The sequence below is a fragment of the Natronospirillum operosum genome, assembly GCF_004768465.1.
In the GTDB taxonomy this organism is placed as follows: Bacteria; Pseudomonadota; Gammaproteobacteria; order Pseudomonadales; family Natronospirillaceae; genus Natronospirillum; species Natronospirillum operosum.
Map to the genome: position 1 here is coordinate 101117 of NZ_SRMF01000007.1, position 55253 is coordinate 156369.

A 55253-nucleotide genomic window follows, 5' to 3' on the forward strand; every position below is an offset into this window, starting at 1 on the left:
CAATTCTGCAGATATTCACTGCCTTCATCGGTGAGCGCGATACGACGCGTGCTGCGGTTGAGCAGACGCACACCCAGGTGTTGTTCCAGGTTGGCGAGGGTGCGCACGATGGCGGCCGGAGATCGGTCCAGCTTCTCGGCAGCGGCAGACAGGCTGCCCTGATCCACAATGGCGACAAAGGTACTCATGGCCTTGAGCTTGTCCATCGGCGGGTTCCGCTGCAGCCTGAAAGGAAGGATTTGTGCAAAAAACTGAATAACACTGACAGCTTGGCGGCATTTATCGCATCCGTCAAACGGCGTCTAATGGCACCGCAATGTCGCATCTTCGGAATCAGCAATGAAGCAACCTCAGCCTATTCGTCAGTTTGATCATGTCGGTATTCGGGTCAGTGACCGCCAGCAGGCCGTGGCCTTTTATGAACAGCTCGGGTTTCGGGAGGTTCGTAGCTTCGAGAAATACGAAGCCAATGAAATGGAAACATCTGACGGTGTACGCATCAATCTGATCTTCAACGCCACCCGTCTGCCCCATGGCCGGAATGTGCTGCTGGATGAGCCGATCAAGCTGCCCGGTGTGACACACCCGGCATTTGTGGTCGATGACCTCTATGCCCTGAAAGACTGGCTTGATGAAGCCGGTATCGCCATTACCGAGGGCATTCATCGCCTGGGCCCGCGTCGAATCACCCTGTTCATTCGTGACCCGGACAGGAATGTCCTGGAATTCAACCAACTGGTGGCTGAACCCGCGTCTGCAAGTACATCCCCCGAATCCATAACCCGATAAGGCACCTGTCATGAAACTGTACGATCTGGAACTGTCCGGCAACTGCTACAAGGTCCGTCTGTTTGCCGCCCTGGTGGGTATCGAACTGGAACTGGAACCTGTGGATATCCCAGGCGGCGCGCACAAGCGACCCCCGCTCATTGATCTCAACCCCTGGGGCGAACTGCCGGTGCTGGTTGATGGTGATGTCGTGCTGCGCGACTCGCAGGCGATTCTGGTGTATCTGGCGCGACGCTATGGCGGCAACCAGTGGTGGCCGGATGGCGCCGCGCAGCAAGGCGAGGTGATGCAATGGCTGTCGACCGCTGCCAACGAGATTCACAACGGCCCCAATACTGCCCGCCTGGTGGAGAAGTTCGGCTACCCGTTGAACAAGGCGCGGGCACTGGAAGTCAGCGCCCAGCTCTTGCCGTTGATCGAACAACACCTGAGCCGACACGATTGGCTGGCGCTCGGTCGCCCGACCATCGCCGAGTGCGCCGTGTTCCCATACCTGGCGGTGGGCTGGGAAGGCGGCGTGACGCTCAATGATTACCCGGCCATTCAGGCCTGGATCGAACGCACCAAGGCGCTGCCGGGGTTCGTCGGCATGCCCGGGGTCAGGTAAGTTCGATGTCCTGGCCTTCGTCATTGCGCACATGCCGGAGAGAAACGGCAGCCAGCACGGACACACCGAGAATGCCGACTCCGCCAACGGCGGCGGTCGTATTCAGTCCTTGAAGAAAGGCCGCTCTGGCTGCATCCAGCGTGCCGGCAGGCAACTCTCCGGCTATGGTGGTGGCTGCCCAAAGGCTATCGCTGAGAGCGCTGGTCAATTCGGTGCCGAGCTGTGGAGTCTGAGCCAGAATATCCGTCACCTGAACGCGGTACAGTAGTGTAGCCAGACTACCTAACAGTGCGACTCCCAGTGCTACTCCCATCTCCTGTGCCATTTCCGACATGGCTGAAGCGGAGCCGGCGCGTTCCGGTGGGGCGGCTCCGACTACCAGGTCGGTGCCCAGGGCTGCGATGCAACCCAGGCCCAAGTAGACCAACGAAAAGCCCGCCACTGCCTGAATGAGTTCAGAGGGAAAAATACACAGATTGCTGATCCCCAGCCGCGCCAAAAACAGGTAGCCGCCAACGGATATCAACAGAGCTCCAGCGGTCACAAAGCCGGGGCGAATACGCCGCGCAATCAGTGGTGCTGCGATGCCTGCAATAACCATCATCAATGCCGGTGGCCCCATCCACAGGCCCGCTACCAACGGCGACAATGTCGCCACCAGTTGCAGGTATTGCGTTACCAGCAACATGACCCCGGAGACACCCACCAGCCCCGTGAGCAACACGACCAGTGCTGCCGTGAAAGTGCGGCTGGCGAACAAGCGCATATCCAGCAAGGGGCTGGCCAATTGCTGCTGGCGGCGCACAAACCACAGGGTGCACATGGCTCCAAGCATGATCGCCAGCAGTGGACCCGCAGCCAGGCCTGCCTTGGCGATTTCCTTGATGCCATAGATGATGGGCAGGATCGCTGCCAGTGACAGCAACACACTGAACAGATCGAGTGGGCCTGCGTCTGTAGAACGGTATTCCGGCAACAGTTGCGGGGCCAAAATCAGCAGCAGGATAATCACCGGTACCGCCGCCAGAAATGCCGCTCCCCACCAAAAACTCGCCAAGAGCACACCACCCACCAATGGCCCGGCTGCCATGCCCAGGGCAAACATCGTTGCCCAGACTCCAATCGCCAAACCGCGCTGGCGGGGATTGGTGAACAGGTTGCTGATCAGCGCCAGGGTGGATGGCATCAGCGTTGCGCCGGCGATGCCGAGGGCCGCTCGGGCGGCGATCAACATCTCCGCGCTGGGTGCAAAAGCGGCCAGTACCGAAGCCGCCCCAAACGCCGTGGCGCCGATCATCAGCAAACGGCGGCGCCCAATACGGTCCCCCAGCGTACCCATGGTGATCAGAAAACCCGCTATCAAAAAGCCGTAAATATCCATCACCCACAATGCCTGGGTGCTGCTGAGTTGCAGATCGGTAGCAATGGCAGGCAGTGCCAGATACAGCAAGGTCACATCCAGGCCGAGCAGGAATGTGGGCAATGCCAGCACCGCCAGGCCAGCCCACTCCCGGAGACCGGCGTCGGTGATTGTATGGGTGGGTGATAAGGATAGTTGTTCTGATGTCATGTCATCTCCTGATATCAAGCGCTCCGGGAGCGGGAAATGACCGCATTGTGAGACTGATTTTATAGGGTTACAATATAGCCAATTATCCTATTACTAGTGGTAACAGGCCGTTCTCCAGGCGGCAAACCAAGGACACTCCATGGCTGAGCGTACTCTGGCTCGCACTCGCAGCGAGCTGACCGATTTCCTGCTGCATCACCGCCACAAGCTGACCCCGGCGGATGTGGGTCTGCCTGTGACCGGACGCCGCCGCACACCTGGCCTGCGACGGGAGGAGGTGGCCACGCTCGCTGGCGTCGGACTGACCTGGTACACCTGGTTCGAGCAGGGGCGTGATATCAGTGTGTCGGAAGATTTCCTGCTCAACATCTCGCGGGCACTGAAACTGGATGACGCCGAGTGCTGTCACCTGTTCCTGCTGGCCCACCGTCGGCCACCGCCGCCTGAGGGTTATCAGTGGCAGGAAATCCCGCCTCGGGTTCAGATTTTGATGGATGACCTGGCCGCGCGTCCGGCCTATGTCATCAATATGCGCTGGGATGTGATTGCCTGGAATGCGGCCGCGGATGCATTGTTTGACTTCAATTCACGCAACCAGGAAGGCCGCAATCTGTTGCGGATGCTGTTCGCCGACCCCGAACTTCGCCGCCGCCTGCCGGTCTGGCGCGAAGAAGCCCCCAAGGTGCTCACCCAGTTTCGCTGTGATCTGGCCATGGCGCCGGACGACCCCGCGCTGGTCAGTTTGGTCGACGAACTGAAGAGTGTCTCGCCGGATTTTAAGCGCTGGTGGAGTATGCCGGCACAGGGCAGCTATATGCAGGGCATATGCAACATGTTGGATACCAGTGGTCAGCCGCAGCAGTTTGAGCATCAGGTGCTAACGGTGGATGAACACCGGCATCTGTGGATGGTGGTGTACTTTGCAGCCGAAGGTGAGCCCAAAAGCCCAGGCGCTGAGTAATGCTGGTCCCGGCATGGGGGTTAACAGCGGCCACTTTTTTGTATGGACTGTCGAAATCACTCTGTCCGGTGCGACTACCCGACAGACATTCTGCTTAAATGAGGTACACCATGACTCTTGTACGCGTCGAGAGCTTTTCGATCTCGCTGGACGGCTACGGCGCCGGCCCCAATCAAAGCCTGGACCACCCACTGGGCGAAGGCGGGCCGGATCTGCATCAGTGGGCGCTGCCTACCCGCACCTTCCAGCGGGCGGTCTTCGGGAAGGATGGTGGTACAACCGGCGTTGATGAAACATTCGCCGCCCGTGGGTTTACCAATATTGGTGCCTGGGTGATGGGGCGCAACATGTTCGGGCCCATTCGCGGCCCCTGGCCTGATTTCAACTGGCGAGGCTGGTGGGGTGACAACCCGCCCTACCACGTGCCGGTGTTTGTTCTGACCCACCACGAGCGCCCGCCACTGGAGATGGAAGGCGGCACCGTCTTCCACTTTGTCACCGGTGGTATCCAGGAAGCCATCGAGCGGGCGCGCGCCGCCGCCAAGGGCGAGGATGTGCGCATCGGCGGTGGTGCCGATACCATTCGCCAGGCCCTCAGCGCTGGCCTTGTGGACGAAATGCACATTGCCATCTCTCCGGTGATACTGGGCCAGGGCGAGCCGTTGTTCGAAGGGATTGACCTGAAAGCACTGGGTTATCAGTGTGTTGAGCACGTCGGTACCGAGCACGCGACTCATATCGTACTCAAGCGGCAGGAGGGGTGATGACGAATTCAGACAGAGTCGATAGTGCATCCAGATACATCGTGGCATCCCCAACAGCCGTATATCGGGCCTTCTCGGAGCCGAGCGCCATTGTGCAGTGGATGGCCCCTGCCGGCATGACCGGCACCATGCTTGCGTTTGATTTTCGTGAAGGCGGCTCCTACCGAATGCGATTGACCTACAGCGAACCGGGGCAGGGCAAAACCACGGCTGATGCCGATGAGTTTTCTGCCCAGTGGGTGCGCCTTGTTGATGGGGAATGCATTGAACAAGCCATCGCCTTCGATAGCAGTGACCCTCAGTTCGCGGGCGTGATGCGCATGATCTGGACCTTTCAGCCGGGAACGGACGGTACGCTGGTCACCGTCCGCTGCGAAAATGTGCCGGCGGGCATCCGACCGGAAGATCATGAAGTCGGGCTGAATTCCACGCTGGCCAACCTGGCGGCTTTTCTGGAGTCAGAATAGCGGCCAGGCGAATCAAGGGAGGCAGAGTCATCGACCACGACCCTCCCGAAAGCGTGCGAGGTCAATGTTTGTCGCCAACAAGAAGCACATCCTGCTTTACATCAAATACGATCTCCAATTAATATCCGTCCAGATGGTTATTAATTGGAGCGTAGATTGTGGCTCGAACACGCAGTATTGATCAGGAAAGCATTCTGGATGCGGCTGAAGCAGTCGTCGCCCGCGATGGTGCCACCCGCCTGACCCTGGAAGCAGTAGCCGCCCAGGCTGGCGTCAGTAAGGCATCAGTGCTCTACGACTACAAAAACAAGCAGGCTTTGATTGCCGCTGTCGTTCGTCGCGCCACCGCCCGGGACAACGCCTTCAATCAAAGTCGAATCGAGGCTCTGGGGTCGGTCGACAGCCCAACCATACGGGGACGCATCGACGCCGCCAGCCAGCCCTTTCCGGAAGAGTTTGGCGCCGTTGCACTGCAGTTGTGCGCCGCTCTTGCCCAGGATCAGACGCTGCGCGGCATTATCCAAACCAATCAACAACAAACCCTGGCGTCGGTGCTCGACACCGCCAAAAACCCACGCGGCGCACGCCTCGCCTATCTGGCGCTGGAAGGTTTAAAGCTGCTGGAATCCCTGGATTACCTGCATTGGCCGGACGATGTCCGGCGCAGCATCCTCGACGACATCAACTGGCTGGTGGACTCTCAGCCCGGCACCCCAACCGACAACCTTCATACACCTCTGGTTTGAGAATCGATAAATGACAGCAACTTCCTACTTTCTAACCGGTGGCAGTGGCTACATCGGCCGTAACCTTATCCGTTCTCTGACTGCTCAGGGCCACCGAGTAGTCGCTTTAGCCCGCAGTGATGATTCCGCTGCTCGCATCGAGGCCCTGGGTGCTCAGGTGTTTCGTGGTGATTTGCTCGCAGACAACCTGGCCGATGGTATGGCCGGCTGTCAGGTGGTGATCCACGCCGCCGCCGATACCGATCACAACAACCAGTCCAGATCCCAGTATCAAACCAATGTTGATGGCACCCTCAATGTACTGAACAGCGCTCGCCGGGCGGGCATCAAAAAAGCGCTCTATATCAGTACCGAATCAGTGTTGCTCGATGGCCAACCCTTACACCAGGTCAGTGAAGACCACCCCCTGCCCAGGCGAGCCATTGGTGAATACAGCCGCAGCAAAGCCGCCGCAGAAAAAATCGCCCTGAACTGTGCCGACGATGACTTCACGGTGGTGGTGGTGCGGCCGCGCTTTGTCTGGGGGCGTGATGACACCACAGCCTTGCCGCAATTGGTTGACGCCGCGAAATCCGGTCAACTGGCCTGGATTGACGGTGGCCATTACCTCACCTCCACCACGCATATTCTTAATCTCTGTGCCGGTATCAGCTCAGCTCTGGAACACGGCAAGAACGGTGAAGTCTATTTTATAACCGACGCCGAGCCGGTTGAGTTCCGTCAGTTTGCCACAGAGTTGCTGGCGACTCAGGGCATGACCGCGCCGGATAAAAGTGTGCCCTTGTGGTTATTGAAAATACTGGCCTGGGGTGGCGATATGATCAGCCGCCTCAGCGGTGGCCGCTTGCGCGGCCCGGTCACCCGCCAATCCCTGGCCACGTCCGCTGTGGAAGTCACGATCGATATCAGCAAGGCGAAGGCCGAGCTCAATTATCAACCGGTTGTCAGTCGGGCCGAGGGTTTGGCCGAGCTTGAACACCATTCCTGGTGAATATTGTGCTGCTGCTCCAACCCTCGGCCCGGTAGCCACTGACCGAGGGTGACCCCCGGCCTTCCAGATTCACAGAGTCGGACCGCCGGGGTCAAAGGTCAGGGCCTGTTTGTGTGCTTTTGTATGGCATGAATAATCACCGGCCAATCTCCCGGATGCAGCTCATGCCCCGTCCCTTCCAGTGTCAGCAATTCCGAATCTTGAATTGCTGCCTTCAGCGCCAGACCGTGGGCATAGGGCAATGCCGGGTCTTCGGTGCCATGGATGATCAATGTCGGCACGATAACCTCGTCCAGTCTTTTCAGGATCTCATCGTCACCGCCCAGCGTGGTGTGATTGAAGGTGGTTAGCACGTTGGGCGTGCGGTCAAAACTGGCTCGGGCGATATTGCGAATGAGTTCATCGTCAAATGGGTGGGCCGTGCCCGCGTTGATTCGCCATGCGCCGACCTGGTATTCCACCACGGCATCTCTGTCTGACCAGTCCAGCGTTTGCGCCTGTTGGTGATACTCGAGTATGGCCGGATCAAAAGGGGGAAGGGTGGGGTCGGTTTCATCAATGCGCTCCGATGCAATCAGCGTCAGGCTTTTTACCCGGTGTGGGTATTTGAGCGCGACAAGTCGGGACAGCAGCCCGCCCAGAGACATCCCCACCAGATGGGCGCTTTCAAGGTCATAACCATTCAACACGCGAACAATATCATCGGCCAGGTCTTCAACCGAATAGGGCGCCTGGCCCGGCGCATAGCTGGTTGACTGGCCGGTATCCCGGTGGTCGTAGCGGATCACGTAGCGATCCGCTGCGGCCAGGTCGTTACAGAAGTCATCAGGCCACCATACCGCCGATGACATGGCGCCCATGACCAGAATGATCGGATCATGGGAGGGGTCGCCGAAGGCTTCAGTATGGATTGAGATTTCGTTATCGGTAATGACTTTGCTTTTCATATTGCCTCCGGGCTATTTGCTTTGAGCCAATCGATCAATACCCGATCAAAATCCTCCGGCTCTTCCAGCGGCGGCGTATGACCGCTGCGTTCAAACAGGTGAAAGGTCAGGTTCGCTTGCGCTTTCCGCGCTTCGGTCCACAGCGTGTGCGGGACGGCGTAGTCATATTCGCCCATGACTACCAGTATGGGCGCGGCGAGTTGTCCGGGGTTCCACTGTAGTTCGTAGCCATCGGCAAAGAAATCGCGAAACACTTCAATGATGTCCATATCAAGGGGCACCCCCTGCCATAGCGCCAACGCATCGTGGCTTGCGTCGTACCAGTACCTTGGCCCGTCAGCCACATACCGGGCCACATAGGCCTGTTCGCGTGTTGTCTGGTCTGTTATCTCTGCCTGCCGTTGCCGAAGTGTTGTTTTTCTCTCGTCAGAAGCATGGACTTCCCAGTATAGCTGCGCAGCTTTCCTGATGGCGTGCACATCCACCGGTGGCGATCCAATCAGGACAATATGGGTGACTCGCTCGGGGCGTCTTTTTGCGTATTCCAGTGCAAGATTTCCATGATGGGAATGCCCTATCAGTACAACTCGATCCAGACCAAGATGTGCCCGAACTCGTTCAATGTCATCCAGGTAGGTGTCCAGAGACAGCCTGTCCGGGTCGAGCGAGTTATCTACTTCCGCAAAGTGCCGGACATCCATGAATATCAGGCGCAGACTTTTGCGCAGCTGGCGCGAGAATACCCTTGGGTAGTAGATAGCTGAGCCGATTACCAGTGCTGGCAGGCCAGACCCTTCACAGCGATAGCGAAGAACCGCTCCATCTACATTAATAGCCCCACCGGTAATGAGCCTTTGTGTCATGGATCTCCTGTGCGAACGCTGTATGTAGTGTGGGCGGAGTTTCGCTCAACATATGTTGAGAATATCGTGCTTGTTCAGTTCAGTCAACGGCTGTAGAGTGAATGCCATGAGCGAATCTGACGATCAATATCTATCCCGAAAGGAACGCCGCGAACGCACAAGAAGCGCTATTCTGGCCACCGCCAAGATGTTGTTCGCCGAGCACGGCTATGAGGGGACGACCATCCGCGCTGTGGCGAGGGAGGTGGGGGTCGATCCGGCGCTGGTAATGCAGCACTTCGGGAGCAAAGACAGGCTCTTCGCCGCTGCCGCGCTCTCCACGGTGGATACGGACTCACTGGTGCAGGCCGAGCAGGGCGATCTTGCACAGATGGCATTGGAGCATATATTCGCTGACTTCGAAGACCCTGAGCGTCGTGCCGGTGCTGTAGCGCTGCTTCGAAGTTGTTTGACCCATTCGGTGGCCAGGCAAGTACTGCGTGATGAGGTAATGGGGAAGACTCAGGCGCAGGTGGCCCGAACGATCGGCGGTGAGGACGCCGCCCTGAGAGCTGCAGTACTCAACGCCTCTACACTCGGGTTGACCATCGCCCGCTATCTGCTGGAAGACCCTGTGCTGGCGGGTGCCAGCCAGGGCGACATTGAGCGGGTCATGCTGCCAGCGCTACAGGCAATTGCAAGGGAAGAGGGGCAGGTTTAAGGCTCGGCTGTTTGAAGGGATCTGCGAGCGCTTGAGTGAGGAGGCCAAGTTGGCCATTGAGACGGATTAGCTGGCCAACACGACAGTCTGGCCACGCTCAGCCTGACCTGATCTTAGGGAACCTTGAGTTCGGCAGTGGATCTCCGGGCTGGAGTCCCTTCATGCTCTGCGGCAGATAGCCCTCCATGTTTTCATCGTCAGCATAGCTCTCTATATGGCCTGGGGCATAACGGGCCCCTGCATCGGTGTATACCGTTGCCAGAGAGTATCTGGGCTGCCCGGTCTGGTTGGTGCCAGCCATGTGTACCGTTCGCGCGTGATGAAACGTACAGTCACCGGCGCGCAGCGGTGGGGTAACCCGCGTGGACCAATTCAGGTCGGGCCAGATTTGCAGCGGCTTCATCATCATGTCTTCCCAACTGGCCTCGGGAGGCGCATCCTCCGAGGATGCCATACCTGCAGACACCAGGCGGTGAGAGCCCGCAAGAAACGTCATACATCCCTTTTCGACCGGCACATCCACCAGAGCCACCCACACAGTCAGGGTATTGGGCGCATCCTCAAGAGGAAATGCAAAGTCATCAATATGCATGGGTGTGTCGGTGGCGCCCTGCTGCCGTTTTAGCAGCAGTTCAGACTTGAACAAGCGCAGAGCGTTGCCTGCCAATGCTTCCGCAATGGCTGTAATGCGCGGATGCAGCACCAACCGTCGCATGACGTCACTGCGCAGCTCGACATCGGCTACCCAGTCCATGACATTGCCTCCGGCTTCATCCCAACTGACCATTTGCTCCCGTTCGAACATGGCCTGTGCTTCCGCCAGGTAACCCCTTACCTCGTCAGCGTTGAGCATGCCCGGAACATGCAGGAATCCGTCTCTCCGATAGTGACCGATCATCTCATCAGACAGAATGCCAGCCACTTTTTCGCTGCTACTGTGGATAGTCATCAGCACTTTCCTCCCTATATACAGGCACAGGTAGCTTAACTGAACAGGTTGACCTGCACTTGTAAAAAATGGACGGCCTGAGGCATTGTGCGCGCCTGTTTTGCGGTCACACTTCAGGCTGACTGACCACCATCCACAGGTGATGATCAGGGTCGCTGAACGAGCCGGTATAGCCCCAGGGCTGATCAGCCGGTGCAGAGACCACATGCCCGCCGGCCTGCTCCGCCCGCGCTATCAGTTCATCCACCTCGGCTCTGGATTCAGTGGTGATCCCCAGCACGCACTCACTGGCTCCAGGCGGTGCCGGTTCATGGTTGCCAATGATCCAACCAAAGCCAACTGTGGGTACGAGCATTATGTGCAGCCCCGGATTTACCCGAAACTGCAGTGGTTCGGGCAACCCATCCCGTCCGAGTTCTCCCAGTGGCTCCAGATTCAGTCCCCGGTAGAAACTGAACGCAGTTTTTCGGTCTGCTATTGGCAAACTGAGTACAATCGGCTTGTCGTTCATCATATAACCCTCTTTCTGTACGTGATTGTTGGGACTCCAGATCAGGAGCTCACCGCAGCCCGGTGCAGATGCTCCGCCAGCACTTCAGGGATCGTAAGCATGGGCCAGTGTCCCCCATCGATTGTGATGAAGTTCCATGCCGGTGCTTCTCGCAAGGCATCGAAGCGAGTTCTTCCCAGCCCCATTCACCCATCCAGGCGCCAGGTACGAGTACATAGTTCATGTGGTTGCAGACCTCCGTCGAGCAGATAACTATTTGCGAATTTGTCAGGTGATAGTCGAGTGAGAAAACTCGGATTCGACAATCGCGGGTATTGAAACTGAAGGTCTTTTGCGGGGGAGGAATTCAGTGCCGGAACAGGACACCAGGTGCAGGCTGACAGCGACAGCCTGCACCAGAGAGACAACAGATTGGGCGTGTTGAGCATTTACCGTTGCTTGATTACCGCCAGTCAGGGAACAGAGGTTCTCCCTGTTCCAGCAAGGACTTCAGACTGGAGAGGATGGCCGGCCAGCCCACGCTGATGCCCTGCAGCACCTTGCTGCCAGGCTCGAACTGGTCGTGAACCAGTTTCAGGCGAACCTTGCCCATGAACTCGTCAATCTCGAAGGTGACGCGTGACGGCGGCTCGGGGTTGTCGAGATCGACCTTGTCGCCTTCATAGCCGGGCATTTCATCATCGGTTGCCGGGTCAAAGGTATAGGACAGTCGTTTTGGTGGGTTGGCTTCCAGCACCTTGCCGGCCCAGTCCAGCGAACCATCATCCTGCAGATGCTTCACTTCCGAGCCTTCCTGCCAGTCCGAGGTGATGCTGCGGCCGCCCCAGTACTGGCGGGTGAACTCACCGTTGGTCAGCGCCTGCCAGACCTTCTCTGGGGTGGTATCGATATAGGTGACATAGACAAATTCCGGTTTTTTCATTTTTTTGATCCTCGTTCTGATTGTTCGTCGGGTTGTTCTTCCAGCGCTCTGGTGAGCGTTTCCAGCGCTTGCAGGCGGTCACGCTCGAACTTGCCGATCCAGCGTTCGTGGATTTGCTGAATCGGTACCGGGTTCAGGTAGTGCAGTTTCTCCCGGCCCTGCCACATGACCACGACCAGATTGGCCGCCTCCAGCAGCGCAATGTGCTTGGTAACCCCCTGGCGGCTGATGCTCATGCGTTCGCACAGGTCGCCCAGCGTCTGGCCGTTGTGCGCGTGCAAACGATCAAGCAGCTCGCGTCGGTGAGGGTCGGCCAAAGCCTTGAAAACAGCATTCATATCGTCAGTCATGGGGACATTATGCAACTAAATGGTTGCATGTCAAGGTATGGATGAAACCAGAGTGAGTTCCCGATCAGAATTGATTTACTGGGCTTTACGGCCTGGGGTCATCCGGGCTGCTTCGAGCACTGGTACAGCAAGTGAGTGGCCTTGGCGCCATCCCGGACACGCAGTTTTTCCAGATGCACCGAGCCTGGCGTGATGTTGTCGAACAGGCGGGTGCCGCCGCCAAGAAGAACCGGAGCCACATGCAGGTGCAGTTCGTCCAGCAACCCCTCGGCAAGGTACTGCCGAATGGTCTCAGCGCCACCCATCACACCGACGTCTCGCCCGGCAGCAGCCTCCTGAGCCTGCTCCAAAGCCGCTCTCAGGTCTGACACGAAGGTGAAGGTGGTGCCGCCGTCCTTGGAGATTGTCTGCGTGGGCCTGTGGGTCAGAACAAAACAGGGCTTGTGGATAGGCGGGGTTTCACCCCATTCCTCGATGGAAATATCAAAGGTGTTGCGCCCCATGATCACAGCGCCTTCCCGGGCCGAGGACTCTTCAAGCACCTCGGCGTCCACTGAATCATATGCAGAGGCGAAATCGGCATTGTCGTCATTGACGTCATCTCCATACCAGATCAAATGCTCACCCCCTTTGCCAAGGGGGTCACTCTTGCTGATATGTTCACCTGCGACAAATCCGTCCAGGCTGATGTCTATGTCTGCAAACACCTTGGCGGTATGAGTAGCCATCCTGTAGTTCCTCCTGATTGTACTTGGCTGTTTGTCGGGCCAGACACTTTAGTGTTCTGCTCTGGTCCCGTCGTATCAATGATTCGGACCATATGGTCTACAAGGTGACAGACGATGCGCTCTATATTATTGCCCACCTTCGTTACCATTGCTGAAGGTTACTCTAGCACCACACCAGCCCCTTATAAGGCGCCTCCTTCAGCGCCTCCAGCCGGGAGGCAAGGCTGCCGCTGTGCAGTTCCAGTTGATGCCCGTCCGGGTCAAGCAGGTATATGGAGTCGCCCTCGCTGGTGTTCTGCTTCCATTCGGTGACACCGGCTTCCCCGAGTCGTTCACGCAGTATGGGCAACTGGTCGTCGCTGACACTGAAGGCGGCATGGGTGTAGTCCCCGGCCGGCCGTGGTTCTCCCAGACTCAGGCACAGCCAGCAATCTCCTGCTGTCAGGTAGGCACCGCTGTCCCAACAGACATGCAGTCGCAGGCCGAGCAGGTCGGTATAGAACCCGATGGATCGGTTCAGGTTGCTGACGGTGAAGGTCAGGTGGTTGATGCCGGTGATCATGATGAATTACCCCCAATCCAATTCGTCTCCAACGGGAAGCGTATCAGACCTTGTCGGGACGCACCGCAATCTTGCCCAAAAACGGTAGCACAGGGGATCAGGGGTTGCGGCACGACTATACTGTAGCACTGGTGATTCAATGTCGGGTGTACACCATGAAAACCGGTTCCTGTCTCTGCGGCGCAGTCGCCTATGAAGTGCACGGCCCGTTGCGTGCGTCTATTGCCTGCCACTGCAATATCTGCCGCCGGCTGACCGGCCATTACTGGTCGGCCACTCAGGCGCTGACCCGTGATATTCACCTGCGGGAAGACCGTGGCCTGAAGTGGTTCGACTCCTCCGACATTGCCCGGCGAGCGTTCTGCCAGCACTGTGGCTCCAACCTCTTCTACCGCGAGCATGGCAGTGACTATACCTCCATCGGCACAGGCACACTGGACAAACCCACCGGCCTGCAGACCGAAAAACACATCTGCCTCGACGAAAAGGGCGACTATTACGAGGTTGTCGGGGCCGGGGAGACGACTGGCCGTGACAACAAATAGGCCTCCCGAGACAAACTGTCAGCATCGGTCGCACTATTATCCGAACGTCAGGGCTAGAAACGTGCATTCGGAATCAGCAGGACCTTGCCGGTGCTTTTGCCCTGTTCGAGATGATGGTGGGCGGCCCTTCCCTCTGACAGTTTGAATCTGGTTGGAGGTCTTGCCTTGATCTGTCCCCTTTCCAGTCGACTGAACAGTTCCCGCGCGCGCGATAGCCGCTCGTCTCTGGAGTTCAGGTGATTCCACAGTTCACCCACGCCAAGCCGGATACCGCGTGTCATGAGATCCTTGATATCGAAATCCGAGGGGTATCCACCAGCAGTGCCGTAGGTGATCAGATGGCCCTTGTCCCGAGTGGCCGCAAGAGACTGTGTCAGTGTAGAGCCGACACTGTCGAAGGCAGCATCCACACCCCGGCCTTCAGTAAGAGACAGGACCTCCGATACCCAGTCATGATCCAGCAGCACGACGTGATCGGCCCCGGCGTTGCTGACAATATCTGCTTTCTCCGGGCTTCTGGTCAGGCCTATCACCCGGGCCCCATGCAACTTGCAGTACTGAACCAGAAGCTGGCCGGCGCCGCCGGCCGCCGCGTGCACCAGTATGGTATCGCCAGGCTGAACGGGGTGGGTGTCCATGCTGAGGTATTGGGCTGTCAGCCCCTGCAACAGCACAGTGGCAGCCAGCTCCATATCGACCTCCTTGCCCAGTGGTATCAACTTCGTCTCGGGAACGGCCACATACTCGGCATTGGCAAAGGGGGCGTCCGCGAAGCCTACGCGGTCTCCGACGGAGAACCCGGAAGCCCTGGCGTGGACAACGACGCCGGCACCTTCATAGCCGTTGATGAAGGGAGCCTTGCCTTGAATGGCGACGGCACCTGTTCGTCGGTGGATATCGGCGTAGTTGAGCCCGATGGCATGCATCTGGACCAGTACTTCTCCGTCGTTGACGTCGGGAACCGGAACCGAGCGGTACTCCAGCACGTCAGCGGCTCCGAAATCGGAAAACGTGAGTGCCTTCATGGTTTGTTCGCGCATCATTCTCTCCAGAGTGAGGCTTCTGCATCACGGTTTGTGGACTGTTGGTTAACACGTCGCCATCCTAATTGGCTGACACTGGATATATAATTGGCCGGATTTGATAAATTAAGTTTCCAAATTGGAAACCAGCTGTGATGACAAACTCTTCGCAGCGCTCGAGAATAGGCCGGAGCTTCGACTGATGAGTGATGATTTGCGAACCTTCTGCGCGGTAGCAGAAGCTGAAGGTTTTTCGGCAGCGGCAAACCGGCTGGGAATCGGCAAGGCTGCGGTCAGCAAGGCAATCAAAAGGCTGGAAACCCAGTTGGAGACCCAACTGTTTCATCGCAGCACACGCCGTATCAGTCTGACCGAGGCCGGAGAAGCCTACTATCACCATGCCCGGCTCGCCATCCAGCAACTCGATGCCGCCGCCGATGCCGTTTACAGCCTCGGGCAGGAGCCGCGCGGTAGAATCAAGCTGACGGCTCCGATGTCCATCGGGCTGGCACAGATCACACCGATAGTCGCTGAGTTCCTGGCGCAGTTCCCCGGGCTGTCCATCGACCTGCACCTTGACGATGATCGGGTTGACCTGATTGGCGGCGGGTTTGATCTGGCGATTCGGGTCGGCTCTCTTCCCGACTCCGACATGATGGCCCGGCAGCTTGGCTTCCTTGATTCTGTACTGGTGGCGTCGCCGGAGTATCTGGCTCGCCGGGGCTGGCCGTCCGGTCCGTCATGCCTGGCAGATCATGAATGCCTTGTGTACAGCAACGAGCGGTACGCCGAAGAGTGGGTATTTCAACGCCATGGAGCCACTCAGGCCGTAGACATAACCCCCCGCTTTCGGGTCAACAGTGCCATTGCGCTGCACCGGGCTGCCGTCCTTGGCGGTGGCATAGCCCGGTTACCCAGGTACCTTGCGCGCGAATCGCTGCAAACCGACAGCCTGGTTCTGCTGCTTGCCGACTACAGGCTTGAGGCTCAGCCGCTGCATGTGGTCTATCCCGAACGACACTTCATTCCAGCAAAGGTCAGAGTGCTTGTGAACTTTATTCAGGACAAACTGGCTATCGGTTCACCGCAATAATTCAGGCTCCCGGCTCACGCGGTATTCGCCTGCAATAGTTCGCTGTTTTCTTCGGGCGCAGTCTCGGCCTCCAGCAACATGACGTTGCGCGCGTACAGAACCAGCCCGGTGAGGCCGAGGATCAGCAGCACGGCCACCCCGTAGACCAAACGGGTGGCCATGGCGAAGGCGTCCTGAGCAGCCAGCTCCAGAGACTGCCCGGTTGCAGGGTCCAGCGTCTGGGCAATGGCGATGGCACGCCCGACACTTTGTGTCGCCTGCGCGGCCAGCTCGGTCGGCACTTCGGTGGGCATGGCAAAGCCGATGCTGGTCTGATAGACCAGAATGGCCAGACTGCCACCTATGGCGAGCCCGGTGGTGGCACCGAGGCTGCCGGAGACTTCCTGAACACCCGCCGCCGAACCGGTCTTGTACACCGGTACGCTGTTCATGACCAGGCTGGCACTGATGGCGAAAATCGGCCCGCTGCCCAAGGCCATGATCGATTCGCCGACAATGACTACCGGCAGTGCCGTTTCGGGGGCCAGGAATGTGCCCATCAGCACGATCAGCGTTCCGACTACCACGGAAGAGGCGCCCAGCACGATGGCAAAGGCAGGCCGCATCCATTTCAGCAGGTTGGGCGCAAACGCCGTCGCGCCGACCTGGATGCTGGCCGGAATCGCCAGCAGCATACCGGCCTGCAGCGGCGAGAGGCCAATTACAGTTTGCAGGTACTGGGCAATCTGCATGTAGCAGGAAGCTGCCGCCACAAGAAACAGGAACAGTACGGACAGGGAAACGCAGAAACCGAACCTCCTGAACAGCGTTACATCAAAGAGTGGATCGGTCAGCTGCAGTTGCCGACGGACAAACAGCGTGCCGGTAACGAGGCCAATGCCAGCCATTGTCGCATAGAACCAGTGTATGCCCTGAGCCGCCATCTCCTGAAGGCCGTAGACCAGGGTTGCGATCGCCATCAGTGAGAGGCCAACGCTCTTCATGTCGACCTTGCTGGAGCCCTTGCCTTGAACCGCAGGCAGCAGGGGCAGCGAGATAGCCACAAAGAGAGTGACCGGCACATTGGCCAGAAATACCGCGCCCCACGAGAAATGCTCAAGCAGGAAACCACCAAATGGCGGGCCGAATGCGGTGCCGCCGGAAAACGCCGCCATGAACATGGCAATGGCCGTGGCAAACTCGCGCGGCGTGGGGAAGGCATGGCGCAGCAGTACCATGGTTGCAGGTCCGACGGTGACTGCGGCGATGCCGATCAGCCCGCGGGCGAAGATCAGAGTTTCGGGGTTGGGCGAATAGGCCGCGATCAACGAGAAGGTGCCGTAGGCCGCCATGCCGATCATCAGCAAACGACGCGCGCCAAGTCGGTCCGAGAAGGCGCCGGCGGTCAGCACCAGCCCGGCGCTCAGCAGATCCCCGATGTGGAGCGTCCAGAGTTGCTGTGTTGCGCTGGGCGCGAGATCTGCCGCAATCGAAGGCAGTGCCAGGAAGAGCACAGATATGTCAATCGCGGTCATGAAGACCGGGACCAACAGGATGGCGAGAACCAGCCATTTGCGTGTTGGGTTCATGTTAGAGTCCCTGCGTATTGTTCGAGTTCGCAGGCAGCCTAATTGTTGAAGTTAACTTTAATTCAAGCGTTGAGTGCTGCTTTTTTTGTAAAGATCACAGAAGCCCGCAGCATCAAGTCGGAAAAGGAGGCTGTAGATTGAACTTCGAAACCTGGACGCTCTTTGTGGGTGCCGTCATTCTGCTGATGAGCACACCCGGGCCAAGCCACCTGCTCATCCTGTCGAACAGCCTGTCCTCGGGTTTCCGCAGATCACTGATGACGGCGGCAGGCGACCTGACGGCCAATTTGATTCAGATGATCGTGGCCACGGCCGGCCTGGCATTTCTGATTCAGACCAATGAAGAACTGATCACCATCATCAAATGGGTCGGCGTGACCTACCTGATCATCATGGGGGTCATGGCGCTGCTGCGGCCCAAACCATTGCGTGTTCAGGCTGACAGCGATGCACCGCTCCGCAGCAAATCCTCCCTGTTCCTGCAGGGGTTCATTGTCTCCGCCGTGAATCCGAAGGCCGTCATCTTCTTTGCCGCGCTGTTTCCGCAGTTCCTAACCAGTTCCAGCCCTGTTTTGCCGCAGTTTGCGGCCCTGAGCGCCACCTATTTGATACTTGATGGACTCTTTCTGACGGCCTATGCCTTCCTGGCCTCAAAGCTGGCGCAATGGCTGGCAACAGACAACGCCATACTCAAGCGCGCTCCCGGAGCATTGCTTATAGCTGTTGCCCTGGCTCTGGCTGTGCGGACGGTCTAGCGCATTGGCCGCCGGATTCCAGCCGAAATCAATCGACTGCGGTGGCCTCGATCTCGAACATGAGTCCGGGCATGGCCAGCCGCGTGACGCCGAGTAGCGTCATCGGAGGCGCCGCCTGAACGGGCCCGAAGCGGGCGCCGAAGATATCCAGATGCTTCATGGCTTCGTCCACATCCGTGGTATAGATGCCGAGCCGCGTGATGTTGGTGAGGCCCATGTCGGCAGCGTTCAGCACAGCTTCCAGATTGTCGAGCGCGAGGGTGATCTGGTTCCGCATGTCTTGCAGATGTTGCGGGCTGCCTTCGGCATCGACGGAGGTCTGACCGGCACAGGTCAGCTGACGGCTGGCGCCCTCGATGATTTCGGCCTGGTTGTAGCCTAGGTTCAGTGACCATGACCAGGGATTCACGGGTGTTCTGTTCATGGGTTATCTCCTGTTGATTCTTGCACCCGGATCAGTTCCGAGCCTTCATGAACGGTGCATGACCGTGGAATCAACTGTGACACCGGGTACTGACAACCCTGTGTCAGGAGGTTTTACCGCCCCAATGCGCGGACAGCCTCGCCGAGTAGCTCTGCAGTGCCGCTCGGATGGCATCGCCATGAATGATGTCGACCTCGTCGATGTATTGCAGCAGCCAGCGCGCCATGTATTCCGGAACCGGGGTCAGAAACCGCATCCTGACGCCATCCTGCTGCCGCTCTTCATCGACAAAGCCGAACAGGTAGCGTTGCTCTTCCACAAACCGTGCCGCTCTGGGCGAGAACAGGACCTCCGTTTCCAGCAGTTCCTCCCGCCCGGGCTGCTCATTGAGATATTGCTGCAGAGTCAGGCGGCTGTGGCGGGCAAACTGCTCGGGCTGTGGGGCAAAGGACAGAATGCGGTCGAGTCGAAAGTCCCGATAGCCCTCGCGCAGCCGACACCAGGCAATAAGATGCCAGTGCCAGCTGTAGTAGAAGAGCCCTATGGGTTCGATCTGTCGTGTGGTCTGCTGCTGACTGCTCAGAGCGAGATAATCGATCTCAACCACCTGCCGACGCACCAGCGCACTGCGGCAATCACGCAACCAGCGATCGCTACCGGATGGCACACCTTCGCTGCCTGTTGAGGGCTCGGTTTGATCGTGTTGATTCAGCTCATCCAGCGGGAAGTGACTGCCGGTCGGAAATACTTCGATGTCGGCATCAAGTGAGCTCAGGTAATCCTTGTCGGAGCGGTCAATCACTGCCCGCACCTTGTTCAGTGCCTGCCTGAAATCCTGTAGTGAGTGGGCATCAAGGCCCGACACCAGCAGCCTCTCTCCGAGCAACAGTGCAGCGGTTTCATCCAGGGTAAAACTGACCGGAGGCAGGCGGTAGGACTTCTCGAGAAAGTAGCCGACCCCCGCCTCTGCGCCTATGGGAACGCCCGCATTTTCCAGCGTCCTGATGTCGCGGTAGATGGTGCGTTCGGAAACAGCAAAGTGTTCGGACAGGAAGCGCGCGGTGACAACCGATCGTGTCTGCAGCAACAATAACAGTGAGGTGACGCGATCAAATCGGTTCATCGTCGAGTTATAACATCAAACGGACGGTTGCCGTTTCTTGATTCTGCTCAGCGCGACCGGAGTGACCCGAATATAGCTGGCAATATCCTTGTCCGCCAGGCGGGCAGACAGCGCCCCGCGCTCTTCAATGAAGCGTCTGTAGCGCTCTTCGGCGGACAGCAACAGCAGTTCCTTCTCGCGGGTTTCCTTGCGAAACCCGTAGATTTCGAATGAACGCCTGAGCACCTTTTGCCAGGTGGGATGAGTCTCTGCCAGAGCGAGCAGAACCTGATAGGGCAGCTGCTCAACAGCAGCATCGCATGCCGCACAGGCAGAGAAACTGGTTCTGCCACCTGGCTCGAGCGCCGTCAGGCTGGCAAAGAATCTGCCTTCCTCTGCGAATGCCTTGATCCACTCCTTCCCATCAGCGGTCTCGTAGACCAGCTTGATGATGCCCTGGTGCACGAAGTAGACATACGGGTGCTGATCATCCGCCCTGAACAGGCGGTCACCGGTGCGCAGGCGCTTTACCCGAATCGCGGATTCGACCCGATGCCAGTCAGGCAAGGCGCCGGAACCCAGTTGCTCCAGTACGGTTTTGGCCATCAGAGTGGTTGCAATCACTGTCATGGAAATTAACCCGGGTTAACGACACGGCTCTGGTCGGGCGGCACACTCGCAAGAAAATGTGAATCTTTCGAGAGGTGCCAATGCAAACAATACTGCTACCGCCGGTCGTTTTCCTGTTGACCATCGTGGTGATGATTCTGCTCAATCAATATATACCCGTCGTGCGTTTCTGGGAAACTCACATCTGCTGGATAGGGGTGCCAATGATCGTCCTTGGCCTGATCATCGCCCAATGGCATGTGCGTCTGTTCAAGAAACTCGGAACCAACGTGAACACCTTCAAGGACCCCGACATCCTGACCACCGACGGGCTTTTCCGCTATTCGCGCAACCCCGTGTATTTGGGCTTCCTCATTGCCCTTGCCGGCGTCGGGATAGTGCTGGGTTCGGCCACGCCCTTCCTCGCATGGGCAGGGTTCGGCCTGCTCACGAACTATTGGTATATCCCCTTCGAGGAACGGGCCATGCTGCGGAAATTCGGTGCGGACTACGTCGATTACAAGCGCAGGGTCCGCCGCTGGCTCTGAACCCATAGGGTGCCAGGAGCGTCTGGCACCCTTTGTCCATTGATGGGTCTGGTTGGTGATACGGAGCCACATTGCCCCTGTTCAACTGAGCAGAGTCACCGCATTTTTGTTCAATACTTTGCCTTGGCGCAATTGCAAACTCCAGCAAAAGCCAGCCAGCAAAGCGAACAACCATGACAATTTCGTTGATTCTGCCCATGACAGCATTCGCCCTTGCGGCATCCATCTCGCCAGGTCCGGTGAACCTGGTCTGCCTGAGCAGTGGTACCCGCTATCCCCTTGCCAGGGGGTTGATCTTCGTCACCGGGGCCACCTTGGGCTTCATCGTGCTGTTTGTGGCCATCGGCCTGGGGCTCTACTCGGTGCTGGCGGTGGTGCCGGCATTCAATACGCTCTTGCGCTGGGCCGGCATACTATTCTTGCTCTATCTCAGTGTGCAGCTGTTCCGGGATGACGGGCAACTGCCGGATGGCCAGAACAGCAACGCCCCGGGTTTCATGACCGGGGCCATCATGCAGTGGCTCAACCCCAAGGCCTGGCTGGCGTCGGCTTCCGGTATAGCGGCCTACACCAGTGGCAACGACCTGCAGCAGATTCTCTTTTTTGCCGCGCTGTATCTGCCTGTGTGCTGGCTGTCGCTCGCCTGCTGGGTATACGCCGGCGCCTTCCTGCGGCGATACGTGCACCGTCCCGCAGTATTGGTCACCATCAACCGGGTGCTGGCCCTGCTACTGGTCGCCAGCTGTGTATACCTGCTGATTGAGTGAAGACTGCCGGTACTGGTTCGGCGTGGCGGCCACCAGCCGCTTGAAGGTGCGCTGAAAATGCGGCTGATCGGCAAAACCGGCATTCAGCGCCGCTTCGGCAATGGGCTTGCCGCGTTTCAGTTCGAGCTGCCCGAGCTGCACCCGACAGTTGATCAGGTACGCATGTGGCGTCAGGCCAAAATGCTGCTTGAACGCACGGATCAGATGGCCGGGGCTGTAACCGGAGCGTTCGCACAGGGCTTCCAGAGACACCTCTTCTGCCGCATGGTCCCGCAGGTAGTGGGCCAGTGACTGCAGGCTTGCGGATGCCCGGGGAAGCGAGGCGGCCGGCTTGTCGGCCAGTTCGCACATCAGGCTGGAGAGGTATTCAACCAGGGCTGTTTGCTTGTCCAGCAGGGCCCGCCCGGGGTCCGTCAGGCAGGCGGTCATGCGGCGATAGCCTGCATACCATTCCGGGTCCGTGATCATGGCGGTCTGGATATCCTGCCAGCAGCGCTGGTCCAGCAGGCCGGCCTCATGACGCAACTGCGCCAGCCAATCGGTGTCGACATACAGCATCAGGTAGGCCCAGGGCTGGTTGTCGACAGGGTTGCAGGCATGAACCCAGTGCGGGTTCATCATCACCAGGGTGCCGGCGCTGACTGGGAATCGGTCATCCCGGTACAGAAAGGTGCAGTTGCCCTCGGTGACCGCCCCCAGAGACCACTGGGTATGGCTGTGCAGCGCATAGCAGACCTTGCGCCCGTCCTCGACCTTGCGCAGCTCCACATAGGGCATGCGGGCGTCGCGCCAGAACAGGGGTTGGGTTGCATTGTTCATGATCGACTGGTGTCCTGTGTGGCTGTTTCAAGAGGCTGGAGTGTCCTGGCTGAACGTATTCAACCAGTTGTCGCCAATACGCTGCCAGATCGAACTGACATACATCTTTTCAGAGACCTGCGGTTGGCCATCCTGCAGGCGTGACCATACCGCAAGATAGGAAAACAGGACCAGGTCGTCGCGCATAACAGTCAGGCGCGGGGTTCTGAGCTCGTAGGCAGCCACGGTCGGGCCCTCGCTCAACTGACCGCAATGCTCCTGTCTGGTGGCAAATCCGCTTGGGTAAACCCCCAGAAAATGGTCGGCCAGCAGCGCCGCGTCGAGCTCGGCATTCCCGGTCCGCAACGCCTCCCATACACGAGTTTCCAGCGCCATGATTTCTTCGATTTCTACAGTGATTGTTCCACCATCCCTTTGATCTTATGTGCCTTTTCAAAATGATCGAGCTCGTGGGTCTGAATCCACCAGGTGGCCGCCTCCATCAGCAGTTCCGGGTCATCATTCCTGTTGGCAAAGAAGGCATAGAAGGAGACATTTACTGAATCACCCTTGGTGGCGATCTTCTTGTTACAGGTCTCGATCATCCTTGCTCTCAGTTCGCTTCGCATGTGCGGGTTCATTCCTTTTGGTCAACGGGTCAGAAATACTGCTTGGCGAAGGTTTTACAGGGCTCCAGCTGCCACGTGTGCCAGCGCACAGACCCCTTCGGCCTGAAAAAGACACTCTATCATCGCGTTAACCCTAAACAGCAAGAGGTAATGACATGAAAAACGTGATGAAGCTTGTTCTGGGCATGGCCGTTTCCCTGCCAGTGGCGCTGGTAGCGGCCAATGAAACCCCTACCGGTACCGGTATAGGGCCTTCTACCGGTGATCGTGAGTTCTCGATATCCGGTACCGGCAGTAATGATGCCAGCTTTGACGAGGGCACCTTTGGTATTGTGGCTGAACATGGCTGGTATCTCCAACCGAACATGCTCTGGGGGGTTCGCCAGAGCGTCAACTATGCCAGTATCGAAGGCGAGAGCCTGACCGATGACTACTGGAATGGTGCAACCAGCGCCTATCTTGACTATCAGTTTGGTGCCGAAAAAGTGCGTCCTTTTGTCGGCGGCAACCTCGGCCTGAACTACGGTGATAGCAGTGACGACAGCCTCTTCTCTGGTCTGGAAGGCGGTTTGAAATTCTATGCGCTGCCCAGCACCTTCGTGCAGACTCGTGCGGAGTATCAGTGGTTCTTCAATTCTGCTGATGACATCGGGTCGTCCTTCAGTGATGGCTCGTTCGAGTATACATTGGGTGTCGGCTTCAACTACTAGGCGTCTCACGCACGCAAGCCGTTTCTTCGGCTTGCGTGCTGTCTTCAACGCATCCAGCCATGAAACCGTCCCACCCACGCCAGCAGTTGCTCTGGCTTGCGTGCTTTTTTCCACTCCCCGGCAGCAAACTTGTTGGCTTCGCTGAGGGTGGGGTAGGTGTGGATGGTGCCGAGTATCTTGTTCATGCCGATGCCGTGTTTCATGGCACTCACATATTCGGTGAGCAGGTCGCCAGCATGGGTACCGACTATGGTGGCACCGATGACCTTGTCCTTGCCGGGCATGGTGAGCACCTTGACCCAACCCTGGGCATCGCCGTCGGCAATGGCGCGGTCCAGGTCGTCGATGCCGTAGCGGGTGACTTCGTAGTCGATGTTCTGGGCCTTTGCTTCGGCTTCGCTCAGGCCGACCCGGGCCACTTCCGGGTCGGTGAACGTGGCCCAGGGGATGACACGGTAGTCGACGCGGAATTTCTTCAGCTTGCCGAACAGGGCATTCACGGCGGCAAACCAGGCCATGTGGGCGGCCGTATGGGTGAACTGGTAGGGGCCGGCCACATCGCCCACGGCATGGATGTTGGGGAAGTTGGTGCGCAGGTAGGCGTCCACGGCGACGGTGCCCCGCGCGCTGATCTCGACGCCGAGTTCCTCCAGCCCATAGCCGGTCACATTGGCCTGGCGGCCCACGGCGACCAGAATCCGGTCGAACGGTATGCGCTTTTCGCCGCCATCGGCCTCGCAGATCAGTTCCGCCTGGCCGTTGCTGACCACCACCTCGGTGGCCTTGTGCTGGGTGAGCACTTCGATGCCTTCCTGCGTGAATACATTCTGGACATGCGCTGACACCTCGGTGTCTTCGCGCGGCAGGATGCGTTCACCCATTTCCACCTGTGTCACCTGGCTGCCGAGGCGGGCAAAGGCCTGGGTCAGCTCGCTGCCGATGGGCCCGCCGCCCAGCACCACCAGGCGCTTGGGCTGTTCCTTCAGGTCCCAGAGGTTGTCGGAGGTCAGGTAGTCGACCTGATCCAGCCCCTTGATGGGCGGCACCAAGGGTCGCGCGCCAGTGGCCAGAATGATGTTTCTGGTGGTCAGGGTCTGGCCGTTGACCTCCACTTCCCAGGGCGAGCGGATAAAGGCCTCTCCCTTGATCACGTTGACGCCCAGACCGGTGTAGCGCTCGACGGAATCATGCGGTTCGATGGTCTTGATGGCCTGGTGAACATGGTTCATGACGGCACCGAAATCCACCTCGGGTTCCACGGCCTTGAGGCCGAAGCGGTCGGCGTGGCGCATCTCCTTTGCCACCTTGCCGGCGCGAATCAGCGCCTTGCTGGGCACGCAGCCGGTGTTCAGGCAGTCGCCGCCCATGGCGTTCTTTTCGATCAGGGTGACTTTCGCCTTCACGGTTGCAGCGATGTAAGCACTGACCAACCCGCCGGAGCCGGCGCCGATCACGATCAGGTTGTTGTCGAAGTGGCGCGGCCTGGTGAAGCCTTTGTAGACCTTGCGTGCCTGCATGAAATCCACCGTTTTCTTGGCTATAAGCGGGAAAATACCCAGCAGCGCAAAGGACAGTAACAGCTGGGGTGAACCAATGTCGCCGACTGTCTCGATGGCAGCGATCTGGGTGCCGGCATTCACATAGACGGCTGTGCCCGCCAGCATGCCCACCTGGCTGACCCAGTAGAAGGTCCAGGTCTTCATCTTGGTCAGACCCATCAGCAAATTGATGATGAAGAACGGGAAGATGGGCACCAGGCGCAATGTGAACAGGTAGAAGGGGCCGTCCTTGTTGACGCCGGCGTTGATGGCTTCGAATTGTTTGCGGAATCGGGCCTCGATGCTGTCTCTGAGAATGAAGCGGCTGACCAGAAAGGCCAGGGTGGCGCCGATGGAGCTGGCGAAAGATACAATCAGCAGGCCCAGTGGCAGACCGAATATGGCCCCGCCGGCCAGTGTCATGATGGTGGCACCAGGCAGCGACAGCGCTGCGACTGCGACATAGACAACGAAGTAGAAGCTGATGGTCAGCAACTGGTTGTTCTGATAGAAGGTCTGAAAACTGGTCTGCTGCTGTTGCAGAAAATCCAGGTTGAAATACTGGCCCAGGCCAAGCAACCAGTAGGCAGCGAACAGTGCCACAATGACAGCCAGCAACAGCAGTTTGGTTTTCATGCAGTATCCCTTGTAGGTCCGGTCAGACAATGTAGTTACCGGCTGATTGGAAGGGTATTACAGCAGAAAGTTCCGAGCAGATGTCATCAATGCTGTTCAGACCCCAAATTCGGCCCGGTACGCTTCCACTGCAGGCAGGTGCTGCTTCAGGTCCGGACTGCGGGCCAGGTAGTCCATCAGGTTGTCGAGTGTGATGATCGCTACCACGGGCACGGCGTACTCGGCCTGAATCTCCTGAATGGCTGAATGCTTGCCCTGGCCGCGTTCCTGCCGGTCCAGTGCCACGCTGACACCACACAGGCTGGCCTGCGGATGCGACTCCAGAATGGTCATGACTTCGCGAATGGCAGTACCGGCGGTGATCACATCATCGATGATCAGGGTGCGCCCCTGCAGGTCGGCGCCGACCAGGTTGCCGCCTTCGCCGTGGTCCTTCTTCTCCTTGCGGTTGAAGACATAGGGCAGGTCGATGCCATGGTTGCGGTACAGGGCAACGGCGGTGGCACTGGCCAGCGGGATGCCCTTGTAGGCCGGGCCGAACAGCAGCTCCGGGTTGATCTCGGAGCGCACCAGAGCATCGGCGTAGCAGTCACCCAGGCGCGCCAGGTCGGCGCCGGTGCGAAACAGGCCGGCATTGAAGAAATAGGGGCTGGTGCGGCCGGACTTTAGCGTAAATTCACCGAATTTCAGCACGCCTCGGTTCAGGGCCAGTTCGATGAAATTGCGCTGGTAATCATGCATGTTGAGGTCCCGGGGATTGAAAATGAGGAATTGCGCCGCATTATAGCGGTCTCAAGCGAGTTTTTCCGCCCCAAGTGCTGTGACAATTGCACCACCGCACCTTACAATACGGGGCAGGGTCAGCTCGGCTTCACTCCGGGCTTCCCGACAGCGGTAGCGGGCCGCCCGGTCCGTCGGAACAGGAACGTCGACAGACGTGAATATCACGTCTCTGGGAAGGTTATGAAGATCGTTACTATCAACGTTAATGGCCTGATCAATGCAGCCGATCGCGGTTTTCTGCATTGGTTGGAGCACTCTGATGTTGATGTGGTCTGTATTCAGGACCTTCGTATCAAGGAGAAGGATATTCCCGAAAGCCTGCTGGAAGTGCCCGGCTATTTCGGCTTCTTCTTTGATGCCGATGACCCGGAAATGGGCGGCGTGGGCATCTACACCCGCGAAATGCCCAAGGCGATCATTCGTGGCCTGGGTGTACCCCAGGTTGATATGGAAGGTCGTTTCCTGCAGGCCGACTTTGACCGGTTCAGTGTCTGTTCGGTGCTGTTTCCGCGCGCCACGGATGAAGACGAACAGGAACTCAAGTTCCAGTTCATGGATGCCTTCGGCAACCATCTGAAGAAAACCCGGCGCAAGCGGCGGGAATTCATCTTTGCCGGTACCTTCCACATTGCCCATCGCACCATTGATCTGGGCAACTGGCAGGAATATCAGCGCACCTCTGGCTTTCTGCCCGAAGAACGCGCCTGGATGGATCAGATGCTGGGCCCCATGGGCTATATCGATGCGTTCCGTCTGATCAATCGCAAGGATCGCCAGCACACCTGGTGGCCCTATGACGAGGCACAGCGCAATGGCCAGCGGCTGGACTACCAGATTCTGACGCCGAACCTGGCCGACTATGTCTTTGATGCGCGTATCATTACCGAGCCGAGAATATCGCCGCACTGCATGGTCGAAGTCGAGTACGATTTTGATTGAAAATCGCCATCTGCTCTTCCAGAATAGCGCGCCCTGATACCCCCTGACGAGTGGAGGCCCCCGTCATGGACAAGCTGCGTCTGCATGGCTTCAACAACCTGACCAAATCGCTCAGCTTCAACATCTACGACATCAGCTACGCGAAGACGGAACAGCATCGTCAGGAATACATCGCCTATATCGATGAGCTGTACAACGCTGATCGTCTGACCGATATCCTGACCCAGGTGACCGACATCATCGGCGCCAATGTGCTGAATATTGCGCGCCAGGACTATGAACCGGAAGGCGCCAGTGTGACCATCCTGATCGCCGAACATCCGGTGGCCCCCGAACCTGAGGAGCTGTCCACCGGCCCCGGGCCGCTGCCGGAATCCGTGGTGGGGCACCTCGACAAGAGCCATATCACGGTGCATACCTACCCGGAAAGCCACCCCGACAACGGCATCAGCACCTTTCGCGCTGACATCGATGTTTCTACCTGTGGCGTGATTTCACCGCTGAAGGCGCTGAATTTCCTGATTCATTCGTTTGATTCGGATGTGGTCATCATGGACTACCGCGTGCGCGGCTTTACCCGCATGGAAGACGGGCAGAAGATCTACATCGACCACGAGATCAACTCGATCCAGAACTACATCGATGAAGGCACCAAGGACCAGTACGAAATGATCGACGTGAACGTCTATCAGGAGCACATCTTCCACACCAAGATGATGCTCAAGCAGATGGAACTGGAACACTATCTGTTCGGGGCCGGCACCGACGAGTTCGGTGCGGCAGAACTGGAAGACATCCAGTATCGGCTCAGCAAGGAAATGCAGGAGATCTTCTACTCCCGCAACATGATGCCCAGCAAACCGGTCTCGAAGAAGTAGCGCCAGCGGCGGTCAGTCCACCGTCTTCATGATCTCTCCGACCAGGTCGTGCATGGTGATCAGGCCCGACAGGTCGTTGTTGTTGCATACCAGCACCCGCTTGACCCCGTAATCGGTCATCAGGCGGGCCACATAGCGCACATCCAGATCCTCGCCCACACTCAGTACCGGCTTGGTATAGACGTCATAGACGTTGATCAGGTCAATGTCTCCGCTCTCTGCAGAGATGGTTTTCACGATGGTCGAATAGGTGATCATGCCGTAGGCGTCGTTGGCATGACGCTTGTCGACCACCAGGCATTTGATGCCGTTTTTCTTCATCAGGCTGATGGCCTGGCGCAGGGTCGCGGTGCAGGAAATGGTAACGACATCGCGCACCATGATTTCTTTGGCAAGCATGAGTAGTGTCCTGTTCAGAGTTCGTCTTTGATCTGTTCTTCAAACTGGGCGACCTGGTTGAGGTCGATGCCCCCAATGTGGTCGATGGCCGAGGTGAAAACCACACCCTTGGAGGTGCCGTCCTCGGTCAGCAGAGCCTGCAATCGTTTCAGTACCCGCAGCGACAGCCGGCGCTCCAGTACCGCCAGCAACACACTCTGGCTGCCTTCATAGGTCAGGCCGAAAAACGACTTGCGCTCCTCTGTGCCGATGCCACGACCGGAGATCAGCGTCATGCCGCAGGCACCCTCCTCCTTGGCAGTGTCGATGGCCCGGTCTTCCAGGTCGTCGGGTACAATGGCAACCAGCGCGGAAAATTTCATGTTGAGGGTCTCCTCAGTTTGGCCAGGGCATCCACGCCGATGGCGTAGAGCATGACGGTTACAATAGGGAATATGGACGCAAACGCAATCAGGCCGAAGCCATCGATCAGCACACTGCGGCCATCAATCTGCGAGGCCAGGCCAATGCCCAGCGCCGTCACCAGTGGCACGGTCACTTCCGAGGTGGTCACCCCGCCCAGATCAAAGGCCAGCGCCACAATGTACTTGGGTGACAGAATCAGCAGCACGATCACCAGCAGATAGCCGCCCATGATGTAGTGGTGAATCGAATCGCCACTGATGATGCGGTGCACGCCTATGGTGATGCCGATGGCCACGCCGAGTGCCACAATCAGGCGGATCACCGAGCCTTTCAGTCTCCCCGGTGCGGCTTCTTCCGCCTGCTTGCCGACGGCGATCAGCGCCGGTTCGGCCATGGTGGTGGCGAAACCGATACAGAACGCGAACAGATAGACGAAGAACCAGTTGTCCCGTTGAATCAGCTGTTCGGCCATGCTCTCGCCAATCGGGAACAGGCCCATCTTGAGCCCGACCACAAAAGCATAGAGCCCGAAGATAACCATGCCGAAGCCGACGATCAGCTTGCGTGGTCGGTTCAGAGGCCGCCGCAGCACCAGGTACTGGAAGAACAGAATAACCAGCAGAATCGGCAATACGTCGCGCAGCATGGTGGCCAGGTCGAGCAGCATCTGTACCAGCGGATGCAGTGCCTCGATGCCATTGTCAGCCAGCTGTACCGATTCGGTTTCGCCGACCGAATACACCACGATGCCATAAAGCTGCACACTGATCATGGGCACCATCACGGCCAGTGCCACCAGACCGAAACCATCAATCAGCGGATTGCGGCCGCGTATCGAGGTGGCCAGGCCGATGCCGATGGCGGCAATCAGCGGCACGGTGACAATGTTGGTGGTTACACCGCCCGAATCATAGGCCAGCCCGACGATTTCCTCGGGCGCAAACCAGGTGACCATGACCACGGTCACATAGCCGGCAATCAGGTACCAGTGGATGGGGTGGCCCAGGATGATGCGCAGCACACCGAGTGCCATTACAGCACCGACAGACAGTGCCACCACCAAACGCAAGGTCAATGCATTCACCCGGCCGTCGCTGATCAGTGCGGCCTGGTCGGCAACGGCGATCAGGGCCGGCTCGGCAATCACGGCAGAAAAACCGATGGCAAAGCCGAACCCCATCAGTATGAACACCGACCCCTGACGCGCAAACTGGTTGGCCAGGCTCTTGCCGATCGGGAAAACCCCCAGCTCCAGCCCCTGCAGAAACAGCGCCACACCCACGGCCACAATCAGCAGACCGAGTGCCATGCTCAGCAGGTTGTCGGGCACCTGCTGCAGAATGAAGGCCTGAAAGACAGCCACGACAACAATGATGGGCAGCAGGTTGCGCCCAGCGTGCAGAAAGGCGTGCCAGAGTTCGCGCAGGGTGCTCAGGATGGCGTCAGAATCTCCGTTGTTGTCTTGCTAGATCTGCAGTGGCGATTGCAGCAGGGTCGCACCCAGATCCAGGCGGACCGGGTCGCCCGGCCCTTCGACGATCACACCGCTGTCTTCCAGGCGGATATCCTTCAGTGGTACCTGAGCCTGATCCCGCAGTTGGTAGACCAGCCGCACAATGGAGGGCTTGCGCTGTTCGTTGTGGCGCATCACCAGACCGATATAGCCGTTGCTGAGCCGCACCGGCGCCCCCGGTGGGTACAGGCCCTGGACCATGATGGTCCGCTTGACCAGAGTGCTGTCCAGTTGCTCGGGCGCACTGAGCGCTCTCTTGTAGGCAATGGCAGGGTGATAGTACACATCTTCCCGATACTGATGTGATGCGGTATCGATTACATCCAGTACGGCTGCCAGCTTGCCCATGGGGTCCAGCTCTTCACCACTGGCGCCAGCGGGCAGGCCACTGCCGTCCAGACGTTCCCAGCACTGGCTGACAATGGTGGCTGCCACGTTGGGGGCGTCGTTATTGGCCATCAGTGAACGGGCCAGGTCATTGATCTGCCTTCTCAGTTCGTGGCGTTTGTCGGCGCTGACTTCGACCCCGGTTTCCTTCTCGCCGTCCGGCAGCAGGGCTCGGGGTACGTCATGGCACAGACCTGCGAAGATCAGATCCCGGATCTGATCAGCCTCCATGCCCTTGTCCAGATGCCGGGCCTGATCGGCCAGCAGCAGCGCAAAGCCGACCGGGTGCTCAAAGAGAAAGTCTGTGGTGCTGCGAATATGGGAATGCAGCAGCACGGCCTGACGATCCTGCTGCAACGCGGTGGCCAGTTGCTGGGCAGCATCCTGCAATTCGTCTATGGGCAGGCCCTGCTGCAACCGAACGCTGCCGATCAATGATTTGACAGCCGTCACACCGGTATTGAGCAGGCCACGCACATCCAGTTTCTCGGGCTCGGCGGTCTGGCGTCGGCGCTGACGTGCTTCGCGCGCCCGCTTTTCTTCCTCTGCCCGTGGTTTGATGCGGCCGGCCTGGCCGTTGCTGCCATCCAGGGCGGCAATATCGTCATCCTGTTCCGGCGGCAGAAACAGCGGTGGGATACCCTCTACCGCACCGCCGTGTTTGCTGAAGTTGATGAAGTCACGCTGCAGGTCGGTGACCACACGCGAGATTTCACGCTCCTTGTGTGTGTCCAGTTGTTCGAACTGACAGCCGCACTTGGTAAAGCCGCCTTTCTTGTTGTAGCCGACAAAACGCAGTTCTGCCTTCAATACCAGCGAGGTGGCATTGGGAAAATAGAGCTTGATGGGAATGGCGGTGGTATGAGCTTTCAGGACTTCTTCATGGTCACCCGGTACCTGCACCTGACAGCCCTCGGCCGACATGTCGCGCAACAGGCCGCTGACCACACGCCGGTTGATATCGAGCATGCGCACCGGAATCTCCAGTGAGTGACGGACCTGAGCGCGGAATGAAGCCCGCCGCTGCAGGTAGTAGATTTCCGGCGGGAAGGTGACGCGGTAGACCACGTCATCTCCGTTTTTCATGGCCTTGACCTTCAGGCCCTTGGCGCGGATCTGGCAGCCATCATGGTAGGTCTCCAGAGTCAGCAGCCCGCCTTCCTGCATGAGGCGATTGTCCTGCTTGGGCATTACTTCATCGAGCACCAGAAAACGGCGCCTTGGGTCGATGTCGACCACGTAAGAGGTCATGGCACGCGAAACACCCGGAAAACGCAGGGTCACCGGTGACAGCTTGTCTTTGACGCGCATGAACAGTCGGTTGATCTCGCCCGGCGAATGTATGAATTCGCCTTCAACGTCGTTGCTCTCGCGGTCGTCGGTTTGTCCCTCCACGGCGTCCTCTACCTCACTTCATCGCTTGCGCTGTCTGGACTGTGACATTGTTAACGGCCAGATCGGCGCAAACTGTACGTCGGGCCCGGTCGGCACGGGTCAGGATTCACGCAGTTTGCGGCGAACATCCATCAGAATACGGCCATAGTGATTGTGTCCACGCTGGTCACGCCCTCGGCCCCAGAAATAATCGTACTGCGACATTTCCCGAATGGGCTTGTCCCCGGTATCCAGCAGGGCGGTCGTGAAATCACCATACTGCTGCAACTGGATATAAAGCGCCCGGGTCATCATCACCAGCCGGACCTGCTTCCAGTCTGGCCGCGGTCGTTTGAGCCAGCCCCGGCCAATCTTGCGCGCGGCCTTGGCATCCGGCGCCTGCAATATGTCCTGAAAGCGGGGGCGTCCGGGATACTTCATGGCCTGATAATAGTGTTCGGCCGTAGGCCATTCGTACCCGTCCAGCTCAAAAGGCCGAGACCCGGTGCAGCCCAGAGGATCTTCCGGGTCCAGTCGCCAGACCTGAACAAAGGTATGTTCGGGTTCCGGTGATTCGAACAGTGGCATACTGCAGTTCACATTATGGCTTTATTCAGCGTACGAGTGTACCCCGAGCGGCCGCCCGGGGCGAGTGTTTCAGGATTTGGGATGGCTGACCGACCAGGCGCCGGGGTGGCGCCTTTGACGTCAGTGCAGCGGGCATTTACTCGCCGGGGAAGAAGTCGAGGTCTTCCAGGTTTCCGGTGACGGCAGTCGCCACATTGCCCAGGTGGGAGGCCACGCGCTTGTAGTGTCGGGCCAGCAGCGAGTAGGCCACCGCTTCGTGGAACTCGACCGGTTCGTCTTCATTGAGCAGGGATACCACCAGCTTGTCGCACTGGTGGCGCACATCCAGCACCCGGTGAATGACGGCACGGGCTCTGTCTTCGTCGGAGTCCTTGGTGGCCTGGCTGAGCTCCCCGAACATGTCGTAGATCTCGTCCGAGATGGCATCCAGAGGTTCCTGATAGCGCGCCACATGGAAGCCCTGCGTATAAAAGGTGCCGACCTCGAATACGTTCTTGCAGTAATCGCCGATGCGCTCCGCATCCTTGGCCACGCTCATCAGCGCCAGGCCGATGGCGACATCATGGCCCGGGTTGACGGTCAGATGGCGCATGACCTTGCGGCGGATGGACCGCTCCAGATCATTGATGGCACGATCGCGGTCGTACAGGGGTTGCTTGACCTCTTCCACCGGCACGGTGCTGAACAGCACGGCGTTGGCCCGGTCAAACATCCAGGCTCCGTGCTCGAGCATCTGAGTCAGGTCCTCGAACGCGCGATCCAGCGTGTTCTCGGAAGTCAGTGCACTGTAGAGTTGTCGAAACATGAAGAAAACCTCAATTTGAGTCTGCGCTCACTACAGACGAATCAGCATTTCAGTAATGGTAATACCCAGCAGCGGAATAACAACGAATACACCGAGCAGGAAGCCGAACGCATAGACGGCCTTGCGTGCTGCCAGCTTGCCGTACCAGGTGGCGATCCGCATGGGCAGCTTGCGCAGCGGCCACCAGATGGCAGTACCGGTCAGGTTGAAGATGACATGAAACAGAGCCACCGTCATGGCCGCAGCAATGGGGTTGGCGGTAGCGGCCAGAATACTGGTCACGGTGGTGCCCAGATTGGCCCCCATCATGAACGGCAGCACCCGGCGAATGCGCACTATGCCTGCACCGGCCAGCGGTACCATCAGGCTGCTGGTAATGGTGCTGGACTGCACCAGCACGGTGGACACCACGCCGATCACATAGGACCGCAGGTCGGTCTTGAAGAAGTAGGTTCTGAACAGCCCATCCATGTGCCGCAGCAGCGCACCGCGCAGGTTCTTCACCATCATGACCAGGGAGATGAACATCAGCAGCAGACCGAGACCGGCCACCAGCAAACCGGCGGCGGCAGTTGTCGGCATCAGCCAGGCGCCCAGGTTGTCAAAACCGTAGACCAGCGGGCGGGTAATGACCCTGATCGGGCTGTCCGGCCGCGCGACTTCTTCCAGGCCAATGACATTGGCCAGGCTGGCTGCCAGTTGTGAAAAAATGCCGCGCCCGGACTCGTGCAGGGCGCCGGTAATCAGCTCGATCGGGAACACCACAAACACGGTGAGTATATTGAACAGGTCGTGCAGCAGGGCGGCGGTAAAGGAGCGGCGGAAATTGCGTTTGATGCGGATGTTGGCCAAAGCCACGATCACGCCCGTCACTGCGGTGCCGATGTTGGCCCCCATGATGGCGAAGACGGCCGTACCCAGCGTCATTTCACCCGTGGCCACCAGGGTCACAATCAGCGCCGAGGTAAAGGAGGAGCTCTGCACGATCATGGTGACGAACACGCCCGCCATCAGTGCGATGAAGGGGTTCTGCCCGTAGGCAAACAGCCGTTCCAGAAAGTCGCTTTCGCCGCCGAAAGTGCCGAGACCCGAGCCCAGAATGTTCAGGGCCGCCAGGAACAGATACAGACAGAGCCCGGCGTAGATGCCACGCATCCAGGCTGGGGTTTCCCGGCTACGTTGGCGGCGGATCAGGGCGAACTTTCCAGATTGCGTTCGCGAGGGTTCAACAGACATCTAATTCCTGCCCTGTGACTGGGAAGCGCGGTCAAAAAGTTGCGGTATGATGACACTAATGTGACAACGCGGCTACCCTAGCGCCCCTGTGTGACAGTTTTGTGACAGGCTGTCATATCAGTGAATATTCAGGCGGTCACAGAGCTGCAGATTGATCTCTGCCTGGTTCATGGAATAGAAGTGCAGACCGGGCGCACCATTGCTCAGGAGGTCCTCGCACAGGCGTGATACCACATCCAGTCCGAAGGCCCGAATGCTGTCGGCATCGTCGGCGTAGGCTTCCAGTTGCCTGCGCATCCAGCGCGGTATTTCGGCCCCGCACGAATCGCTGAAGCGGGCCAGTTTGCTGTAGTTGGTGATCGGCATGATGCCCGGCACAATCGGAATATTGCAGCCCAGCGCCCGTACCTTCTCGACAAAGTGGAAGTAGGCTTCTGCATTGTAGAAATACTGGGTGATGGCCGAGTCCGCACCCTGTTCGGCCTTGTGCACGAAATTGCGGATGTCGGCATCCAGGCTGGCGGCCTGCGGATGCATCTCCGGGTAGGCAGCCACCTCCAGATGGAAGGCATCGCCATAGTGCTCGCGAATGAACGCGACCAGGTCGCTGGCATAGCGGAAATCACCGCCGGTGGAGCCCCCCATGCCGGAGGGCAGATCACCGCGCAGAGTGACGATGCGCTTGACGCCGTGCGCCTTGTAGCGCTGCAGCAGGTAGTGCAGCGTGTCCGCAGTGGAACCGATGCAGCTCAGGTGCGGCGCCGTGGGAATGCCCTTGGCATGCAGGCCCAGCACGGTGTTGATGGTCCGCTCCTGCGTCGAGCCGCCGGCACCATAGGTGACGGAGAAGAACTCCGGATGGCGCTCGCTGAGGGCGTCATGGACCTTGTCCAGCTTCGCCAGCCCTTCTTCCGTCTTGGGCGGGAAAAACTCGAAGCTGATGGGGGTTTTCGGGTTCACGGATATAGGTTCCTTGCGTTCAGTGGCTGCTTTCGCGGGTCAACAGTTAACAGTCGACAGTCGACAGTTGACTGCTGCCCGTCCGATGCCTTCGCAGCCGGGATCAGTATTTGTAGTCAGCCGGTTTGAACGGCCCTTCCACCGGCACGTTGATGTACTGGGCCTGCTCCGGTGTCAGCCGGGTGATGACGCCGCCAAAGCCGCGTACCATCTCCGCCGCGACTTCCTCGTCCAGCTTCTTCGGCAGCACCTTCACGTACAGGTTGTCCGACTTCTGGTCGGCCGGCAGGTCGGCAAACTTCTGCTCGAACAGGTACATCTGGGCCAGCACCTGGTTGGCAAAGGAGCCATCCATGATGCGGCTCGGGTGACCCGTCGCATTGCCCAGATTCACCAGCCGGCCCTCGGCCAGCAGAATCAGGAAGTCGTTCTTGTCGTCGCTGCGGTAGATCTTGTGCACCTGCGGCTTGATCTCTTCCCAGCGCCAGTTGTCGCGCATGAATCTGGTATCGATCTCGTTGTCGAAGTGACCGATATTGCACACCACCGCAGTGGGCTTCAGTGCCGCCAGCATGTGCCGGTCACACACATTGGTGTTGCCGGTGGTGGTCACCAGCAGATCTGTATTGCCCAGCACCTCGGTGTTGATGCTGTTGGCCGTGCCATCACTGATGCCGTTGCGGTAGGGAGATACCACCTCGAAGCCGTCCATGCAGGCCTGCATGGCACAGATCGGGTCCACCTCGGTGATCTTGACGATCATGCCTTCCTGCCGCAGCGAGGCTGCCGAGCCCTTGCCCACATCGCCATAACCGATCACCAGTGCCTTCTTGCCCGCCAGCAGGTGGTCGGTGCCGCGCTTGATGGCGTCATTCAGCGAGTGACGGCAACCGTACTTGTTGTCGTTCTTCGACTTGGTGACCGCGTCGTTGACATTGATGGCCGGTACTTTCAGCTCGCCCTTGTTCAGCATGTCCAGCAGACGATGCACACCTGTGGTGGTTTCCTCGGAGATGCCGTGAATCTGGTCCAGCAGCTCGGGGAACTTGCTGTGCACCATCTCGGTCAGGTCACCGCCGTCATCAAGAATCAGGTTGGCGTCCCAGAGGCCCTGGCTGCCCTTGTGATCACGGATGGTCTGCTCAATGCACCACAGGAACTCCTCCTCCGTCTCGCCCTTCCAGGCGAACACCGGGATGCCGGCGGCCGCAATGGCGGCGGCGGCGTGATCCTGCGTCGAGAAGATATTGCACGACGACCAGCGCACTTCGGCGCCCAGATCCACCAGGGTCTCGATCAGCACGGCGGTCTGGATGGTCATGTGAATGCAGCCCATGATGCGCGCGCCTTTCAGCGGCTGCTCGGCACGGTATTTTTCGCGCAGCGCCATCAGTGCCGGCATTTCGGTTTCGGCGATATCGATTTCCGCCCGGCCGTAGTCGGCCAGCGAGATGTCGGCGACCTTGTAGTCGTCGAACTGTTGAGTCTGTGCTGCTGTGGTCATGGTGTTCTACCTTTCATGTATTCGTGAATGTGTCGGGGCCAGGTGTTGTGCCTCATCTGTAGGCTGCGGCCCCAGATCGTGCCTCATTTGTAGGCTGTGGCCCTTGGCCACGCATGCGTGAGCAAGGCTCACAGCCTACAGACGACGCCATATTCTTGTGGCTGCTTTCTTGATGCGTGAGCAAGGCTCACAGCCTACAGCCCCGCCGCGGCGCGCAGCGCCTCGGCCTTGTCTGTCTTTTCCCAGGTAAACTCGGGCAGTTCGCGGCCGAAGTGGCCGTAGGCTGCCGTCTTGCGATAGATCGGTCGGCGCAGATCCAGCATGGCAATGATGCCGCCCGGGCGCAGGTCGAAGTGATCGCGCACAATGGTGGCGATGGTGTCTTCGCTCACCTTGTGGGTGCCGAAGGTGTTGATCGAAATGGAGGTCGGCTCGGCCACACCAATGGCATAGGAGATCTGAATCTCGCACTTGTCGGCCAGGCCGGCCGCGACAATGTTCTTGGCCACATAGCGGCCCGCATAGGCGGCCGAGCGGTCGACCTTGGACGGGTCCTTGCCGGAGAACGCGCCGCCGCCGTGGCGGGCCATACCCCCATAGGTATCGACAATGATCTTGCGTCCGGTCAGGCCGCAGTCACCCACCGGCCCGCCGATAATGAACTGCCCGGTCGGGTTGATGTGGTACAGCGTGTCCTTGTGCAGCCACTCCGCCGGCAGTACCGGCTTCAGGATTTCCTCCATCACGGCTTCACGCAGTTCCGCCTGGCTAATGTCCGGGTCATGCTGGGTCGACAGCACCACGGCATCGACCGCCACCGGCTTGCCGTTTTCGTAGCGCAGCGTGACCTGGCTCTTGGCATCCGGACGCAGCCATTTCAGGGTGCCGTTCTTGCGCAGCTCGGCCTGCTTCTGCACCAGTCGGTGCGAGTAGGTCAGGGCGGCCGGCATCAGCACCTCGGTCTCATTGGTGGCATAGCCGAACATCAGACCCTGGTCACCGGCACCCAGCTCCTTCCGGGATTCGTCGTTCTCGTCCACGCCCATGGCAATGTCGGACGACTGCTTGCCGATCGCGTTCAGCACCGCACAGCTGGCGCCGTCGAAACCGAGATCGGAATCGTCGTAGCCGATGTCCAGAATGACGTCGCGCACGATGTCTTCCAGATCAACATAGGTCGAGGTGCGGACTTCGCCGGCAATAACGGCCATGCCGGTCTTGACCAGGGTTTCCACCGCGACACGGGCCTGGGGGTCATCCTTGATGATGGCATCCAGAATGGCGTCGCTGATCTGATCGGCCATCTTGTCGGGATGGCCCTCGGATACGGATTCGGAGGTAAAAAGGGTGTACTCGCTCATTGCACGCTATCCTTCTGCTTGCTCATTCGGAAGCCTGCCGGCGTGTTTGCGCCACAGCAGGCATTGAACCTGAAAACCATTACGCAGCGCCGTCACACTGTGGCGCTCCAGTGAGAGCCCGGCCTCGGTGGCCCAGGCGTCCAGTTCGGCCTGATCAAAACCCAGCCACTGGTCACCGCAGTGTTCGCGCGCCCAGCCCTGTTCATGTCGACACAGATCAGTCACCAGCAGGTAGCCACCGGACCGCAGCGCGGCACCGGCGCGGCGCAATTCTTCCCCCGGGGTCGGAATGTGGTGCAGCACCATGTTGTAGACCAGCAGGTCGGGGGCCTGGGAATACGTCGTCAGCCACTGTTGCAGATCCCCGTGCAGAAAATGAATCCGCGCGTCGTTCTGATAGCGAGCCCGGGCCTGCTCCAGCAGTTCGGCGGAAATATCGACTGCATCCACACGCTCGAAGCGCTGGCTCAGCGCAGCCAGAAACTCGCCCAGCCCCGGCCCGACCTCCAGTGCGTGCCCGCTGCCGGTATCGACTTCATCCAGCAACGCCAGTGCCTGCTCCGCATATTGCGGATACTCGGCAATCAGATCCTGACGCTCGCGGAAATCGGTGGCATGACGGGCGAAGAAGGCCCGTGCCTGCTCCTGCCGTTCGGCCTCGATGCTCTGCTGCCGGGTCGCCAGATCATCCGGCAGCGACCATTGATCCAGGGTGGCAAACACGGTCTGCACCCAGGGTTCCGGTGCCGGCTGGCGCTGATAGAAGATGGAATTGCCTTCCCGCCGCTGGGTTACCAGGCCGGCGCGCGACAGTATTTTGAGGTGGTGACTCAGGCGCGACTGCTGAATATCCAGCAACTGGCTGAGCTCGAGCACACCGTATGACTGCTGGCGCAGCGCCCGAAGAATCAGCAGGCGCAGCGGGTCGGCCGTGGCCTTGAGGTGCTGCGCCCAGCTGTCATAGGGGGAGGCGTTGGAGGAGGAAATTACCGTCATGGGCCACAGTCTAGTCACCGACCGGGCAGAGTCAAGAACTATATCAAAAAACTTTGATATAGATTACATGACGGATTTTCAGGCCGTTCCCCTCATCCGGGTTCCGCCTGAAAATCATGCGGAGGCAGCCGATCCTGCGCCCAGCTTTCCACCATCAACTGTCTGACCCGTTCGATCTCCGTGTCAGGCACGGCCTCGGTATGCAGCTGCCAGTCGGTGACGTCATAGTGGAAGATGTACAGGCGGGACACGAACTCGTGGATAGGCAGCGAGCTTTCGCCATGCTGTTCACCATGGCCCTCGGTGGAGACAACGACATCATTGCCCCAGTCCTGGCCGCTGTCATTGTTCGGATTGAAGAAATACACCCGCATGATGTCTTCCTGATCCAGCGCCACGCGCAGAATGGTGATGGCATGCCAGCCGACAAAGCGGGCCGAGCTGTCGGTCACGGCCACACCGGCAGGCTGCGGATGCACAACCGGGGTATTGCTGTTGTACATGGGGTTGTAGAGCGCATAGAAGGTGCGGATGAAGGTTTCCGGCTCATGCAACTGCCCGGTCGGTATGTCCACGGCAATGGCAAAGCCCCGGTTAACCCACCAGCCGTGGAATTCGGGGTTGATCCAGCGGTGCGGGTCTTCCGGCCGCTCGGCCACGCGGTTGCCCATGGCGGCGTAGATCCGGTCCAGGTGTGGCACCAGCACCGTGGACAGCGGGTCCAGATCAAAGGCCAGCGGGTTGACCATGCCGAGTGAGAGCTCGGCCGAGTTGAGGCTTTCACCCTCGAACTCCATGACCACGCGATTGTCACGCGAGGCCCAGCGGGCGAGTTGCAGCAGGAAGTCCGGATCGGTGTAGGACCACATGGACAGCGCCCGGGTGGACTGACAGGCCGGGTTGTTGCCCTGGCCCAGGCCCAGCGGCTGGCCCAGCACACTGATGATGCCGGCCATGAACAGCTGCGCCGGATCAATGGCATCACCAAAGGTCATGGTCAGTTGATAGCGCACCTCGGTATGCAGCGGCGTGTTCATCTGTCGCCACAGCGCTGCCGCAATACTGGAGCGATACAGCAGGCCCCGTTCCAGCAGGCAGGACAGGCCATAGAGCGTCTGCGCCGTGGGCAGGTGGATGCAGTACTCGGTCAGCGTCTGCACCAGGTCCTGGTAGCACAGGTAGCAGTCACGCCCGGTGCTGCTCAGCCCCAGCGCGCGGGAGAACAGGTCGCGGTCGTTGAACGGCAGAATATGACGGATGAAGGCGGCGTGATAGGGCGATACCAGGCCGGAGTCGTGCATGGCCCGGGCAAACCCAAGGGCTTCGGCATCCAGGGCCAGTGCATCCATGGCCGCCACGCGTTCCAGATAGGCGTCCACGCCCGGGTCTTCCCGGCAGCCCTGGGTGGGGCCATAAAGGGCGCTGACCAGACCCTCGGCACCGCGGGCGGTAGCCCCGATCTGAATGCCCGGGCCGAACAGGCAGGCCGCAATGCGGTCGATCATGGTGCGCACGCTGGTGATCTGAATCGGGCGCTGACGCAGCAGGCGATGCACTTCTTCGACCACATGCTCGAGGATGTTCTCCAGCCCGATATGGTGGGCGATGAAATCCAGTTGCTGGCGCACCAGCTGCTGTATTTCGGGCTGGGCATTGCGCTGGCTTTCGTCAAGCTCAAGATTGAATACATAATGCAGGTTGAAGGCCAGCACCTGCGTCAGAAAATGCTCGGCCTGCTCGGCCGACACCTGTGGATGAAAATACTGGCCGGTACTGATGGCCAGCATCCGCAGTTCACTCAGGCATTCGATCACGACCAGCGTCAGGTCGTCGCTGGCAAAGGTCGACGGCACCAGGCGGGCCTGCAGCAGTTCCGGTGTTTCCCAGTCACTGCCCTCGAACAGTCCGGACTGGTCGATTTTTTCCGCACGCTGATACAGCCCCTCCATGCCGCCATCCTGTTGCAGAATGCGCCGACACAGGTCGAGCGCGCGGGGCAGAGAGTTGACCCGGGCAAAACTGCTGGCGCGCGTCATCTTGTCCAGCAACTGGTCCAGATTGGCCAGCAGGCGCTCCATGTCAGGCCTTGTTGCAGGCGTGTTCGATTCAGTCATGCAGTGCATCTCGGTCTGCCAATGCTCTCGACCTTACCTGAACACCGCAGGTCAGTCACCTGCCAGCCCGCGTCCCGGGGCGACCGTATCGGGTAAAGTCCCAACAGGGCAGCCCCTGGCTGCTATACTGCCTGCGCTAATGCAACAATCGCGTGCAAGGCAATACCTGCGCTGTACGTGGATGGAGGCTCTTTTGAAAGACAAGAATCCCGACAAGGGTTATGTGGCACTGCTGGGCTGGGCCCCGGGCGCCATCGAAGCCATGGACGATTTCGATCGTCGCTATGTGGTGGTCGCGCCGCCCTGGGCCGAAGACTACAGCAAGAAACATGACATTCCCTATCTGCCCTGGGATTTTGAGCGTCTGAACGACCGCTCGATGGAAATTGCGCAGACTCTGAAAGACATGGGTGTTGACGTCGCCATACCGCTGTTCGAAGAAACCGTCGAGTGGGCGGGTGCGATCAACTCGGTGTTGCTGGACAACCCCAGACTGTTTGGTCAGTCGATTCTGTTCCGCGACAAGGCCCTGATGAAGCGCCGGGCCCAGTTGGGTGGCATACGGGTTGGCATCTTCGAGGAAGCGCATGACCGCGAAGACGTCATCCGTTTTCTGAAGCGGGTCAACCAGACCCTGCTCAAGCTGGACGGGGACCCGAACGACCCCATCCACCTGAAGGCCTTCGACAAGGCAGGCTGCCTCGGTCACCGGGTGATCAGAACCCCGGACGAAGTCGATACCATCCCGGACGATGAATTCCCGGTGCTGATGGAAAGCCACCTGGATGGCTGGGAATTTGCCGTCGAGGCCTGGATATGGGACGGCAAGATACAGTTCCTGAATATTTCCGAGTACGTCACCCTGGGTTATTCGGTATTCGTACCGGCCACCCCGGAACTGGAAAAATACCGCCCGGCCATCACGGCGCAGATCGAACGGCTGATCAAGACCTTTGATATCCAGTTCGGTTTTGTGCACCCGGAATACTTCGTGACCAGCGATGGCGAGATGTACTTCGGTGAAGTAGCCTACCGGCCGCCGGGCTTCAAGGTGTTCGAACTGCTCGAGCGGGCCTATGGCTTCAACGCCTATCAGGGCATGGTCCTGATGTTCGACCCCAGGACCACGCAGGAAGAAATCGACAACTTCTTCCCCGAAGCCGTGAAGGATGCCAAGGGCGTCGCCGGCTGCTTCGGCGTGTACCCGCGGCGCCGGGTTGTCAGCACGCTGGAAATGCCAGCGGAAACGGAAAATCACCCATACTTTGATTTCCACGAGCTGGCGCCGCCCAGAGAGGAAACCGTCACCAAGCGGACGGCCTTCGGCACGCACTGGGGGTTGATCTACTTCTTCGGTGAAGATACCTACACCATGCGGGACCTGCTGAAGGCGCAGGAAGAGCTCGACTTCTACGTCTGAGACTCTTCTTGTCGGGACTTGCGTCCCTCGCTACGATTATCGGGACTTGCGTCCCTCGCTACGATTATCGGGACTTGCGTCCCTCGCTACGTGGCTCGAATACCTGTAGCGAGGGACGCAAGTCCCGATATATCGAGGCCGAAAAACCTGCCCCATCGCGACCTGCGTCACTCACAACACCACTTTTGCTACAGCTTCACCGACAACCCATCCGCCAGCGCCCGGCGATACGCCACCAGACTCGGCAACAGCCCCAGCACCAGTGCCAGCCCCAGAATGAGGCCACCATAGGCCAGCGTGTCGGCATTCCAGATATTGGTACCGATAAACAGCCCGTACTCCGAAATCAGCCAGGGCTGCGCCAGTTGCAGACTGCCCCAGAGCACCAGGCTGCCCAGCAGCAGGCCGCCGAGCGTGATCAGCAACACCTCCATCTGAATCAGTATCACCAGGGTCCAGGGCGATGCCCCGAGCGCCCGCAGTATGGCCATCTCGCGCTGACGTTCACGCATGGAAGCCAGCAGGCTGGTGGTCATGCCGACCAGGGTGGCGATCAGCACCAGAAAGGCGATCAACAGCAATACGTTTTCTATCATGCCGATCATCTGCCACAGTTCCGACAGTGCCACCCCGGGCATCACGGCCTGCAGCGGTTCGCTGCGATAGTTGTTGACCACGCGCTGCAGGGCAAAGGTCTGCACCGGCGAGCGCACGCCGACAAAGGCCGCCGTCAGTTCATTGGGCTGCAGGCGTGACATGTCCATCTCGAGCACGTCTTCCTGATCCGGCGTCAGGCGCGGATCAGGCATGCCGGATTCCCAGCCCAGATGAATGGCTTCCCAGGCCTCCAGGCTGATATGCAGGGACTGATCAACCGGTGTACCGGTGGGCGCCAGAATACCCGTCACCGTGAAGGGCATATCGCCATGATCGACGAAACTGACCGCGCCCATGCCGTGGGCAATCACCAGCTCGGTGCCGAGCTCATAGCCAAGCGCCTGCGCGACTTCCCAGCCCAGTACCACATCAAAGAGTTCGTCGAACTCGCGGCCTTCGGCAAAGGCCAGATTCTGGCGCCGGCCATACTGGAAGTGCTCGAAATAGTCTTGATTGGTGCCGATCACCCGGTAGCCCCGGTGGCTGTCACCCAGAGTAATGGGAATGGTCCAGGCCACGGCGCTGTGGTTGGCAATGTCCTGATAGGACTCCCAGGTGATGTTGTTGGTCGGGTTGCCGATGCGGAACACCGAGTACAGCAGCAGGTTGATCGAACCGGAGCGCGCACCCACGATCAGGTCGGTGCCGGAAATGGTCTGCGAGAAGCTGTTCTTGGCTTCCTTGCGGATATGATCAATACCGAACAGCAGGGCCACGCTGATGATCAGCGTGATCAGTGTCAGTACCACTGTTCCGCGCCGGTTCCACAGGCTGTGGCGAGCAAGATTCAAATGCATGCGGCTACCTCCCCCTGCAGATCCCGTATATCGAGTTGGTCATCAAAATGGTGCTGCAGGGCCTTGTCATGGCTGACAAACACAATGGTGCTGCCGCGTTCGGTGGCTGCCTGCATCAGCAACTGCAGAAAGTCATCGCGATGGTCGGAATCGAGCGCCGAGGTGGGTTCGTCCGCAATCAGCAACTCCGGCCGGTTGATCAGCGCCCGCGCCACGGCGACGCGCTGTTGCTGGCCGACACTGAGCGCATGCGACGAGCGGTGCCAGAGGTCTTCTTCCAGCCCCAGGGCGCCGAATATCTCGGCGAATTCGTCCTGTGGCGTATGGCGGTACCCCGCCAGCTGACGTGCCAGACGCACGTTGTCCGTCACCGAGAGGTAGGGAATCAGATTGAACTGCTGAAAGATGATGCCGATATGCCGGGCCCGAAAACGGTCCCGCTTGCGGCCTGACAGATCATGCAGTGGTGTATCCAATATCTGCACGGCACCGGCCTGCGGCACATTGATGCCGGTCAGCAGGTTCAGCAGCGTGGTCTTGCCCGAACCGGAAGGCCCGTAGAGGAACACGCGGCGCCCGCGCGGAACGATGAATTCCGGAATGCTGAGCACCGGAGGCAGATTGCGCTGCCAGCGGAAGCAGACATCTGTCAGTTCAATTGCGTTCTGGTTGTCGGTCATGCACGGATTGCCTGTATTCAACAAAGTGCCTCATTTGTAGGAGCGCCCCGCGCGCGATGGCGCGATGGGCGACCCCGCCGCCTCAAAATCGGCCAGGGGCTGGCCTCCTACCGCAGGAGCGCGCCGCGCGCGCGATTGACCCCCACCGTGGGAGCGCGCCCCGCGCGCGATGGGCGGCGTCAGCCGCCCCTGTAGATCCGAGAGAAGTCTGACAGTTCAATCCCTCAATGCAATCAGAACTGGACTGAACGACTGCCCGGCTGAGTGCGCGCAGCGCCCTGCTGGCCATTGACGATCCACTGTACGTCCACGCTTTCAAAGCCGGGGAAGTTGTCGAACGCAGTCACTTCCAGGCCGTTCAGCGCGCCGATGTTGTCGCAGTGGAAGCGATATTCCAGGTTGAACTCGGTGTGCACGCTGCGTTCACCATGATCATCGCTGCTGTGGTCATCGTGGCCGTGATCGTCGTGGCCATGATCGTCGTGCCCGTGGTCATCGTGGCCATGATCGTCGTGGCCGTGGTCATCGTGGCCATGATCGTCGTGGCCGTGGTCGTCATGCCCGTGGTCATCGTGGCCGTGGTCGTCATGTCCGTGGTCATCGTGGCCATGATCGTCGTGACCGTGCTCGTGATAGTGCACTTCAAACTCTTCGCCACGCATTTCGGCCAGTTGCTCGGACACCAGGTCCACATCATCCAGCGAGCAGTTCGCTGCAGAGGCCAGCTGGAATACGTACTCCGCTGCCAGCAGCTTCTCTTCGGCTTCCAGCAGCAGCGCCTCGTCCGCCTCATGGCGCGCGAAGTGCTCGAAGCCGACTACGTTGTAGGACGGGCTTTGCAGCAGCACGTCAACATGGTCGTGATCCACCGCCACCAGCAACTGGGCGGCACCATGCACGTGCGCACCCAGTTGGCGTACATCGTCATGACCATGGTCATCGTGGCCATGGTCGTCATGCCCGTGATCATCATGGCCGTGGTCGTCATGTCCATGGTCATGTGATACGGCGATGGGGGCGACCAGCAGGCTGGCGGCCAGCAGGGCAGTGGTCAGGGTGTTCAGCTTGAATACAGGTTTTTTCATGGGTTGCTCCCGAAGTTTGTTGAGTATTCAGATGTAAGGTTCAGCATTGATCGATGGTCAGCAGCAGACGGGCCTGACCGGCAATGGGTTGCGGTGAGCGATGAATCATGCCGCAGCCTCCCAACTGGGGAAGGGGTCTTCAAGGTGCAGCCACTGCTCAACACCGGCGGCCAGTTCATCGTTGGTCAGCAGGCAGGCATCCAGTTGGCGGCGGGTCTCTGCCTTGTCGAGGTTCTGGCCGATAAACACCAGCTCCTGGCGCATGTCGCCGAACGGCTCCTGCCATTTTTCCCGAATGAAGGCCTGGGCCTCGGGGTCCTGCGGCCAGTTTTCCGGCGGAATGGCTTTCCAGAACATGCCGGCAAAGCCGTAGCGGGCGATGCCGCCAGCCTGGCTCCACTGGCCGGCCAGTTGCGGCCGCGTGGCGAGCCAGAAATAGCCCTTGGAACGGATCAGCCTGCCGGTTGGCCATTCCTGATGCAGAAACTCGAAAAACCGCTGGGGATGGAAAGGGCGGCGCGCCTGATAGGTGAAGCTGCTGATGCCGTACTCTTCGGTTTCGGGCACGTGCTCGCCGCGCATTTCCTTCAGCCAGCCGGGGGCCAGTTGGGCCTTGCCGAAGTCAAAGCGCCCGGTGTTCAGAATGCGGTCAAGGGCGACCTGGCCCTGCTGGATGGGGACGATTTCGGCATCCGGGTTGAGGCTGTGCAGCACGCCCTTTACCCGTTCGAGCTGTTCGGGGCTGGCCAGATCCGTTTTGCTGATCAGCAGCACATCGCAGAACTCGATCTGGTCCACCAGCAGGTCGGCCACATTGCGTTCGTCATCTTCGCCCAGGGTTTCCCCGGCTTCTGCCAGGCTGCGGGCCGTCTCGTATTCTTCCAGAAAGTTGCACGCGTCAACCACGGTGACCATGGTGTCCAGGCGCGCAAAGTCGCCCAGGCTCTGGCCGTCTTCATCGGCAAAGGTGAAGGTTTCGGCCACCGGCAGGGGCTCGGAAATACCCGTGGATTCGATCACCAGATAATCGAACCGGCCCGCTTCTGCCAGTGCCCGCACCTCGATCAGCAGATCTTCACGCAGGGTGCAGCAGATGCAGCCGTTGCTCATTTCCACCAGCTTTTCTTCTGACCGGTTGAAGCTGATTTCGTTCTGCACCTGAGCCGCATCAATATTGATTTCGCTCATGTCATTGACAATGACAGCGACCTTGAGCCCGTCGCGGTTCTGCAGAATATGATTCAGCACAGTGGTCTTGCCGGCACCCAGAAAGCCGGACAGTACAGTCACGGGAAGCTTGTGTTGTGTCATGATGGTTTCCATTGCTGATCGGTACGGATCAAGGGTCGGGTATCGACCTTCTAGTCTGAACAATATGTTATAACATTACAAGTTCGAGAGAAAAGAATCAGGAGTGGAAGAGCGCAGAAAGGAAAGTGGCAAGAAAGAGCAGGGCGCTATCGGACGCCCCGCTCAGGGGAAAATCAGAAGCTGTAGTCCACCCCGACATTCAACTGGGAGAAGGTGCCCCAACCACCCAGAGACGTGTTCCAGCGTACGTTGGCCGCAAACTCCTCCGAGAAATAGTAGCGTGTGCCTACCTGCAGACCGGATGAGATGCCGCTGCCCCACGAACCGCTGATGTTGTCATCGCCATAGCTCCAGTTGTTGTAACCCAGAACCAGACCGCCATAGGGCTGCAGTTCGCTGTCACCGTTGTCGTAATGCAGGTTGGCCTGAGCCCCGATGAAGGTGTGGCTCAGAGAATAGTTCAGGCCACCGGAATAGTCGGTATAGGTGCCCTGGGCACCCACAGCGAAATTGAAATCGGAAAACAGGTCATCAATCAGGCCGCGCTCATAGGCAGCACCAAAGGTGAGTGCATTGTTCAGGGTGGTGAAGCCGAAGCCTACCGTGCCTCCAACGACGTTGTCGCCTTCGCTCAGGGTGTAGGCGGACACAGGCGCACTGAGAGCTGCCAGTGCGATGGCGGCGGGAAGCAGAGTCTTTTTCATTGTTGATTCATCCTTTCCGGTTGGGTGTGTACTTCCATGGTCCGGTATCCTGAACCGGGACCAATGGCTTGAATCCACCGCTACCGTGACATACCACCACTTACAAAGGACTTACAGGAAAGCAGAGAAAAAGCAGGAAAATCGAAATCAACTGGGCGGGTCGACCCGCCAGCCGGTAGACGCATTGATGCGGAACCAGCCGGCAATGGAGTAGCGCTGGCGCTGGGCCGGCAGCACTTCGTGCCAGAAGCGTTCGCTTTCGAACACCACCAGGGTGCCGGCCGTCGGTGGCAGATCAAACAGCGCCTGCTCCGGTTGCTCCGGGTCGTAGAACCGCAGGGCGCCGCCGTCTGCGGGCTGCCAGTCGAAATTCAGATACAGCACCGTCGACAGGCGCCGATTGGTACGGCCCTGAAAGGCATCGATATGCTTCTTGTAGAAGGCCCCTTCCGGGTACACCGCCAGATGGGCTTCATAATCGAACAGGCCCATGAACAGGGCGCGGTTGATGGCCAGGCGCAGTTCCGCCATGGGCGCCAGAAAGCGCTGTTCAACGGCCTCCGTGCCCTGCAGCCAGTGAATCTGGTCCTGGCGCACAAAGCGGTTGGTCTGATAATCCTGCCCGCGGCCAATGCCAGCCCGCTGCAGTGCCTGTTGCGCTTGCAAGGCCTGGCTGTGTTGCAGCAGGGCGAGCACATCGGCTGTCGGCAGGAATTCATGGCACACGGCATAGCCCTGGCTGGCCAGTGCATCGACAATGGCGGCATAGGGTTCATCCGGCGGCGGTGGGCCGGTCCGGCGAGTGCCGAGTTCGAGCGACGACGCCTGGGCCATCACGAGGTGTCCTGTATAGAGGCTGAGCGCATTGTATGCTTTTCCCGGCCCGCGTCATGATGTGCAAGCGTAAGGTTTATGTCATAGCGCGGCTGGGGTTCCTGCGGCAGGTGCTCTATAATCTGCGGCTTGTCGTCGATAATCGCCAAAGTCGTGAATGATGTGCTGCGGCAACCCGAACGGAGCCAACACAGAGTCCCGCCCCATGACCCAGACCCAGCTCAGCGTCAACCTCAACAAGATCGCCCTGATCCGCAATTCCAGAGGCCACGGCTTTCCCGATGTCAGGGAATTTGCCGCCCTGGCACTTGATCAGGGTGCGGTCGGGGTCACCATCCACCCGCGACCCGATCAGCGCCATGCACGCTATGAGGACATCGCGGACCTGAGGGTGCTGGTCAACAGCTATACCGACAAGGAACTCAATGTGGAAGGCTACCCCACCGACATTCTGGTGGACCATGTGATCACCCAGCGCCCGCACCAGTTCACGCTGGTACCGGATGAACCGGACCAGATCACCTCGGACCACGGCTGGGATCTCAAGCGCCATGGCGACTGGGTGCGGCCCGTGATCGAGCGCTGCCAGCAGTCGGGCATCCGCACCAGCCTGTTTGTCGACCCCGACCCCGAGCAGGTACGCCGTGCTGCCGATACCGGCACCGACCGCATCGAACTCTATACCGAAGACTATGCGGAAGCCTGGAAGCATGGCGACCACAAGGCCGTGCTGGCGAAGTACATGGAATGCGCCGACCTGGCGCGGGAACTGGGCCTGACCGTCAACGCCGGCCACGACCTGGACCTGCAGAACCTGGCCGACTTCGCCGCCGCCGGTAACGTGGCGGAAGTCTCCATCGGCCATGCCCTGACCGTGGAAGCCCTGCGCTACGGCTTCGCCGAAACCGTGCGGCGGTATGTCACCATTCTCGCCCGGTAGCCTAAGGCACTCGGTGCCTCAGTTGTAGGCGGTGCGGTCCGACGTTTCGGGCTTGCTCACGCATTCGAACCCAGGCACCCATGCGTGGCCGAGGGCCACAGCCCACAAATGGGTCGCCTTCAAATCAAAAAAAACGCCAACTGCTGCATGAACCGCCCCGGCAACAGCGTAAAGGCCCCGGCAATCAACAATGCCCAGCAGACCGTCACCATGTTGCTGATGTGCACCTTCAGATTGCCCTTGCGAATGGCCAGAATGCCCTGGGTTACCGAGAAGACGGTCACGGCCGACAGGATATGGATCGGTCCCAGGCCCAACGGCCAACCCATGGCCGCGCCAAAGCCATCACGTAGCCAGAAGCTGGAAACGGCAATGAAAACCAGCATGACCGACCAGATCCGCCCCATCCAGCGATGCACCTGTGTACCCTTGGGCCCGATCAGCATCCAGGCGGTCAGCAGGCTGGCAACCAGCGCTACACCCGAATGCGCGAGCATGACGATGCCGCCGATCTGATTGAACTCGTAGGTCAGCATGATCTGCAGCTGCCGCACCAGCAGAAAGGCCGCCAATACCACCCCAGCCCAGAGGATGACCCTGAGGGCGGCGTTCAATTGATAGGGCTGCGGGCGTATCGGGGAAGATGCATCAGTGCTCACGATCGACTCTCCGGCTTGGTCTGAACATGAGCGCAGTATCGGGCCAAGTCAGTTGTCGCAGAACGGCTTGAGACGAATGGCAGCCTGCAGCGACAAACGGTCATGACAGGCCGTGACCGGCCTGCACTGGTGCTGGCCTGGATTTTCGGTGCCGTGCTTCTGTAGCTCAATACCTGTAGCGAGCGACGCAAGTCGCGATAGAGGGGCCTCCGGCCCCAATCGGCACTCGCGTGCCTCGCTACAAACACCTTCGACTGCCATTTAACCCTGCTTGTGAAATGATATAACATAACGCCTTTTCAATCCCGGACCCGAAACCAATGCCCGCACGACCCCTGTCCATGCTGCCTCGCCAGACCCTGCTGCTCGGCCTGCTGTTCTTCGTCTCCGGCGCCGCAGCGCTGATCTATCAGGTGGTCTGGGTACGGGAACTCGGCCTGCTGTTCGGCGCCACGGCACAGGCCGCAGCGCTGGCCATCGCCATCTTCTTTGCCGGTATTGCGGCCGGCGGCTGGTTCTTCGCCCGGCTGGCACGCCGCACCCGGGCGCCGCTGCGCTGGTTCGGCTTGCTGGAACTGGGCGTGGCGGTCACAGCGCTCGGTCATTTCGTGGTGGTCGATGCCTATTTCCAGATCTACCCGGTGCTGTATGAGTGGGTGGGCGCCCAGCCCATACTGGAAACCTTGCTCAAGGCCCTGGTGGCGGCCACGCTGCTGTTCCCGACCGCCTTTCTGATGGGCGGCACCCTGCCCATGATGGGGCAGCACCTGATCCGCTCGCGCGACTCACTGGGCACCGGCGGTTCCGGCCTCTATGCCGTCAACACGGCCGGTGGTGCCTCCGGTGCGCTGGCTGCCGGTTTCCTGCTGCCGCTGGTGTTCGGCTTCAACGGCACCTATCTGCTGGCCGTCGGGCTGGACTCGACGGTCGGCCTGCTGGCCCTGTTGCTGGCGCGCGGGCAGTCGCTGCCGGTGGATCATGCCGCCAAGCCAGAGCCGGTGCGCGCCAGCCGCTTTCCGCTGTCGGTGCGCGCCGTGGCGCTGCTCTCCGGTTTTGTCACCCTGGCCGTGGAAATCATCTGGACCCGGCTGTTTTCGCAGGTACTGCAGAACTCCGTCTACACCTATGCGCTGGTGCTGACCACCTTTCTGGCCGCGCTGGCGCTGGGCTCGCTGCTGGCCAACGGGCTCAACCGTCAGCGCTTGCTGGCCCCGCAGGCGGTGCTGATCGGTCTGCTGCTGGTCTCGGCGCTGATTCTGATCTTCATGCCGGCTGCCTTCATGGCGCTGACCAATGGCCTGGGCTATCTCGGGCAGGACCGGGACTTCGCCGGCTATGTGCTGGAAGTCGCCCGCGTGGCCGCGCTGTCCATGCTGCTGCCGGGGATGATTCTGGGCGCCGTGTTGCCCTATCAGTTGCGCCTGTTGCAGTCCCATTCGTCTACACCAGGCGAAGCGCTGGGCCGGCTGATCGCCTGGAACACGGTCGGAGCCATCGTGGGTTCCTTGATGGCCGGTTTCGTCATCCTGCCGCTGCTCGGCGCCTGGCGCGGGCTCTGGTGGCTGGCCGCCGTCTACCTGCTGCTGGCCCTGGGGCTCTGGTGGGCCCAGCCGCGCTGGGGGCAGATTACCGCCCGGCTGGCCGGTGCCGCGGGCGCGCTTGCGCTGCTGGTGCTGACTCCCGGTTTCGGCAGCATTCATTTGCAGGAATCGCGCGGTGACCAGTTGCTGGCGCTGCACGAAGGCAGCTCGGCCCATGTGGCCGTGGTGGAGCGCAACGGCTCGCGCTCCATTCGCGTCAACAACTACTACACCCTGGGCAGTTCCGGCGCCCTGATTCCGGAGCGCAACCAGACCCTGATTCCGCTGCTGCAGCACCCGGACCCGCAGTCGCTGTTTTTCCTCGGCATGGGCACCGGCATTTCCGCCGGCGCCAGCCTGTACACGGACCCGGAGCGTGTCACCGTCTGCGAGATTCTGCCCGATGTGGTGCGCGTGGCCAAAGAGCACTTCCAGCCCTGGACCAACGGCCTGTTCAGCGATGAGCGCGTCACCATTCATGCCGAAGACGGCCGCCACTGTCTGGCCCGCACCAGCGAGACCTATGACGCCATCATTTCCGACCTGTTCACGCCCTGGAAGGCGGGCACCGGCAACCTCTACACCCGCGACCACTATGAACTGGCCGCCCGCCGCCTGAACCCGGGTGGCCTCTATGCGCAGTGGATACCGCTGTATCAGGTCTCGCGCACCGAGCTGGACACCATCGCCAACACCATGGCCGAAGTGTTCCCGCAACTGACGGTATGGCGCGGGGATCTGTTTGCCGAACGCTCCATCATCGCGCTGGTGGGGCACAAGGAGCCGCAACCGCTGGACCCGCAGGTGCTGATCAATCAGATGCGCCGCCTGAACCCGGACCCGGACGTCTCCGATGACCAACGGCTGACCACAGCCCTGCATCTGTATGCCGGCAATATCGGCAACGGCCTGGTGGCCAGCGCCCCGGTGAATACCGACAACCAGCCGGTCATCGAATATCAGGCCCCGCGCACCCACCGTGCCGTGATCAGCGGCACGGCGAGCTGGGTGACCGGCGCCGAGCGCGACCGCTTCTATGAGGACCTGCTGCAGCACACCCCGCCGGCCAGTGACCCGGTGCTGGCGCACCTGACCGACGCACAGAAGAGCCTGGTACAGGCCGGCGCACTGCTCACGCGCTATCGCGGCCAGTTCGCCCGCAGCGAAAACGCGGATGCCTTCATCACCCGAGCCCGTTACCGCGAACAGATACCACCCCCACTGCGCGAACCCGCCACCCCAGCCGAGCAGTTGCCAAACCGGTAGGCCGTGGCCCTTGGCCACGCACCGGGCCGACAGGCCCACTCAGGTTGGCTATAAATCTGCAGGCTCTGGCCGGGTACATGCTTGTGAGACCGTCTGCGCACAGGGATGTGCGCAGCCGAGCTGTCATGGATGACGTATTTTGCGTGTCTCACAAGCATGTACCCGGGCAAAGCCTTGCTTTTGGGCGCGTCAAGGGGACGATGCCAGCAAATTCCGCTATCCTCCCTCCACAACTAAAGGAACCCCCAACCCCATGGCCAACACCGCCACCATCCGCAAGGCCCGCCTGCATATTGCCGACATGGACCGGCAGTACTACCAGAGCCATGCGCTGACCCTGGCCCAGCACCCCTCCGAAACCGACGACCGCCTGGCCGTCCGCCTGCTGGCGTTCGTTTTCAATGCCTCGGAACAGCTCTCCTTCAGCGCCGACCTGAGCAGCGACGACCACGCCCCGGAACTGGCCGAACGCACGCTCACCGGCGAAATCACCACCTGGATAGCCTTCGGCACCCCGGATGAAAAATGGCTGCGCAAGGCCGCCAACCGCGCCGAAAAAGTCATCCTCTATACTTATGGCGACCGGTCAGTGAGCGTCTGGTGGAAACAGCAGGAGCACGCCCTGCAACGCTACCGTAACCTCAGCGTCCAGCAACTGATGGATGAACAGATCGCCGCTGTTGCCGCCCAGGTTGCACGCTCCATGGACTGGCAATGCAACATCAGCGATGGCGAACTGATGCTGACCAGCGGCGACACAACCGTGACGGTGGCGCCGGTCACGCTCAAGACCTGAGCAACAACAGAGGCTGGCCTGATGGAATCGTCCCAATCCATATTGATAGTAGGCTTCGACTCCGCCTGGACGGCAAAGAATCGCGGCGCTTTGGTCGGTGCACTCTGGCGA

The 55253-nt window shown here is 59.5% G+C and carries 62 protein-coding genes (2 of these 62 running past the window's edge); 22 read left to right on the forward strand and 40 right to left on the reverse strand.

Annotated features, from left to right (window positions below):
• Nucleotides 1-206, reverse strand: partial view of a LysR family transcriptional regulator gene (locus tag E4656_RS15165; protein ID WP_135484139.1) — the beginning only. 712 nt of this gene lie to the left of the window's left edge; 206 of the gene's 918 nt are visible here — the first part of the coding sequence; the start codon lies at nt 204-206; its stop codon lies off the left edge, out of view.
• A gap of 133 nt (nt 207-339) precedes the next feature.
• Here E4656_RS15165 and E4656_RS15170 point away from each other — a divergent pair, with 133 nt between their 5' ends.
• Nucleotides 340-789 carry a VOC family protein gene (locus E4656_RS15170; RefSeq protein WP_135484140.1) on the forward strand — a complete coding sequence of 150 codons (450 nt, stop codon included), beginning with the start codon at nt 340-342 and terminating at the stop codon, nt 787-789.
• A 10-nt stretch (nt 790-799) separates the two neighbouring features.
• On the forward strand, nt 800-1396 hold the full coding sequence (locus E4656_RS15175) for a glutathione S-transferase family protein (protein WP_135484141.1): 597 nt from the start codon (nt 800-802) through the stop codon (nt 1394-1396).
• On the opposite strand, the gene E4656_RS15180 is transcribed toward E4656_RS15175, so the two are convergent.
• Nucleotides 1389-2966, reverse strand: a complete 1578-nt coding sequence (locus E4656_RS15180; protein WP_135484142.1) for an MFS transporter — start codon at nt 2964-2966, stop codon at nt 1389-1391. The two genes, E4656_RS15175 and E4656_RS15180, sit on opposite strands and share 8 nt — an antisense overlap.
• A 139-nt stretch (nt 2967-3105) precedes the next feature.
• On the opposite strand from E4656_RS15180, the gene E4656_RS15185 reads away from it, so the two are divergent.
• The 5 genes from E4656_RS15185 to E4656_RS15205 all read left to right on the forward strand — a co-directional run bounded on the left by E4656_RS15185 (nt 3106) and on the right by E4656_RS15205 (nt 6895).
• Nucleotides 3106-3927, forward strand: a complete 822-nt coding sequence (locus E4656_RS15185) for a helix-turn-helix transcriptional regulator (RefSeq protein WP_135484143.1) — start codon at nt 3106-3108, stop codon at nt 3925-3927.
• Between the two features lie 110 nt (nt 3928-4037).
• Complete coding sequence (locus tag E4656_RS15190; RefSeq protein WP_135484144.1) at nt 4038-4691, forward strand: dihydrofolate reductase family protein; 654 nt, start codon at nt 4038-4040, stop codon at nt 4689-4691.
• A gap of 41 nt (nt 4692-4732) precedes the next feature.
• A complete protein-coding gene (locus tag E4656_RS15195; protein ID WP_205849231.1) occupies nt 4733-5158 on the forward strand; it encodes an SRPBCC domain-containing protein in 426 nt (141 codons plus the stop codon).
• A gap of 158 nt (nt 5159-5316) precedes the next feature.
• Complete coding sequence (locus E4656_RS15200; protein ID WP_135484146.1) at nt 5317-5904, forward strand: TetR/AcrR family transcriptional regulator; 588 nt, start codon at nt 5317-5319, stop codon at nt 5902-5904.
• 10 nt (nt 5905-5914) lie between these two features.
• A complete protein-coding gene (locus E4656_RS15205) occupies nt 5915-6895 on the forward strand; it encodes an NAD-dependent epimerase/dehydratase family protein (RefSeq protein WP_135484147.1) in 981 nt (326 codons plus the stop codon).
• 98 nt (nt 6896-6993) lie between these two features.
• On the opposite strand, the gene E4656_RS15210 is transcribed toward E4656_RS15205, so the two are convergent.
• Both E4656_RS15210 and E4656_RS15215 read right to left on the reverse strand, forming a co-directional pair.
• The gene (locus tag E4656_RS15210) at nt 6994-7842 is read right to left on the reverse strand and encodes an alpha/beta fold hydrolase (protein ID WP_135484148.1); all 849 of its coding nucleotides are present in this window, start codon (nt 7840-7842) and stop codon (nt 6994-6996) included.
• A complete protein-coding gene (locus E4656_RS15215) occupies nt 7839-8705 on the reverse strand; it encodes an alpha/beta fold hydrolase (RefSeq protein ID WP_135484149.1) in 867 nt (288 codons plus the stop codon). The genes E4656_RS15210 and E4656_RS15215 overlap by 4 nt, the downstream gene beginning before the upstream one ends.
• A gap of 106 nt (nt 8706-8811) precedes the next feature.
• On the opposite strand from E4656_RS15215, the gene E4656_RS15220 reads away from it, so the two are divergent.
• Nucleotides 8812-9405 carry a TetR/AcrR family transcriptional regulator gene (locus E4656_RS15220; protein ID WP_135484150.1) on the forward strand — a complete coding sequence of 198 codons (594 nt, stop codon included), beginning with the start codon at nt 8812-8814 and terminating at the stop codon, nt 9403-9405.
• A gap of 97 nt (nt 9406-9502) precedes the next feature.
• On the opposite strand, the gene E4656_RS15225 is transcribed toward E4656_RS15220, so the two are convergent.
• From E4656_RS15225 to E4656_RS15245, 5 genes are all read right to left on the reverse strand, one after another.
• Complete coding sequence (locus E4656_RS15225; protein ID WP_167856087.1) at nt 9503-10354, reverse strand: phytanoyl-CoA dioxygenase family protein; 852 nt, start codon at nt 10352-10354, stop codon at nt 9503-9505.
• 106 nt (nt 10355-10460) lie between these two features.
• Complete coding sequence (locus tag E4656_RS15230; protein WP_205849232.1) at nt 10461-10868, reverse strand: VOC family protein; 408 nt, start codon at nt 10866-10868, stop codon at nt 10461-10463.
• A gap of 439 nt (nt 10869-11307) precedes the next feature.
• Entirely contained in the window at nt 11308-11787 is a 480-nt protein-coding gene (locus E4656_RS15235; RefSeq protein WP_135484152.1) for an SRPBCC family protein, read from the reverse strand.
• Nucleotides 11784-12125: an ArsR/SmtB family transcription factor gene (locus tag E4656_RS15240; protein WP_135484153.1), complete on the reverse strand. Its 342-nt coding sequence runs from the start codon at nt 12123-12125 to the stop codon at nt 11784-11786. The genes E4656_RS15235 and E4656_RS15240 overlap by 4 nt, the downstream gene beginning before the upstream one ends.
• 110 nt (nt 12126-12235) lie before the next feature.
• Nucleotides 12236-12865 carry a dihydrofolate reductase family protein gene (locus E4656_RS15245; protein WP_135484154.1) on the reverse strand — a complete coding sequence of 210 codons (630 nt, stop codon included), beginning with the start codon at nt 12863-12865 and terminating at the stop codon, nt 12236-12238.
• A gap of 23 nt (nt 12866-12888) precedes the next feature.
• Here E4656_RS15245 and E4656_RS20655 point away from each other — a divergent pair, with 23 nt between their 5' ends.
• Nucleotides 12889-13020 (forward strand): type II toxin-antitoxin system YoeB family toxin, encoded by a 132-nt coding sequence (locus E4656_RS20655; RefSeq protein ID WP_276605983.1) that lies wholly within the window; start codon nt 12889-12891, stop codon nt 13018-13020.
• 8 nt (nt 13021-13028) lie between these two features.
• On the opposite strand, the gene fos is transcribed toward E4656_RS20655, so the two are convergent.
• On the reverse strand, nt 13029-13427 hold the full coding sequence (gene fos / locus E4656_RS15255) for a fosfomycin resistance glutathione transferase (protein WP_135484156.1): 399 nt from the start codon (nt 13425-13427) through the stop codon (nt 13029-13031).
• 155 nt (nt 13428-13582) lie between these two features.
• Here fos and E4656_RS15260 point away from each other — a divergent pair, with 155 nt between their 5' ends.
• The gene (locus E4656_RS15260; RefSeq protein ID WP_135484157.1) at nt 13583-13972 is read left to right on the forward strand and encodes a GFA family protein; all 390 of its coding nucleotides are present in this window, start codon (nt 13583-13585) and stop codon (nt 13970-13972) included.
• A 53-nt stretch (nt 13973-14025) separates the two neighbouring features.
• On the opposite strand, the gene E4656_RS15265 is transcribed toward E4656_RS15260, so the two are convergent.
• Nucleotides 14026-15012, reverse strand: a complete 987-nt coding sequence (locus E4656_RS15265) for a quinone oxidoreductase family protein (protein WP_240753995.1) — start codon at nt 15010-15012, stop codon at nt 14026-14028.
• A gap of 184 nt (nt 15013-15196) precedes the next feature.
• Between E4656_RS15265 and E4656_RS15270 the strand changes: the two genes are divergently transcribed.
• Nucleotides 15197-16087, forward strand: a complete 891-nt coding sequence (locus E4656_RS15270) for a LysR family transcriptional regulator (RefSeq protein ID WP_135484158.1) — start codon at nt 15197-15199, stop codon at nt 16085-16087.
• 14 nt (nt 16088-16101) lie between these two features.
• On the opposite strand, the gene E4656_RS15275 is transcribed toward E4656_RS15270, so the two are convergent.
• Nucleotides 16102-17655 carry an MFS transporter gene (locus tag E4656_RS15275; RefSeq protein ID WP_135484159.1) on the reverse strand — a complete coding sequence of 518 codons (1554 nt, stop codon included), beginning with the start codon at nt 17653-17655 and terminating at the stop codon, nt 16102-16104.
• Between the two features lie 137 nt (nt 17656-17792).
• Between E4656_RS15275 and E4656_RS15280 the strand changes: the two genes are divergently transcribed.
• Nucleotides 17793-18410, forward strand: coding sequence for a LysE family translocator (locus E4656_RS15280; protein WP_135484160.1), 618 nt, complete (start codon nt 17793-17795; stop codon nt 18408-18410).
• Between the two features lie 28 nt (nt 18411-18438).
• On the opposite strand, the gene E4656_RS15285 is transcribed toward E4656_RS15280, so the two are convergent.
• The 3 genes from E4656_RS15285 to E4656_RS15295 form a co-directional block, all read right to left on the reverse strand.
• Nucleotides 18439-18834: a RidA family protein gene (locus E4656_RS15285; RefSeq protein ID WP_135484161.1), complete on the reverse strand. Its 396-nt coding sequence runs from the start codon at nt 18832-18834 to the stop codon at nt 18439-18441.
• A gap of 103 nt (nt 18835-18937) precedes the next feature.
• On the reverse strand, nt 18938-19957 hold the full coding sequence (locus E4656_RS15290; protein WP_135484162.1) for a helix-turn-helix transcriptional regulator: 1020 nt from the start codon (nt 19955-19957) through the stop codon (nt 18938-18940).
• 15 nt (nt 19958-19972) lie between these two features.
• Nucleotides 19973-20566 carry a Crp/Fnr family transcriptional regulator gene (locus E4656_RS15295; protein WP_205849233.1) on the reverse strand — a complete coding sequence of 198 codons (594 nt, stop codon included), beginning with the start codon at nt 20564-20566 and terminating at the stop codon, nt 19973-19975.
• 80 nt (nt 20567-20646) lie between these two features.
• On the opposite strand from E4656_RS15295, the gene E4656_RS15300 reads away from it, so the two are divergent.
• Together E4656_RS15300 and E4656_RS15305 are read left to right on the forward strand one after the other, a co-directional pair.
• Nucleotides 20647-21093, forward strand: a complete 447-nt coding sequence (locus tag E4656_RS15300; protein ID WP_135484163.1) for a methyltransferase family protein — start codon at nt 20647-20649, stop codon at nt 21091-21093.
• A gap of 173 nt (nt 21094-21266) precedes the next feature.
• Nucleotides 21267-21860, forward strand: coding sequence for a LysE family translocator (locus tag E4656_RS15305; protein ID WP_205849234.1), 594 nt, complete (start codon nt 21267-21269; stop codon nt 21858-21860).
• Here E4656_RS15305 and E4656_RS15310 read toward each other — a convergent pair.
• The 3 genes from E4656_RS15310 to E4656_RS15320 are packed head-to-tail and all read right to left on the reverse strand — an operon-like array spanning nt 21822 to nt 23287.
• On the reverse strand, nt 21822-22679 hold the full coding sequence (locus tag E4656_RS15310) for an AraC family transcriptional regulator (protein ID WP_135484164.1): 858 nt from the start codon (nt 22677-22679) through the stop codon (nt 21822-21824). The genes E4656_RS15305 and E4656_RS15310 overlap by 39 nt on opposite strands.
• A gap of 27 nt (nt 22680-22706) precedes the next feature.
• A complete protein-coding gene (locus E4656_RS15315) occupies nt 22707-23054 on the reverse strand; it encodes a nuclear transport factor 2 family protein (protein WP_135484165.1) in 348 nt (115 codons plus the stop codon).
• Nucleotides 23055-23068: 14 nt separating this feature from the next.
• On the reverse strand, nt 23069-23287 hold the full coding sequence (locus tag E4656_RS15320) for a DUF6500 family protein (protein WP_135484166.1): 219 nt from the start codon (nt 23285-23287) through the stop codon (nt 23069-23071).
• A gap of 155 nt (nt 23288-23442) precedes the next feature.
• On the opposite strand from E4656_RS15320, the gene E4656_RS15325 reads away from it, so the two are divergent.
• Complete coding sequence (locus E4656_RS15325; RefSeq protein ID WP_135484167.1) at nt 23443-23997, forward strand: hypothetical protein; 555 nt, start codon at nt 23443-23445, stop codon at nt 23995-23997.
• 44 nt (nt 23998-24041) lie between these two features.
• On the opposite strand, the gene E4656_RS15330 is transcribed toward E4656_RS15325, so the two are convergent.
• Both E4656_RS15330 and pyrE read right to left on the reverse strand, forming a co-directional pair.
• The gene (locus E4656_RS15330; protein WP_135484168.1) at nt 24042-26171 is read right to left on the reverse strand and encodes an FAD-dependent oxidoreductase; all 2130 of its coding nucleotides are present in this window, start codon (nt 26169-26171) and stop codon (nt 24042-24044) included.
• A 96-nt stretch (nt 26172-26267) separates the two neighbouring features.
• Nucleotides 26268-26912, reverse strand: coding sequence for an orotate phosphoribosyltransferase (pyrE, locus tag E4656_RS15335; protein ID WP_135484169.1), 645 nt, complete (start codon nt 26910-26912; stop codon nt 26268-26270).
• Nucleotides 26913-27134: 222 nt separating this feature from the next.
• On the opposite strand from pyrE, the gene E4656_RS15340 reads away from it, so the two are divergent.
• A complete protein-coding gene (locus E4656_RS15340) occupies nt 27135-27893 on the forward strand; it encodes an exodeoxyribonuclease III (RefSeq protein ID WP_135484170.1) in 759 nt (252 codons plus the stop codon).
• A 65-nt stretch (nt 27894-27958) separates the two neighbouring features.
• Complete coding sequence (gene speD, locus E4656_RS15345; RefSeq protein ID WP_135484171.1) at nt 27959-28771, forward strand: adenosylmethionine decarboxylase; 813 nt, start codon at nt 27959-27961, stop codon at nt 28769-28771.
• 12 nt (nt 28772-28783) lie between these two features.
• Here the strand turns inward: speD and E4656_RS15350 are convergent, their stop codons facing one another.
• The 12 genes from E4656_RS15350 to E4656_RS15405 all read right to left on the reverse strand — a co-directional run bounded on the left by E4656_RS15350 (nt 28784) and on the right by E4656_RS15405 (nt 42413).
• The gene (locus E4656_RS15350) at nt 28784-29170 is read right to left on the reverse strand and encodes a CBS domain-containing protein (RefSeq protein WP_135484172.1); all 387 of its coding nucleotides are present in this window, start codon (nt 29168-29170) and stop codon (nt 28784-28786) included.
• Nucleotides 29171-29184: 14 nt separating this feature from the next.
• On the reverse strand, nt 29185-29532 hold the full coding sequence (locus E4656_RS15355) for a transcriptional regulator (RefSeq protein WP_135484173.1): 348 nt from the start codon (nt 29530-29532) through the stop codon (nt 29185-29187).
• Nucleotides 29529-30938: a DUF1538 domain-containing protein gene (locus tag E4656_RS20705; protein ID WP_338090053.1), complete on the reverse strand. Its 1410-nt coding sequence runs from the start codon at nt 30936-30938 to the stop codon at nt 29529-29531. The genes E4656_RS15355 and E4656_RS20705 overlap by 4 nt, the downstream gene beginning before the upstream one ends.
• Nucleotides 30939-31040: 102 nt before the next feature.
• Complete coding sequence (locus E4656_RS15365; RefSeq protein WP_135484175.1) at nt 31041-32870, reverse strand: flagellar regulator YcgR PilZN domain-containing protein; 1830 nt, start codon at nt 32868-32870, stop codon at nt 31041-31043.
• A gap of 99 nt (nt 32871-32969) precedes the next feature.
• Nucleotides 32970-33437 (reverse strand): NADAR family protein, encoded by a 468-nt coding sequence (locus E4656_RS15370; protein ID WP_135484176.1) that lies wholly within the window; start codon nt 33435-33437, stop codon nt 32970-32972.
• A 136-nt stretch (nt 33438-33573) separates the two neighbouring features.
• Complete coding sequence (locus E4656_RS15375) at nt 33574-34242, reverse strand: phosphate signaling complex PhoU family protein (RefSeq protein ID WP_135484177.1); 669 nt, start codon at nt 34240-34242, stop codon at nt 33574-33576.
• A gap of 30 nt (nt 34243-34272) precedes the next feature.
• Nucleotides 34273-35478, reverse strand: coding sequence for a Na/Pi symporter (locus tag E4656_RS15380; RefSeq protein WP_240753996.1), 1206 nt, complete (start codon nt 35476-35478; stop codon nt 34273-34275).
• Between the two features lie 117 nt (nt 35479-35595).
• A complete protein-coding gene (gene metF, locus E4656_RS15385) occupies nt 35596-36444 on the reverse strand; it encodes a methylenetetrahydrofolate reductase [NAD(P)H] (protein ID WP_420812691.1) in 849 nt (282 codons plus the stop codon).
• 97 nt (nt 36445-36541) lie between these two features.
• Nucleotides 36542-37942 (reverse strand): adenosylhomocysteinase, encoded by a 1401-nt coding sequence (gene ahcY / locus E4656_RS15390; protein WP_135484179.1) that lies wholly within the window; start codon nt 37940-37942, stop codon nt 36542-36544.
• Nucleotides 37943-38136: 194 nt separating this feature from the next.
• Nucleotides 38137-39303, reverse strand: a complete 1167-nt coding sequence (gene metK / locus E4656_RS15395) for a methionine adenosyltransferase (protein WP_135484180.1) — start codon at nt 39301-39303, stop codon at nt 38137-38139.
• Nucleotides 39304-39309: 6 nt separating this feature from the next.
• Entirely contained in the window at nt 39310-40299 is a 990-nt protein-coding gene (locus E4656_RS15400) for a metalloregulator ArsR/SmtB family transcription factor (RefSeq protein WP_135484181.1), read from the reverse strand.
• Nucleotides 40300-40391: 92 nt separating this feature from the next.
• Nucleotides 40392-42413, reverse strand: coding sequence for a hypothetical protein (locus E4656_RS15405; RefSeq protein ID WP_135484182.1), 2022 nt, complete (start codon nt 42411-42413; stop codon nt 40392-40394).
• A gap of 193 nt (nt 42414-42606) precedes the next feature.
• Here E4656_RS15405 and E4656_RS15410 point away from each other — a divergent pair, with 193 nt between their 5' ends.
• Nucleotides 42607-43833, forward strand: coding sequence for an ATP-grasp domain-containing protein (locus E4656_RS15410; protein ID WP_420812690.1), 1227 nt, complete (start codon nt 42607-42609; stop codon nt 43831-43833).
• A gap of 188 nt (nt 43834-44021) precedes the next feature.
• Here E4656_RS15410 and E4656_RS15415 read toward each other — a convergent pair whose 3' ends face one another.
• From E4656_RS15415 to E4656_RS15450, 7 genes are all read right to left on the reverse strand, one after another.
• On the reverse strand, nt 44022-45287 hold the full coding sequence (locus tag E4656_RS15415; RefSeq protein ID WP_135484184.1) for an ABC transporter permease: 1266 nt from the start codon (nt 45285-45287) through the stop codon (nt 44022-44024).
• On the reverse strand, nt 45278-45967 hold the full coding sequence (locus tag E4656_RS15420) for an ABC transporter ATP-binding protein (protein WP_135484185.1): 690 nt from the start codon (nt 45965-45967) through the stop codon (nt 45278-45280). The genes E4656_RS15415 and E4656_RS15420 overlap by 10 nt, the downstream gene beginning before the upstream one ends.
• A gap of 233 nt (nt 45968-46200) precedes the next feature.
• On the reverse strand, nt 46201-47052 hold the full coding sequence (locus E4656_RS20395) for a ZrgA family zinc uptake protein (protein WP_205849235.1): 852 nt from the start codon (nt 47050-47052) through the stop codon (nt 46201-46203).
• Between the two features lie 40 nt (nt 47053-47092).
• Complete coding sequence (locus E4656_RS20770) at nt 47093-47161, reverse strand: hypothetical protein (RefSeq protein ID WP_135484227.1); 69 nt, start codon at nt 47159-47161, stop codon at nt 47093-47095.
• Nucleotides 47158-48363 (reverse strand): zinc metallochaperone GTPase ZigA, encoded by a 1206-nt coding sequence (gene zigA / locus E4656_RS15440; RefSeq protein ID WP_135484186.1) that lies wholly within the window; start codon nt 48361-48363, stop codon nt 47158-47160. The genes E4656_RS20770 and zigA overlap by 4 nt, the downstream gene beginning before the upstream one ends.
• Nucleotides 48364-48536: 173 nt before the next feature.
• Entirely contained in the window at nt 48537-49067 is a 531-nt protein-coding gene (locus E4656_RS15445; protein ID WP_135484187.1) for an outer membrane beta-barrel protein, read from the reverse strand.
• Nucleotides 49068-49214: 147 nt separating this feature from the next.
• Nucleotides 49215-49901 carry a 2OG-Fe(II) oxygenase gene (locus E4656_RS15450; RefSeq protein ID WP_135484188.1) on the reverse strand — a complete coding sequence of 229 codons (687 nt, stop codon included), beginning with the start codon at nt 49899-49901 and terminating at the stop codon, nt 49215-49217.
• Nucleotides 49902-50106: 205 nt separating this feature from the next.
• On the opposite strand from E4656_RS15450, the gene E4656_RS15455 reads away from it, so the two are divergent.
• The gene (locus E4656_RS15455; RefSeq protein ID WP_135484189.1) at nt 50107-50841 is read left to right on the forward strand and encodes a pyridoxine 5'-phosphate synthase; all 735 of its coding nucleotides are present in this window, start codon (nt 50107-50109) and stop codon (nt 50839-50841) included.
• Between the two features lie 119 nt (nt 50842-50960).
• On the opposite strand, the gene E4656_RS15460 is transcribed toward E4656_RS15455, so the two are convergent.
• A complete protein-coding gene (locus tag E4656_RS15460) occupies nt 50961-51500 on the reverse strand; it encodes a DUF2306 domain-containing protein (protein WP_135484190.1) in 540 nt (179 codons plus the stop codon).
• A 320-nt stretch (nt 51501-51820) separates the two neighbouring features.
• Between E4656_RS15460 and E4656_RS15465 the strand changes: the two genes are divergently transcribed.
• The 3 genes from E4656_RS15465 to E4656_RS15475 form a co-directional block, all read left to right on the forward strand.
• Nucleotides 51821-54346, forward strand: coding sequence for a spermidine synthase (locus E4656_RS15465; RefSeq protein WP_135484191.1), 2526 nt, complete (start codon nt 51821-51823; stop codon nt 54344-54346).
• A gap of 253 nt (nt 54347-54599) precedes the next feature.
• A complete protein-coding gene (locus E4656_RS15470) occupies nt 54600-55142 on the forward strand; it encodes a YaeQ family protein (protein WP_135484192.1) in 543 nt (180 codons plus the stop codon).
• A gap of 21 nt (nt 55143-55163) precedes the next feature.
• Nucleotides 55164-55253 carry the start of a DUF429 domain-containing protein gene (locus E4656_RS15475; protein ID WP_135484193.1) on the forward strand. It continues 1047 nt past the right edge of the window, so 90 of the gene's 1137 nt are visible here — the first part of the coding sequence; its start codon is at nt 55164-55166; its stop codon lies off the right edge, out of view.

Excerpts from the sequence above, each read along its gene's own strand:
- E4656_RS15170 (WP_135484140.1), top strand. The coding sequence starts at position 340 with ATGAAGCAACCTCAGCCTATTCGTCAGTTTGATCATGTCGGTATTCGG.
- E4656_RS15175 (WP_135484141.1), top strand. The coding sequence starts at position 800 with ATGAAACTGTACGATCTGGAACTGTCCGGCAACTGCTACAAGGTCCGT.
- E4656_RS15180 (WP_135484142.1), bottom strand. The coding sequence starts at position 2,966 with ATGACATCAGAACAACTATCCTTATCACCCACCCATACAATCACCGAC.
- E4656_RS15185 (WP_135484143.1), top strand. The coding sequence starts at position 3,106 with ATGGCTGAGCGTACTCTGGCTCGCACTCGCAGCGAGCTGACCGATTTC.
- E4656_RS15190 (WP_135484144.1), top strand. The coding sequence starts at position 4,038 with ATGACTCTTGTACGCGTCGAGAGCTTTTCGATCTCGCTGGACGGCTAC.
- E4656_RS15205 (WP_135484147.1), top strand. The coding sequence starts at position 5,915 with ATGACAGCAACTTCCTACTTTCTAACCGGTGGCAGTGGCTACATCGGC.
- E4656_RS15210 (WP_135484148.1), bottom strand. The coding sequence starts at position 7,842 with ATGAAAAGCAAAGTCATTACCGATAACGAAATCTCAATCCATACTGAA.
- E4656_RS15215 (WP_135484149.1), bottom strand. The coding sequence starts at position 8,705 with ATGACACAAAGGCTCATTACCGGTGGGGCTATTAATGTAGATGGAGCG.
- E4656_RS15220 (WP_135484150.1), top strand. The coding sequence starts at position 8,812 with ATGAGCGAATCTGACGATCAATATCTATCCCGAAAGGAACGCCGCGAA.
- E4656_RS15225 (WP_167856087.1), bottom strand. The coding sequence starts at position 10,354 with ATGACTATCCACAGTAGCAGCGAAAAAGTGGCTGGCATTCTGTCTGAT.
- E4656_RS15230 (WP_205849232.1), bottom strand. The coding sequence starts at position 10,868 with ATGATGAACGACAAGCCGATTGTACTCAGTTTGCCAATAGCAGACCGA.
- E4656_RS15235 (WP_135484152.1), bottom strand. The coding sequence starts at position 11,787 with ATGAAAAAACCGGAATTTGTCTATGTCACCTATATCGATACCACCCCA.
- E4656_RS15240 (WP_135484153.1), bottom strand. The coding sequence starts at position 12,125 with ATGAATGCTGTTTTCAAGGCTTTGGCCGACCCTCACCGACGCGAGCTG.
- E4656_RS15245 (WP_135484154.1), bottom strand. The coding sequence starts at position 12,865 with ATGGCTACTCATACCGCCAAGGTGTTTGCAGACATAGACATCAGCCTG.
- fos (WP_135484156.1), bottom strand. The coding sequence starts at position 13,427 with ATGATCACCGGCATCAACCACCTGACCTTCACCGTCAGCAACCTGAAC.
- E4656_RS15260 (WP_135484157.1), top strand. The coding sequence starts at position 13,583 with ATGAAAACCGGTTCCTGTCTCTGCGGCGCAGTCGCCTATGAAGTGCAC.
- E4656_RS15265 (WP_240753995.1), bottom strand. The coding sequence starts at position 15,012 with ATGCGCGAACAAACCATGAAGGCACTCACGTTTTCCGATTTCGGAGCC.
- E4656_RS15270 (WP_135484158.1), top strand. The coding sequence starts at position 15,197 with ATGAGTGATGATTTGCGAACCTTCTGCGCGGTAGCAGAAGCTGAAGGT.
- E4656_RS15275 (WP_135484159.1), bottom strand. The coding sequence starts at position 17,655 with ATGAACCCAACACGCAAATGGCTGGTTCTCGCCATCCTGTTGGTCCCG.
- E4656_RS15285 (WP_135484161.1), bottom strand. The coding sequence starts at position 18,834 with ATGAACAGAACACCCGTGAATCCCTGGTCATGGTCACTGAACCTAGGC.
- E4656_RS15290 (WP_135484162.1), bottom strand. The coding sequence starts at position 19,957 with ATGAACCGATTTGATCGCGTCACCTCACTGTTATTGTTGCTGCAGACA.
- E4656_RS15295 (WP_205849233.1), bottom strand. The coding sequence starts at position 20,566 with ATGACAGTGATTGCAACCACTCTGATGGCCAAAACCGTACTGGAGCAA.
- E4656_RS15300 (WP_135484163.1), top strand. The coding sequence starts at position 20,647 with ATGCAAACAATACTGCTACCGCCGGTCGTTTTCCTGTTGACCATCGTG.
- E4656_RS15305 (WP_205849234.1), top strand. The coding sequence starts at position 21,267 with ATGACAATTTCGTTGATTCTGCCCATGACAGCATTCGCCCTTGCGGCA.
- E4656_RS15310 (WP_135484164.1), bottom strand. The coding sequence starts at position 22,679 with ATGAACAATGCAACCCAACCCCTGTTCTGGCGCGACGCCCGCATGCCC.
- E4656_RS15315 (WP_135484165.1), bottom strand. The coding sequence starts at position 23,054 with ATGGCGCTGGAAACTCGTGTATGGGAGGCGTTGCGGACCGGGAATGCC.
- E4656_RS15320 (WP_135484166.1), bottom strand. The coding sequence starts at position 23,287 with ATGCGAAGCGAACTGAGAGCAAGGATGATCGAGACCTGTAACAAGAAG.
- E4656_RS15325 (WP_135484167.1), top strand. The coding sequence starts at position 23,443 with ATGAAAAACGTGATGAAGCTTGTTCTGGGCATGGCCGTTTCCCTGCCA.
- E4656_RS15330 (WP_135484168.1), bottom strand. The coding sequence starts at position 26,171 with ATGAAAACCAAACTGCTGTTGCTGGCTGTCATTGTGGCACTGTTCGCT.
- pyrE (WP_135484169.1), bottom strand. The coding sequence starts at position 26,912 with ATGCATGATTACCAGCGCAATTTCATCGAACTGGCCCTGAACCGAGGC.
- E4656_RS15340 (WP_135484170.1), top strand. The coding sequence starts at position 27,135 with ATGAAGATCGTTACTATCAACGTTAATGGCCTGATCAATGCAGCCGAT.
- speD (WP_135484171.1), top strand. The coding sequence starts at position 27,959 with ATGGACAAGCTGCGTCTGCATGGCTTCAACAACCTGACCAAATCGCTC.
- E4656_RS15350 (WP_135484172.1), bottom strand. The coding sequence starts at position 29,170 with ATGCTTGCCAAAGAAATCATGGTGCGCGATGTCGTTACCATTTCCTGC.
- E4656_RS15355 (WP_135484173.1), bottom strand. The coding sequence starts at position 29,532 with ATGAAATTTTCCGCGCTGGTTGCCATTGTACCCGACGACCTGGAAGAC.
- E4656_RS15370 (WP_135484176.1), bottom strand. The coding sequence starts at position 33,437 with ATGCCACTGTTCGAATCACCGGAACCCGAACATACCTTTGTTCAGGTC.
- E4656_RS15375 (WP_135484177.1), bottom strand. The coding sequence starts at position 34,242 with ATGTTTCGACAACTCTACAGTGCACTGACTTCCGAGAACACGCTGGAT.
- E4656_RS15380 (WP_240753996.1), bottom strand. The coding sequence starts at position 35,478 with ATGTCTGTTGAACCCTCGCGAACGCAATCTGGAAAGTTCGCCCTGATC.
- ahcY (WP_135484179.1), bottom strand. The coding sequence starts at position 37,942 with ATGACCACAGCAGCACAGACTCAACAGTTCGACGACTACAAGGTCGCC.
- metK (WP_135484180.1), bottom strand. The coding sequence starts at position 39,303 with ATGAGCGAGTACACCCTTTTTACCTCCGAATCCGTATCCGAGGGCCAT.
- E4656_RS15400 (WP_135484181.1), bottom strand. The coding sequence starts at position 40,299 with ATGACGGTAATTTCCTCCTCCAACGCCTCCCCCTATGACAGCTGGGCG.
- E4656_RS15405 (WP_135484182.1), bottom strand. The coding sequence starts at position 42,413 with ATGACTGAATCGAACACGCCTGCAACAAGGCCTGACATGGAGCGCCTG.
- E4656_RS15415 (WP_135484184.1), bottom strand. The coding sequence starts at position 45,287 with ATGCATTTGAATCTTGCTCGCCACAGCCTGTGGAACCGGCGCGGAACA.
- E4656_RS15420 (WP_135484185.1), bottom strand. The coding sequence starts at position 45,967 with ATGACCGACAACCAGAACGCAATTGAACTGACAGATGTCTGCTTCCGC.
- E4656_RS20395 (WP_205849235.1), bottom strand. The coding sequence starts at position 47,052 with ATGAAAAAACCTGTATTCAAGCTGAACACCCTGACCACTGCCCTGCTG.
- zigA (WP_135484186.1), bottom strand. The coding sequence starts at position 48,363 with ATGACACAACACAAGCTTCCCGTGACTGTACTGTCCGGCTTTCTGGGT.
- E4656_RS15445 (WP_135484187.1), bottom strand. The coding sequence starts at position 49,067 with ATGAAAAAGACTCTGCTTCCCGCCGCCATCGCACTGGCAGCTCTCAGT.
- E4656_RS15450 (WP_135484188.1), bottom strand. The coding sequence starts at position 49,901 with ATGGCCCAGGCGTCGTCGCTCGAACTCGGCACTCGCCGGACCGGCCCA.
- E4656_RS15455 (WP_135484189.1), top strand. The coding sequence starts at position 50,107 with ATGACCCAGACCCAGCTCAGCGTCAACCTCAACAAGATCGCCCTGATC.
- E4656_RS15465 (WP_135484191.1), top strand. The coding sequence starts at position 51,821 with ATGCCCGCACGACCCCTGTCCATGCTGCCTCGCCAGACCCTGCTGCTC.
- E4656_RS15470 (WP_135484192.1), top strand. The coding sequence starts at position 54,600 with ATGGCCAACACCGCCACCATCCGCAAGGCCCGCCTGCATATTGCCGAC.